This window comes from Janthinobacterium sp. GW823-FHT01H08 (genome assembly GCF_058797855.1).
On sequence record NZ_CM179504.1, the window covers coordinates 3,247,301 to 3,304,971 of the forward strand.

At 62.0% G+C, this 57,671-nt stretch carries 48 protein-coding genes (1 of these 48 cut by a window edge); 28 read left to right on the forward strand and 20 right to left on the reverse strand.

Going from position 1 to position 57,671, the window contains the following annotated elements; all coding sequences use genetic code 11:
- Positions 1-255 precede the first annotated feature (255 nt).
- Entirely contained in the window at positions 256-2,682 is a 2,427-nt protein-coding gene (locus AC3RCG_RS14445; protein WP_492490360.1) for a membrane-bound PQQ-dependent dehydrogenase, glucose/quinate/shikimate family, read from the forward strand.
- An 11-nt stretch (positions 2,683-2,693) separates the two neighbouring features.
- Entirely contained in the window at positions 2,694-3,329 is a 636-nt protein-coding gene (locus tag AC3RCG_RS14450; RefSeq protein ID WP_492401534.1) for a TetR/AcrR family transcriptional regulator, read from the forward strand.
- A gap of 412 nt (positions 3,330-3,741) precedes the next feature.
- On the opposite strand, the gene AC3RCG_RS14455 is transcribed toward AC3RCG_RS14450, so the two are convergent.
- The 4 genes from AC3RCG_RS14455 to AC3RCG_RS14470 form a co-directional block, all read right to left on the reverse strand.
- Positions 3,742-4,098, reverse strand: a complete 357-nt coding sequence (locus AC3RCG_RS14455; protein WP_409026405.1) for a hypothetical protein — start codon at positions 4,096-4,098, stop codon at positions 3,742-3,744.
- 127 nt (positions 4,099-4,225) lie between these two features.
- Positions 4,226-4,420 (reverse strand): hypothetical protein, encoded by a 195-nt coding sequence (locus AC3RCG_RS14460; RefSeq protein ID WP_143450122.1) that lies wholly within the window; start codon positions 4,418-4,420, stop codon positions 4,226-4,228.
- 140 nt (positions 4,421-4,560) lie between these two features.
- Positions 4,561-5,196: a hypothetical protein gene (locus AC3RCG_RS14465; protein ID WP_492401532.1), complete on the reverse strand. Its 636-nt coding sequence runs from the start codon at positions 5,194-5,196 to the stop codon at positions 4,561-4,563.
- A gap of 990 nt (positions 5,197-6,186) precedes the next feature.
- Entirely contained in the window at positions 6,187-6,534 is a 348-nt protein-coding gene (locus AC3RCG_RS14470) for a hypothetical protein (RefSeq protein ID WP_492401530.1), read from the reverse strand.
- 452 nt (positions 6,535-6,986) lie between these two features.
- Here AC3RCG_RS14470 and AC3RCG_RS14475 point away from each other — a divergent pair, with 452 nt between their 5' ends.
- Positions 6,987-7,289, forward strand: a complete 303-nt coding sequence (locus AC3RCG_RS14475; RefSeq protein WP_230503469.1) for an HNH endonuclease — start codon at positions 6,987-6,989, stop codon at positions 7,287-7,289.
- Between the two features lie 79 nt (positions 7,290-7,368).
- Here AC3RCG_RS14475 and AC3RCG_RS14480 read toward each other — a convergent pair whose 3' ends face one another.
- Entirely contained in the window at positions 7,369-8,259 is an 891-nt protein-coding gene (locus tag AC3RCG_RS14480) for a LysR family transcriptional regulator (RefSeq protein WP_492401529.1), read from the reverse strand.
- A 146-nt stretch (positions 8,260-8,405) separates the two neighbouring features.
- On the opposite strand from AC3RCG_RS14480, the gene AC3RCG_RS14485 reads away from it, so the two are divergent.
- Entirely contained in the window at positions 8,406-9,158 is a 753-nt protein-coding gene (locus AC3RCG_RS14485) for an SDR family oxidoreductase (RefSeq protein ID WP_492401528.1), read from the forward strand.
- A gap of 159 nt (positions 9,159-9,317) precedes the next feature.
- Here the strand turns inward: AC3RCG_RS14485 and AC3RCG_RS14490 are convergent, their stop codons facing one another.
- A complete protein-coding gene (locus AC3RCG_RS14490; protein WP_070288250.1) occupies positions 9,318-10,943 on the reverse strand; it encodes a response regulator in 1,626 nt (541 codons plus the stop codon).
- Between the two features lie 350 nt (positions 10,944-11,293).
- Between AC3RCG_RS14490 and AC3RCG_RS14495 the strand changes: the two genes are divergently transcribed.
- Positions 11,294-12,358, forward strand: a complete 1,065-nt coding sequence (locus AC3RCG_RS14495) for a GGDEF domain-containing protein (protein ID WP_492401526.1) — start codon at positions 11,294-11,296, stop codon at positions 12,356-12,358.
- A 184-nt stretch (positions 12,359-12,542) separates the two neighbouring features.
- On the forward strand, positions 12,543-16,580 hold the full coding sequence (gene purL / locus AC3RCG_RS14500) for a phosphoribosylformylglycinamidine synthase (RefSeq protein WP_492401525.1): 4,038 nt from the start codon (positions 12,543-12,545) through the stop codon (positions 16,578-16,580).
- Positions 16,581-16,687: 107 nt separating this feature from the next.
- Here purL and AC3RCG_RS14505 read toward each other — a convergent pair whose 3' ends face one another.
- Positions 16,688-18,430, reverse strand: coding sequence for a TIGR04141 family sporadically distributed protein (locus AC3RCG_RS14505; RefSeq protein WP_492401523.1), 1,743 nt, complete (start codon positions 18,428-18,430; stop codon positions 16,688-16,690).
- A 53-nt stretch (positions 18,431-18,483) separates the two neighbouring features.
- Entirely contained in the window at positions 18,484-19,179 is a 696-nt protein-coding gene (locus tag AC3RCG_RS14510; protein WP_492401521.1) for a lipid II flippase family protein, read from the reverse strand.
- A gap of 274 nt (positions 19,180-19,453) precedes the next feature.
- Between AC3RCG_RS14510 and AC3RCG_RS14515 the strand changes: the two genes are divergently transcribed.
- Positions 19,454-21,490, forward strand: a complete 2,037-nt coding sequence (locus AC3RCG_RS14515; protein ID WP_070288256.1) for a carbohydrate binding domain-containing protein — start codon at positions 19,454-19,456, stop codon at positions 21,488-21,490.
- Positions 21,491-21,564: 74 nt separating this feature from the next.
- On the opposite strand, the gene AC3RCG_RS14520 is transcribed toward AC3RCG_RS14515, so the two are convergent.
- The 4 genes from AC3RCG_RS14520 to AC3RCG_RS14535 all read right to left on the reverse strand — a co-directional run bounded on the left by AC3RCG_RS14520 (position 21,565) and on the right by AC3RCG_RS14535 (position 23,952).
- On the reverse strand, positions 21,565-22,092 hold the full coding sequence (locus tag AC3RCG_RS14520; RefSeq protein WP_070218686.1) for a hypothetical protein: 528 nt from the start codon (positions 22,090-22,092) through the stop codon (positions 21,565-21,567).
- A gap of 63 nt (positions 22,093-22,155) precedes the next feature.
- Positions 22,156-22,530, reverse strand: a complete 375-nt coding sequence (locus tag AC3RCG_RS14525) for a hypothetical protein (protein WP_230503454.1) — start codon at positions 22,528-22,530, stop codon at positions 22,156-22,158.
- A 51-nt stretch (positions 22,531-22,581) separates the two neighbouring features.
- Positions 22,582-23,031 carry a hypothetical protein gene (locus AC3RCG_RS14530; protein WP_139143627.1) on the reverse strand — a complete coding sequence of 150 codons (450 nt, stop codon included), beginning with the start codon at positions 23,029-23,031 and terminating at the stop codon, positions 22,582-22,584.
- 186 nt (positions 23,032-23,217) lie between these two features.
- A complete protein-coding gene (locus tag AC3RCG_RS14535; RefSeq protein WP_083287099.1) occupies positions 23,218-23,952 on the reverse strand; it encodes a helix-turn-helix transcriptional regulator in 735 nt (244 codons plus the stop codon).
- A 276-nt stretch (positions 23,953-24,228) separates the two neighbouring features.
- On the opposite strand from AC3RCG_RS14535, the gene AC3RCG_RS14540 reads away from it, so the two are divergent.
- From AC3RCG_RS14540 to AC3RCG_RS14560, 5 genes are read left to right on the forward strand one after another with little or no spacing between them, the layout of a single operon-like run.
- Positions 24,229-24,912: a vWA domain-containing protein gene (locus AC3RCG_RS14540; RefSeq protein ID WP_070218690.1), complete on the forward strand. Its 684-nt coding sequence runs from the start codon at positions 24,229-24,231 to the stop codon at positions 24,910-24,912.
- 14 nt (positions 24,913-24,926) lie between these two features.
- Positions 24,927-25,685, forward strand: coding sequence for a PP2C family serine/threonine-protein phosphatase (locus AC3RCG_RS14545; RefSeq protein WP_492401519.1), 759 nt, complete (start codon positions 24,927-24,929; stop codon positions 25,683-25,685).
- Entirely contained in the window at positions 25,682-28,021 is a 2,340-nt protein-coding gene (locus AC3RCG_RS14550) for a hypothetical protein (RefSeq protein WP_492401518.1), read from the forward strand. The genes AC3RCG_RS14545 and AC3RCG_RS14550 overlap by 4 nt, the downstream gene beginning before the upstream one ends.
- Positions 28,022-28,030: 9 nt before the next feature.
- Complete coding sequence (locus AC3RCG_RS14555) at positions 28,031-29,377, forward strand: toxin-antitoxin system YwqK family antitoxin (RefSeq protein ID WP_492401516.1); 1,347 nt, start codon at positions 28,031-28,033, stop codon at positions 29,375-29,377.
- Complete coding sequence (locus AC3RCG_RS14560; protein WP_492401514.1) at positions 29,362-30,714, forward strand: toxin-antitoxin system YwqK family antitoxin; 1,353 nt, start codon at positions 29,362-29,364, stop codon at positions 30,712-30,714. Before AC3RCG_RS14555 ends, AC3RCG_RS14560 begins: the two co-directional genes overlap by 16 nt.
- Positions 30,715-30,735: 21 nt before the next feature.
- Here the strand turns inward: AC3RCG_RS14560 and AC3RCG_RS14565 are convergent, their stop codons facing one another.
- The 4 genes from AC3RCG_RS14565 to AC3RCG_RS14580 all read right to left on the reverse strand — a co-directional run bounded on the left by AC3RCG_RS14565 (position 30,736) and on the right by AC3RCG_RS14580 (position 33,645).
- A complete protein-coding gene (locus AC3RCG_RS14565) occupies positions 30,736-31,101 on the reverse strand; it encodes a hypothetical protein (RefSeq protein WP_070218695.1) in 366 nt (121 codons plus the stop codon).
- A 151-nt stretch (positions 31,102-31,252) separates the two neighbouring features.
- Positions 31,253-31,666 carry a hypothetical protein gene (locus tag AC3RCG_RS14570; RefSeq protein ID WP_099408361.1) on the reverse strand — a complete coding sequence of 138 codons (414 nt, stop codon included), beginning with the start codon at positions 31,664-31,666 and terminating at the stop codon, positions 31,253-31,255.
- Between the two features lie 139 nt (positions 31,667-31,805).
- Positions 31,806-33,419, reverse strand: a complete 1,614-nt coding sequence (gene nadB, locus AC3RCG_RS14575; RefSeq protein WP_070218697.1) for an L-aspartate oxidase — start codon at positions 33,417-33,419, stop codon at positions 31,806-31,808.
- Between the two features lie 46 nt (positions 33,420-33,465).
- On the reverse strand, positions 33,466-33,645 hold the full coding sequence (locus AC3RCG_RS14580) for a hypothetical protein (protein WP_492490361.1): 180 nt from the start codon (positions 33,643-33,645) through the stop codon (positions 33,466-33,468).
- Here AC3RCG_RS14580 and AC3RCG_RS14585 point away from each other — a divergent pair.
- The 6 genes from AC3RCG_RS14585 to AC3RCG_RS14610 all read left to right on the forward strand — a co-directional run bounded on the left by AC3RCG_RS14585 (position 33,625) and on the right by AC3RCG_RS14610 (position 40,792).
- Positions 33,625-35,013 carry a TIGR03013 family XrtA/PEP-CTERM system glycosyltransferase gene (locus AC3RCG_RS14585; protein WP_492401512.1) on the forward strand — a complete coding sequence of 463 codons (1,389 nt, stop codon included), beginning with the start codon at positions 33,625-33,627 and terminating at the stop codon, positions 35,011-35,013. The genes AC3RCG_RS14580 and AC3RCG_RS14585 overlap by 21 nt on opposite strands.
- Positions 35,010-37,112 carry an XrtA/PEP-CTERM system histidine kinase PrsK gene (prsK, locus tag AC3RCG_RS14590; RefSeq protein WP_492401511.1) on the forward strand — a complete coding sequence of 701 codons (2,103 nt, stop codon included), beginning with the start codon at positions 35,010-35,012 and terminating at the stop codon, positions 37,110-37,112. Before AC3RCG_RS14585 ends, prsK begins: the two co-directional genes overlap by 4 nt.
- Before the next feature lie 15 nt (positions 37,113-37,127).
- Positions 37,128-38,483, forward strand: coding sequence for a PEP-CTERM-box response regulator transcription factor (gene prsR, locus AC3RCG_RS14595; protein WP_070288277.1), 1,356 nt, complete (start codon positions 37,128-37,130; stop codon positions 38,481-38,483).
- A gap of 105 nt (positions 38,484-38,588) precedes the next feature.
- On the forward strand, positions 38,589-39,032 hold the full coding sequence (locus AC3RCG_RS14600) for a hemerythrin domain-containing protein (protein ID WP_070218701.1): 444 nt from the start codon (positions 38,589-38,591) through the stop codon (positions 39,030-39,032).
- A 35-nt stretch (positions 39,033-39,067) separates the two neighbouring features.
- A complete protein-coding gene (locus AC3RCG_RS14605; protein WP_492401510.1) occupies positions 39,068-40,006 on the forward strand; it encodes a hypothetical protein in 939 nt (312 codons plus the stop codon).
- A gap of 216 nt (positions 40,007-40,222) precedes the next feature.
- Entirely contained in the window at positions 40,223-40,792 is a 570-nt protein-coding gene (locus tag AC3RCG_RS14610; protein ID WP_070288282.1) for a DUF1439 domain-containing protein, read from the forward strand.
- Between the two features lie 12 nt (positions 40,793-40,804).
- Here the strand turns inward: AC3RCG_RS14610 and AC3RCG_RS14615 are convergent, their stop codons facing one another.
- Positions 40,805-41,041 carry a DUF7661 family protein gene (locus AC3RCG_RS14615; protein WP_070218704.1) on the reverse strand — a complete coding sequence of 79 codons (237 nt, stop codon included), beginning with the start codon at positions 41,039-41,041 and terminating at the stop codon, positions 40,805-40,807.
- A 156-nt stretch (positions 41,042-41,197) separates the two neighbouring features.
- On the opposite strand from AC3RCG_RS14615, the gene AC3RCG_RS14620 reads away from it, so the two are divergent.
- Positions 41,198-41,923 (forward strand): hypothetical protein, encoded by a 726-nt coding sequence (locus AC3RCG_RS14620; RefSeq protein WP_492401508.1) that lies wholly within the window; start codon positions 41,198-41,200, stop codon positions 41,921-41,923.
- A gap of 119 nt (positions 41,924-42,042) precedes the next feature.
- Positions 42,043-44,076 carry a M13 family metallopeptidase gene (locus AC3RCG_RS14625; RefSeq protein ID WP_492401507.1) on the forward strand — a complete coding sequence of 678 codons (2,034 nt, stop codon included), beginning with the start codon at positions 42,043-42,045 and terminating at the stop codon, positions 44,074-44,076.
- Positions 44,077-44,107: 31 nt separating this feature from the next.
- On the opposite strand, the gene fdx is transcribed toward AC3RCG_RS14625, so the two are convergent.
- The 3 genes from fdx to lpxO form a co-directional block, all read right to left on the reverse strand.
- A complete protein-coding gene (gene fdx / locus AC3RCG_RS14630; protein WP_070218706.1) occupies positions 44,108-44,440 on the reverse strand; it encodes an ISC system 2Fe-2S type ferredoxin in 333 nt (110 codons plus the stop codon).
- A gap of 61 nt (positions 44,441-44,501) precedes the next feature.
- Positions 44,502-44,900, reverse strand: a complete 399-nt coding sequence (locus AC3RCG_RS14635; RefSeq protein ID WP_492401505.1) for a DUF6331 family protein — start codon at positions 44,898-44,900, stop codon at positions 44,502-44,504.
- 85 nt (positions 44,901-44,985) lie between these two features.
- Entirely contained in the window at positions 44,986-45,885 is a 900-nt protein-coding gene (lpxO, locus tag AC3RCG_RS14640) for a lipid A hydroxylase LpxO (RefSeq protein WP_070218708.1), read from the reverse strand.
- A gap of 142 nt (positions 45,886-46,027) precedes the next feature.
- Here lpxO and AC3RCG_RS14645 point away from each other — a divergent pair, with 142 nt between their 5' ends.
- The 8 genes from AC3RCG_RS14645 to AC3RCG_RS14680 all read left to right on the forward strand — a co-directional run.
- Positions 46,028-46,462 carry a hotdog fold thioesterase gene (locus AC3RCG_RS14645; RefSeq protein ID WP_492401503.1) on the forward strand — a complete coding sequence of 145 codons (435 nt, stop codon included), beginning with the start codon at positions 46,028-46,030 and terminating at the stop codon, positions 46,460-46,462.
- 292 nt (positions 46,463-46,754) lie between these two features.
- Entirely contained in the window at positions 46,755-48,335 is a 1,581-nt protein-coding gene (locus AC3RCG_RS14650) for a methyl-accepting chemotaxis protein (protein WP_492401501.1), read from the forward strand.
- Between the two features lie 94 nt (positions 48,336-48,429).
- Complete coding sequence (locus AC3RCG_RS14655) at positions 48,430-48,966, forward strand: CPBP family intramembrane metalloprotease (RefSeq protein ID WP_070288294.1); 537 nt, start codon at positions 48,430-48,432, stop codon at positions 48,964-48,966.
- 95 nt (positions 48,967-49,061) lie between these two features.
- Positions 49,062-49,562 (forward strand): DUF6000 family protein, encoded by a 501-nt coding sequence (locus tag AC3RCG_RS14660; protein WP_492401500.1) that lies wholly within the window; start codon positions 49,062-49,064, stop codon positions 49,560-49,562.
- Between the two features lie 301 nt (positions 49,563-49,863).
- On the forward strand, positions 49,864-52,908 hold the full coding sequence (locus tag AC3RCG_RS14665; RefSeq protein WP_492401499.1) for a calcium-binding protein: 3,045 nt from the start codon (positions 49,864-49,866) through the stop codon (positions 52,906-52,908).
- A gap of 102 nt (positions 52,909-53,010) precedes the next feature.
- Entirely contained in the window at positions 53,011-55,209 is a 2,199-nt protein-coding gene (locus AC3RCG_RS14670) for a type I secretion system permease/ATPase (RefSeq protein WP_492401498.1), read from the forward strand.
- A complete protein-coding gene (locus AC3RCG_RS14675; RefSeq protein WP_492401497.1) occupies positions 55,206-56,549 on the forward strand; it encodes an HlyD family type I secretion periplasmic adaptor subunit in 1,344 nt (447 codons plus the stop codon). The genes AC3RCG_RS14670 and AC3RCG_RS14675 overlap by 4 nt, the downstream gene beginning before the upstream one ends.
- On the forward strand, positions 56,539-57,671 hold the 5' portion of the coding sequence (locus AC3RCG_RS14680) for a TolC family protein (RefSeq protein ID WP_492401496.1). It continues 277 nt past the right edge of the window; the window shows 1,133 of its 1,410 coding nt (coding positions 1-1,133); its start codon is at positions 56,539-56,541; the stop codon falls past the right edge of the window. Before AC3RCG_RS14675 ends, AC3RCG_RS14680 begins: the two co-directional genes overlap by 11 nt.

The window sequence follows — 57,671 nt, forward strand, 5'->3', positions numbered from 1 at the left end:
TTACGCGCTTTGCGCTAATCCAACCTACGCATGTCCAGCATTCCGGTAGGTCGGATTAGCGCGTACGCGCGTAATCCGACAACCCTGCCAGTTCCCCATCCCCGCCCAAAATCAAGCACCCATGTCAATTTTTCTTTCCTTGCGTCAAAAATCGGCATAAAATGAAACCGTACAGTACAGTTTCACTACGTAGATTTAAAAAACCAGCCATCCCCGGCGTGCTTGCCTGGGCAGGGGAGGCGTCATGGATAAAAAATGGACACTTCAGTAAATAAAGGCGCGCCGGCGATCCCGGCGGTCTTCAGGGGCAAGCGGCTTGCCCTGACGGCTTTCGGTATCTTTCTTGGTTTTTCCGGCCTGGCCCTGGCGGCGGGCGGCATCGAACTCATCACCCTTGGCGGTTCCTGGTATTACCTGCCGGCCGGCCTGGGCCTCATTCTCGCCGGCGTGCTGTATCTGCGCCGCAAACCGCTGGCCAGTGCCGTCATCGCCGCGTTGCTCGTCGCGACACTGAGCTGGGCCGTGTGGGAAATCGGCTTTGCCTTCTGGCCGATGGTGCCGCGCCTGGCGCCGTTCCTCGTCATCGGCCTGGTGGCCGCCTTGCTGCATCCGTGGCTGGCCGGGCGTGCTCACGGTGGCCAGTCGCGCGGTTTCGCGGCGCTGTTTGCCGTCGTGCTGGCGGCTGGTTTCGCCTCGATGTTCAAGCCGCATGGCGTGACGGAGGCCACGGCGCAGCCGCAGCGGGATGCGGTGGCGGCCATCAATGACGGCAGCGCCAACTGGGCGCATTACGGCTATGGACCGTCGGGCACACGCTTTGCGCCGTACACGCAGATCGGCAAGGCCAACGTCGACCAGTTGCAAGTGGCGTGGACCTACCGCTCGGGCGAGCTGGCCGAAGGGGCGTCCGAATCGCAAAACACGCCGCTGCAGATCGGCGACACCATTTATACGTGCACGCCGACGAGCAAGGTCATCGCGCTCGACGCGGACACGGGCAAGGAACGCTGGACCTTCGATCCGAAGCCGGCCAACACGAAGACGTGGAACCGCTGCCGCGGCGTCGGCTACTACGAGCCGGCGAAAGTGACAAAGCCGTTCCAGTTCGAGGGCATGCAGGCGGCCAGTGCGCCGGTGGCGGGCGCGTGCGCGAAGCGTATCGTGCAGGTGACCATGGATGCGCGCCTGATCGAAATCGACGCGCAGACGGGCAAGCAGTGCGAGGGTTTTGGCGACAAGGGCTCCGTCGACCTGACGGTCGGCCTGGGCAAGGTCAAGATGAACGTGCCGTATTACGCCTACACGTCCGCGCCCACCGTGGCGCGCAACCTGATCATCCTCGGCGGCTGGGTCTTCGACGGCCGCTCGACCGATGAACCGTCGGGCGTCGTGCGCGCCTACAGCGCCGACACGGGGGAGCTGGTGTGGGCCTGGGACCTCGGTAATCCGGCCATCACGAAGCTGCCGCCGGAAGGGCAGACCTACACGCGCAGCACGCCGAACATGTGGTCGGCGCCCGCGTTCGATGATGCGCTGGGCCTGGTCTACCTGCCGACGGGGAACGAGCAGCCGGACTTCTGGGGCGGCAAGCGTCCGCCGCTGACAGAGAAGTATTCGTCGGCCATCGTCGCCCTCGACATGGCCACGGGCCGCGAGCGCTGGACGTATCAAACCGTTCACCACGATATCTGGGATTACGACGTGGCCGCGCAGCCCGCCCTGTACGACGTCCCGGACGGCAAGGGTGGAAAAATACCCGCGCTGGTGCAGCTGACCAAACGGGGCCAGATCTTCATGCTGGACCGCCGCACGGGTAAGCCGATTGCGGACGTGGTGGAAAAACCCGTGCCGCAGGAGCATGCGGCCGGCGACTGGGTATCCAAAACGCAGCCATATTCGACCGGCATGCCGGCCCTCGGCGCGGAAACGCTGACGGAACGCGACATGTGGGGCGCCACCTTCTTCGACCAGCTGGCTTGCCGCATCAGCTTCCGCAAGCTCAATTACAAAGGGGAGTTCACGGCGCCAAGCACGCAAGAGACCTTGATTTATCCAGGCTACTACGGCGGCTTTAACTGGGGTGGCGCGGCCGTCGATGAAAGCAACGGCTATATGTTCGTCAACGATATCCGCATGCCGCAGGTGGTCAGGCTGGTGCCGCGCGAAACGGTGGACGTGGCCAAGCTGACGTCGGGCCACGGCGTGGGCAGCACCTATCCGATGGATGGCACGCCGTTCGTCATCGACCACAAGGCCTTCAATTCGCCGCTGGGCATACCGTGCCAAAGCCCGCCGTGGGGCGTGTTTGCCGCCATCGACCTGAAAACGCGCACGAAAGTGTGGGAGCGCCCGGCCGGCACGGTGCGCGACGCCGTCATCCACGGCGTACGCGCAAGCCTGCCCATCCCGCTGGGCATGCCGACCCTGGGCGGCGGCGTCAGTACGGCGTCCGGCCTGGTGTTTTATGCGGGCACGCAGGATTACTATTTGCGCGCCATGGATATCGCCACAGGCCATGAAGTGTGGAAGGCGCGCATGCCCGTCGGTTCGCAAGGCACGCCGATGACGTATGTGTCGCCCAGGTCGGGCCGCCAGTACGTCGTGGTGGTGGCGGGCGGCGCCCGCCAGAGCCCGGACCGGGGGGATTACGTGATAGCATACGCGCTTCCCAAGACACAGTAAGAGTTTGCTTCATGCCCCAGTTGCGCACCGTTCCCGCTTCCCCGACGACCCGAAGCGAGGAGCGGCGGCGCAAGCTGCTGGTGGCGGCGGCGGACCTCTTCCTCGCCTCCGGCTACGACGGCGTCAGCATGGACGCCATCGTGGCCGAGGCGGGCGGCTCGAAAGCCACCGCCTACCGCTACTTCGGCAGCAAGCAGGAATTGCTGGTGGCCGTGGTGGAGTACCTGTGCGCCGACTTCATCATCGCGCTGCGCCAGCTCGATACGTCGCAGGCGGGCCTGGAGCAGGGTTTGCAGCTGATCCTCGATGAACTGGTGGCGGTCGTCACCAGCCCCCGCCATGTAGACTTTTATCGCCTCGTCGTCACGGGTGCGGCCGCCGTGCCGGCCGTGGGCCAGACCTGGTACGAGCACGGCCCGCAAGTGTGGCACGCCCTGATCCTGCGCCTGCTGGAACAGCAGCGCACGCAGGGCCGCATCGCGCCCGCCACCTCGTTTTCCAATCTGCCGCAGATCCTGTTCGACGCCGTCTTCTCGCACCTGACCACGCGCACCGTCATGCTGGGGCAGGGCGGCGATGCCGCCACGTTCCGGCCCTTGATCGCGGAGCTGATCGAGCTGGTGGTGGCGAGGGTGGAGCGCAGGTAAGCGGCGAAAAGAGACTTGAGCCCATCGGGCAGCATGCTTTAGCCATAGCATCGCTCCTGCCAAGAACCCGCCGGTCATCCTGTCGCTGACTGTCGTGTCGCTGACTGCCGTGTACGTCCGCTATCGCCCCAAAGCAGCCGTTCACATTTGGTGTATCCATTCCACTTGACCGTCAAGAAGTGTGACCCAAACTCGTACATCTGGAGGATCGACAACTGCCACCGTGGGGTCCGTTACTGCTGGAACGACGTAAATCGCCTCCCACCTGCTCGGCTCTTTGCTGCCAATCCGGCCAGGAAGGATGTACTCAATGGCATTTGACGACAAATATTTCTCAGCAATCCTGAGACACAGATCTTCGGTCATCGCGTTCCTTGGAAATTATCGAATGGCCGCTCCTGGCCGGTTGGAGTCACTCTGCTGATGTCATTGGGGCTTCACGGAGTATGAACCTGCTCGCCATCCGGTTCCAGCTAGCAGCCCGCCCTTGAAGAAATAACAGCTGTCCATACTCATCCATATTTGAATCTCGGTGAGTTAAGCGTAGCCATTTTTCATAAAATACGTCAAAGTCTTCCTGAGTCATTTGAGGTAAAAACTTATCGGTATAATCAAAGATGGCAAGGAACTCAGTGTTAGGCCGCAACGATATTGAGCGCAATGGTTCAATGCCGAGCAAACCCATCAGCAACTCCAATTCGTCGTCACTGGCGAGCGTAACCGAGAAAAACTCGGCACAGGCCGCCGCCATTAAGGCTTCAATCGACAAAGACGCTGTTGCACTTGGTTCGTTTGACGATGCGAATAGATAGCTTTGAATTCTCGCCTCCACTACAGTTGAGATGATATCGACGTCCAGTAGTCCGTCTGCTTCTGGCCGGTTTAAGCCTTATATTTTATTGCCAACGGATTTTCCATCCAGACTCGGCAATGAACTGAGACACGCCGCTCAAAGTCTCCACCCATGAATCAAAAGCACGATTTGGATTTGGACCACCACTACCGTCCCACCATTCAACGATGAAATAGCCTCCTGTTTTTTCCGGGTCATACTCAACTCGAACCTGATGAGTTGGATGTTCAGAATTCATGATAGTTCCTGTTGTGTTAATTTTTACCATACCTATCTCTGCTCGACGCGGTTTCACTATCTTTCGTCCGTCTGCTCCTGACCGGTTGCCGTCGTTGGCAAGTTCCACCCCAATTCGGACCTTCGCGATTGGACTGATAGCTAGTAGTCCGAGCCATAGTCGTTGATTGTTATTGGCATACTAAATAAGGCCGCCAGTCTGTTGGCATTGCTCTGAAGCCAGAGTAATGCATCTTCATTAAAATGGTCCGCCGCGAAGAAGACCACAGAGCGTCGATTTTCCAACATCCTTACCTCAAATGAAACAAAGCCAGGACCCTTCGCTCTGCGCATGAAGCAGACTGATAAGGCCTCTATGTTTTCAACGTCAATTGAAATTACTTGGTTTTTTCTGGCTATTCCAATGGAGTTCGAACTACAGTCCTTCCACCCAATTAAATGCCAATACTTGGCATCTACGCAGAGTTCGGCCACACGCGGTGGAGCCCCATCGTGATTGCTCCGGCCGGGAGGAATTGTGAATGGCCATGAAACGCTTTCGTCGAGAACTTCTACTTGAATCATGAATGGCCTCAAACCGGACAGATGGCAATGAATAAAGTCGCGTGAATCGCTTTTGGCCGCTAGCGGCCCATGAGCATAGCGAAATGTCAAGCGAGAAAAGTCACGCATTGTCACGTCAACGCGAATGGCTGCTCTTGGCCGAAGGCCGCCGTCAGCCCCACTGCAATTATTTGCATCGTAGCCATTCATCCCAAATTTGAGAAGCGAGGTCACGATAATCGCTTATCGGCCCGGCAGTCTCGCTGTCGAACCATCTACAAAATTCCTCGTGAACTATAAGTTGCACATCGGCTTCAGATTTGGCATGCCTCAGTCGGGGAATAATTGTCCCGACCTCTGGTTCGTATTCGTCTGTGTTCGTTTCAAAATTAATACCAATTGGGTCAGCCTCGAACAGTAGCTTTGATAGCGCATCGAAGAGCTCACGATACTGTAGTCGAACAGCCTTTCTCTTCTCTATCTCGATGCTAACCATCAATACTATCCTGTTTTCCGGCTATAAAAATGACAGTCCGCTCCTGGCCGATAACGGAAGCACTATGCAGCTCTCCAAATTGATTCGAACTCTTGATGGGAAATCACACTGTACCCTGACTCTGATAAATCGAGAGGCTTTTCTGATATCCCGCCAAATTCGTCGCTCTCATTGTCGGCACTATAGCAAAGCTGCGGACCAGAATTGTACTGTTCAATTTGTCGGGTAACCCAGCCTGCACCATCGACTTCAAAGTACCACCAGGACGTACCCCATGCATCGTACCTGTCATCTCTAGTCTCGTCCCAGTGTCTTTTTACGTAACTTGGCATACTTAAATTGAGTAATGAAGGGTAACCTCAGTCGTCCGCTTCTGGCCGGTTGCCGTCTTGTTATATCTTAACCTCTGATGATAAATTGGAGCTCGTATCAACCCATCGTGGGCGGAGTCCTTTCGCAAACTCCTCCCTTACCTTGGTTAACGAATACTCGTCGCCCATGTCTGCTTCAATTTCACCGATGCAGCCCCAACAGTCGCCACCACAGTCAACTGATAGAGGGTCATCTTTCTGGTCCAGTTTTCGACTGCATATACTGCATGTATTTCGCATCTTCAAACCTCTATACGACTACACGTTGTTTGCGGCCACGGCGAGCGTCGGCTTTTGGCCGGTTGCCGTCGTTGGCAGGTTACGCCCCAAAGTGGACTCTCAAATCCTACCAGCGAGCTATGCAATCATCAGCGTTGCGTTGTCAAACGACTCATCGTCCAATGCTAAAATCACTGCACGCATCAGTTCACAATGCGTAGGCGGCAATTCGTGGCCTTTGTGTGATGTATTCCAGTATTTGTATAGCATCTCCAACTCCACCTTAAAAGCAGTAAGCGTGGCACCCGAAAGGCAGAATCCCGCCTCAGAATCAGCTCGTTCTGTAATTGTACTAATCGTTGGCAGCCCGATATCGAAGCTAGCGGCTTCCCAATAGAGATACACGGTCTGAGCGGAACCCAAGTACAGATTGATGGTTGGCTCAATCGCTGTAGACTGTTTAAATATCATCAGATGATAGGCCACTTAGTTCCTTTAAGTCGCGAGTTGGGCGTCCGCTTCTGGCCGCCAGCGGCCCACGAGCATAACGAATTATCAAGCGAGAAAAGTCACGCATTGTCACCTCAACGTGAATGGCCGTTTGTGGCGGCGGATTCTATCGGTGGTCGCAGCACCTTGGAGTACGCTAAAGTCAAGCGGCCAGCGCAAGCTTCTGCTTGGGCCAGACGCCAGACGCCATGTCGCGCCGATTCTGATGGCAACTGCATCATCAGCATGCAAAATCGCCGGTCCCATCGAGCGCTCCCGGCAGAAGATGGGCCAGGCTGTTGTCGCCAACTGTGACGTTATCACGCGCAGAAGCAGGCGCTCTGCCGCGGCTGCTCCGGCCGGGGCGATGGACTCGTTCCGCCCCGGGTCGCGTTGCACCAGGGGCGAATGATATAGTGGCGGAAATGTATACACTGAAAGAAACTACCATGAAAAACGATGCAAGCACTCGCCCGCAAGCCAGCCAGGCACCTGCCAGGCTCAGCAAAGGGGACTTCGTCACCGCACTGCGCAAGCAGCTGCAAGAAGAAGGAAAGACCGGCAAGTCCAGCGTGGACGTACGCGCTGCGACCCTGCACACGGACGTTGGCGTGTATCCGGCGCGCGGCCACTCGATGCCGACCTGTTGCACGGTGATGTATGAAGAGATGCAGCCCGGTGACGAGATTCTGCTGACGCCATCCGGCGGCAAGGGACCGACGCTGCTGGTACGGTATAAACTCCCGCGCTGATCGAACCTTGCCCTGCGCCGTGAACAGGTGTTCACGGCACCGCTCTGGCTTGCGGCGGCAAGCGGCGGACAGAGGCTGCTCAGCGGATGTTCAGTGCCGGTACCTTTGAAAACGCTTCAGCGATGAAGTCCATGAACACGACGGCCCGCGTTGGCAGCAGCCTGTTTGCGACATAGACGATTTGAACCGGGATGGGCAGGGCAGTGTGCGCCGTCAGGAGCAACTGCAAATTGCCATTCCTGAGTCCTTCCTCGAACAGCCACTGCGGCCCATGTCCGATACCGAGTCCCGCATTGACCAGTTCGCGCACGGCCTCGGGTGAGTTTACCCGTACCTTTCCCGATACTGCTACTTCCGTATCGCGGAAGCGCCATGTGGCACCCGACGACAGCAGGGTGTAGATCACGCAATCGTGCCCGCGCAGATCATCGGGCGTGACCGGCACGCCGCGTCTGGCGAGATAGCCCTTGCTGGCGACGAACACGCGCTCGAACAAGCCGATGCGCCGCGCGCGCAGTGCGCTGTCTTCCAGATGGCCGATCCGAATTGCCAGTTCCGCTCCTTCATCGACGAGACCCACATAGCGATCATTGATCTGGAGATCGAGCGCCAAGCCGGGATAGCGCTCCAGGAAGGCGGGGACATGCGGCAACACAAATGCATGCGCCAGAGCGGTCGGGCATGCGACGCGCAGCAATCCGGACGGATCGACGTTCTCCCTGAAGGACGATTCGGACTCGTCGACGGCGTCAAGGATGCGCCGCACTTCCGCATAGTAGCGTTCCCCTTCGGGCGTGAGGGCAAGCTTGCGCGTTGAGCGGTGCAGCAGCCGCGTCTGCAGATGCTCTTCCAACGCCGCCACATGACGGCTGACGTTGGGCTGCCCCAGGCCCAGGTCGCGGCCGGCAGCAGAGAAGCTCCCCGTCTCCACTGCGCGCGCGAAGCATGTCATCAAAAGAAACCGGTCCAAAGTTACTCTCCATTCAATTCATGCAATTGGAGCATGAATTATATGCAAAGATACGATCTTATCGAATTTCGAGCATGAGCGCATAGTTCTTCCCACGGCAGGTCAGCCAACGCTGGTTGACCATGAATCACCTACAGGAGAATTTTATGTCCCGCTTGCAAGGAAAACGTACTCTTATCACCGGCGGCACCAGCGGCATCGGCCTTGAAACAGCCAGGCAGTTCCTCGCCGAAGGCGCACGCGTCATCGTCACCGGCGTCAATCCGGAATCCATCGAGAAGGCCAGGAAGGAACTCGGCGCCGAGGTTCTTGTGCTGCGCGCCGATTCCGCCAATGTCGCCGCCCAACAGGAGTTGGCGCGCGCCGTCCAGGCGCACTACGGCCAGCTCGATATCGCCTTTCTCAACGCTGGCGTATCCGTCTGGACGCCGATTGAAGCGTGGACGGAGGAAATGTTCGACCGATCGTTCGACATCAACGTCAAGGGTCCCTATTTCCTGATCCAGGCGCTGCTGCCAGTGTTCGCGAACCCCGCATCGGTGGTGCTCAACACATCGGTCAGCGCGCACGTGGGCTCGGCGCATTCATCGGTATATGCCGCAACCAAGGCCGCATTCTTGAACTTGTCGAAAACGCTGTCGGGCGAACTGCTGGCACGCGGCATTCGCGTCAACGCCGTCAGTCCCGGCCCGGTCGAAACGCCGCTGTACGACAAGCTCGGCATCCCGGATGCCTACCGCGATCAGCTCAACAAGGACATTACCGCAACGATTCCGTTCGGCCGCTTCGGCACGCCGGAGGAAGTGGCCAAGGCGGTGTTGTACCTCGCTTCCGACGAGTCCCGCTGGACCGTCGGCTCCGAAATCATCGTTGACGGCGGCCGTACGCTTAACGGCTGACGTCACACAACTGCCGAACTATACGGATGCGCCCGCTCCGAATGCGTGAGCGGGCTTCATTTTGAAACAGAGTATTCAAATTGCGCAAACGGCGGCGATGGGACGGCCCACCTTGTCGAACGGCTTGTTGTCGATTGACGGGCAGGGCGCAGGCAAGAGTCAGGTCGCAATACCATACTTGTGCTGCGTAGCCGCATACTGCTGCTTGAGCGACTCCAGCTGCGGATGCCTGGGGTCGATCTTGCGGATCACCTGCATCTGGTGCTGCGCCTGTTCAGCGAGCGGGGCTTCCCAGCCCAGCATGTTGAGCTGGCGCAGGATGGCCTCGACGGAGGCGAACAGCACGGGCAGGTTGCCCGGCGTCTTGCGCAGGGCCTGGCGCAGCACGAAGACGGCGCCCTTGAGTTCTCCGCTTTCCGCCTTGCTGGCCGCATCCTGCATCAATTCCTGCACCTGGTTCGTGATCTGCTGGCCCATGCCTTGCGCCAGGTCGTGGCGGCCCGCTTTTTCAAAGACATCGACGGCCGCTTCCATCGTCACGTCGCTGTCGGCTTCGTTGACGAGTTTCATCATGACGTCGGACGCGGCCTGTTCCAGGTTGTTCTTCAGGCAGCTTTGCACGAGGCCCACCTTCAGCTGCGTCGACAGGCCCCGCGCGTCGTCCAGGGCGGCGGCGGCCAGTTGCAGTTCGGTGGCGGCGGCGATGTCGTTGCCCGACAGTTCATGCAGCATGGCGGCCGAGATGGCGCGGCATGCTTCCACGTTGGCGCTGCCCCGCAGGGAGCGCTCCATGTCGCGCAGCACGCCGCTCGCTTGCGGCGCGTCGCCCTTTTTCACCAGCGTTTTTACCAGGTTGACGTGGTCTTCCGGGTCGCGGAATTCGGAGTACTTCGCTTTCGTCACGACCTGCTTGTAGGCCCGTTCGGCCGCGCCGATGTCGCCCGTGTCGAAGGCGATGCCGCCCAGGTGGCGCAAGCGGCGCACCATGTGCGGCGAGATGGCCACCGCGTCCTCGAGGATTTTCTTGGCCTGCAGTTGCTGGCCCATGGCTTCATGGTTTTGCGCCAGCAAGTCGTAGGCGGCCATGAAGCGGGGATAGGTCTCCACCAGTTCCAGCAGCGCTTCCTGCGCATCCTCGTGGCGCTGCTGTTCGAACAGGGTGCGCGCCAGGCCCAGGTGCGCCCAGGCCATGGGCCGCGTTGCCAGCATGTCGGCGTAGAGCTGTTCCGCTTCCTTCCATTCGTCCAGGCTGATGTGCAGTTCGGCGCGCAGGCGGGCGAAATCGGCCGCCAGGCGCGGGTGCTGCAGTTCGGCCGCGCGGCAGCTTTTCACGGCTTCGCGCAGGTCGCCCTTGTCGATCAGCTGATACGTGGGCAGAAAAACGGCGCGCCGCTCGATGGCGCGCGCGATGCGGCCGCTCAGCACGTCGACGGTGAACGGTTTTAATATGTAGTCGGACGGGGTCAGCTCCGCTGCGCTGATCACCTTGCTGTGGATGGCCTCCGAGGTCAGCATGATGAAGATCGTCCACAGGCCGATCAGCTTATGGTGGCGCAAGTCTTCCAGCAATTGCTGGCCATCCTGGCCATCCGTGCCGCTGCCAAGGTCGTATTCGCACAGGATGATGTCGAACGGTTTCTTCATCAGCAAGCGGATGGCCGTGCCGGCATTGACGGCATATTCCACCTTGGTGATGGCGGCCTGGTTCAGCATATTGTGCAGATTGCCCCGCATGCTGGGGTTCGGGTCGACGATCAGGACAGATAAGTCGCTAGTTTCTGGCATGGTTCAGCTCTCGTTCATCTGTTCGGTCATTTGCGGGAACTCTTCTTTTATGTAGCTGCCTGGCAGTATTGTTTTTTATCAGCATACTGCAAAGCCGCCCGACACTGCCAGCAAAATGCATGCAATCGGGTGCCGTGCGCAAGGGCAGGCGCGTCCAGCGCCGTCCGGCGTTGTATTTCATGACACGAGCGCCCCTTGCGACGGTGCGGGCGCCTGTTTTTCCGGCCATTCCCTGACTACCGTGATAGTATTCTAAAATGCAACACCTGTTGCATGCCGCACCACGTCGCGGCAAGGCATGCGCAAGGCTTTAACGGGCGCTTTATCCCTCTCTGGTGTCGATACCCGTCATGCGCGTTCCTGAACTGTCTACCTTGCGGCGCATTGCCGTTCCCCTTGCCTTTGGCGGCAACAGCGAACAGCAGCATACGTATTTTGCGGAATTGCACCGGGTCGGCCTGATCACGCAAGTGATGGGCATCATCGCCTTCAGCCTGGCCTGGCTGCTGATGCCGCCGGCCTACCATCCGAACCTGACGCACGCCGTGCTGGCCTTGCTGGGCATGTTGGCGAGCCTGGCCGTGCGCGCCCGCTGTACCACCTTGCCCGTGCTGACCATGACGGGTGCCTGCGCCGTGCTGGCACTGACCTTCGGCTTGCGCACCATGGCCGATGCTGTCCACCACGCCAGCTTCTGGGTCTTGCCCGTGGGTGTCTTCATGACCCTGGCCATCGCGTCCATCTTCAATGGCGGTCTGAGCTACCTGGCCGTGGTGGCCGGCGTGTGGTGGAACGTGGGCCACGGCCTGTATCCCGTCAACGCTGGCTTGCCCGACCAGCCCTGGGTGCCGTTGATGATCGCCGTCAGCGTGCTGTTCGGGCTGGCGCTGAACGTCAGCTTCAGCTTATTGCGCCTGCGTAACTATCACGCCAGGGTGGAATTGACGCGGCTGGCCTTCCAGGACAGCCTGACGGGCTTGAACAACCGCCGCATGTTCACGCAGCGGGCCCAGCAGATGCATGGCGCAAGCCACGGCGGCATGCTGCATTTCCTGATGATCGACATCGACGATTTCAAGATCATCAACGATCAGCAGGGCCACGATGCGGGCGACGCGGTGCTCATGCGCACGGCCGCCATCATCGCGGACAAGGCGCAAAGCCATCTGTGCGGACGCCTGGGCGGCGAGGAATTCGGCATCGTCTACGCGGGTGACCGCGAGGCCGTGCGCGCCTTCGCCGGCGCCCTGGTCGCCGCCGTCAGCCAGGCTTTCCATGCGGCACAGTTCGTGTCGATCAGCGTGGGCGTGGCCGAGCTGGACCGGGACAAGGAGCTGAGCCACAGTTACCGGCTGGCCGACGAGGCGCTGTACCTGGCCAAGCGCCAGGGCAAGAACCGCTATGTGATTGCCTGATCCTGTTGTTGCAAGTTGGCAAAAACTGCCGCTTTCAGGGGCAAAATGGCCGCAAAGCCATAAGTTCCGGTAATAAAGCAGGGGTAAAACGGGTATAATGCGCGCAAAGGAAATTTGCCGTACGAAAGATATTGTCATACCTACCTTTAACCCGCAGCCACGCTGCATCAACCACCTTCCAATCATGTTGATACTGCCGGGTTCCAATGCCCTGTCCCATTTCCGTAGCCACCGTCTGTTAAGCCAACTGCAAGCCGTCTCGCCTGCGATCGTTGCCGTGCAAGCACGCTATGTCCATTTCATCGATGCCAGCGCGCCTCTCACCAACGACGACAGCACGCGCCTTGGCGCCTTGCTGACGTACGGCGAGCCGGCCCAGGCCGACAATACGGAAGGCGCTGCCGAAGAATTCTTCGTCATCCCCCGTTTCGGCACGATTTCGCCGTGGGCTTCGAAAGCCACCGACATCGCGCACAACTGCGGCATGGCGCACATCAAGCGCGTCGAACGCGGCATCGCTTTCCGCATCAACCTGAAATCGGGCATCCTGGGCAGCGCCATCGGCGCCGGCAAACTGACGGACGAGCAAGTACAGGCCGTGGCCGACCTGCTGCACGACCGCATGACGGAATCCGTGCTGCGCAGCGCCGACGACGCCAAGGACTTGTTCCGCACCCTGGAAGCGCGTCCGTTGGAATCGATCGACTTGCTGGGGCAGGGCAAGCGCGCGCTGGAAACGGCGAACACGGAACTGGGCCTGGCGATGTCGGAAGACGAAATCGACTACCTGGATGCCGCCTTCACCAAGGCCGGCCGCAATCCGACGGACGTGGAACTGATGATGTTCGCGCAGGCGAACAGCGAGCATTGCCGCCACAAGATCTTCAACGCCGACTGGACCATCGACGGCGTGGCGCAGCCCAAGTCGCTGTTCGGCATGATCAAGAACACGCACGAACTGCAGCCGAAGGGCACCGTCGTCGCCTACAGCGACAACTCGTCCATCATGGAAGGCGCCACCGTGTCGCGCTTCTACCCGCGCGGCGACAAGCACGAATACGCGGCATCGACGGAACTGACGCACACCCTGATGAAGGTGGAAACGCATAACCACCCGACGGCGATTTCTCCCTTCCCTGGCGCGTCCACGGGCGCGGGCGGCGAGATCCGCGACGAAGGCGCAACGGGCCGCGGCGCCAAGCCGAAGGCTGGCCTGACCGGTTTCACCGTGTCGAACCTGTCGCTGCCGGACGCCGTGCGCAGCTGGGAAACGGCAGCTTCCGTGACGGCGCCATTGGCCTCGCGTACTGATGCAGATCAATACGGCAAGCCGGAACGCATCGCGTCGCCGCTGCAGATCATGATCGAAGGCCCGCTGGGCGGCGCCGCGTTCTCGAACGAATTCGGCCGTCCGGTACTGGGCGGTTACTTCCGCACCTATGAGCAGAACGTCGGCGCAGACAAAGACGCCGTGTTCGGCTACCACAAGCCGATCATGATCGCGGGCGGCATCGGCAATATCTCGGCGCAGCACACGCACAAGAACGACATCCCCGTCGGCAGCCTGCTGGTGCAGCTGGGCGGCCCGGGCATGCGCATCGGCATGGGCGGCAGCGCCGCCTCGTCGATGACCACCGGCAGCAACACGGCCGACCTGGACTTTGACTCCGTCCAGCGCGGCAATCCTGAAATGGAACGCCGCGCCCAGGAAGTCATCAACGCCTGCTGGCAAATGGGCGCGGACAACCCGATCATCTCGATCCACGACGTGGGTGCGGGCGGCTTGTCGAACGCGTTCCCGGAAATCACCAACGACGCCAAGCGCGGCGCGATTTTCGACCTGCGCAAGATCCCGCTGGAAGAATCGGGCATGGCGCCGAAGGAAATCTGGAGCAATGAATCGCAGGAACGCTACGTCCTGGCCATCGCGCCGGAAAGCCTGCCTCTGTTCAAAGCTATGTGCGAACGCGAACGCTGCCTGTTCGCCGCCGTGGGCGTGGCCACCGAAGAGCGTCAACTCAAATTGATCGATCCGGAACTGGGCAACGAGCCGGTCGACATGCCGATGGACGTCTTGCTGGGTAAGCCGCCAAAGATGCAGCGCGACGTGGTCCACGTGGCCAACGATTTCCCGGCCATCGATCTGACGGGCATGGACCTGGTGGACGTAGCGCAAAAAGTGCTGCTGCTGCCGACCGTGGCCGACAAATCGTTCCTGATCACCATCGGCGACCGCAGCGTGGGCGGCATGACCGTGCGCGACCAGATGGTGGGACCGTGGCAAGTGCCGGTGGCCGATTGCGCCGTCACCACCATGAGCTTTGAAGGTTATCTGGGCGAAGCGATGGCCATGGGCGAACGCACGCCGCTGGCCGTCATCGACGCGGCAGCTTCCGGCCGCATGGCCGTGGGCGAAGCCGTCACCAACATCGCCGCTGCCGCGATTGCCGACATTTCCGACATCAAGCTGTCCGCCAACTGGATGGCCGCCTGCGGCCAGCCAGGCCAGGACGCGGCCCTGTACGACACTGTGAAAGCCGTCGGCATGGACCTGTGCCCGGCGCTGGGCATCAGCATCCCCGTCGGCAAGGATTCGCTGTCGATGCGCACGACCTGGAAAGACGAGAACACGGGCGCGGCGAAATCCGTCACGTCGCCGGTGTCCCTGATCGTTTCCTCGTTCGCGCCAGTCACGGACGTGCGCAAGTCGCTCACGCCGCAGCTGAAAACGGACCAGGGCGATACGTCCTTGATCCTGATCGACCTCGGTCGCGGCAAGAACCGCCTGGGCGCCTCCGCCCTGGCGCAAGTCATGGGCCAGCTGGGCAATGAAACGCCGGACGTGGACAGCGCGGAAGACCTGAAAGGCTTCTTCGCCGCCGTCCAAAAGCTCAACAGCGACGACAAGCTGCTGGCCTACCATGACCGTTCGGACGGCGGCCTGTACGCCACCCTGACGGAAATGGCCTTCGCCGGTCACACGGGCATGTCCGTCAACCTGGACATGCTGACCATGGAAGGCGAGCATTCGAGCGACTGGGGCGACGCCAAGAACTGGACGGGCCAGGTGGCGGAACGCCGCAACGAGCTGACCCTGCGTGCCTTGTTCAGCGAAGAGCTGGGCGCCGTCATCCAGGTGCGCGCGGAAGAAAAGTCGCTCGTCATGGACGTGCTGCGCACGTTTAATTTGGGCGCCTGCAGCCATATCATCGGTAAATTGAACGACCGCGACGTGATCGAATTCACGCGCGACGCCAAGCTGATTTACACGCAGCCGCGCGCGGACCTGCACCGCCTGTGGAGCGAAACGAGCTGGCGCATCGCCCGCCTGCGCGACAATCCGGCCTGCGCGGACGCCGAATACGACCGCCTGCTGGACGTGCAAGACCCGGGCATGTCGCCGATCGTCACGTTCGACCAGAACGACAACATCGCCGCGCCATTCATCGCCACCGGCGTGCGTCCGCGTGTCGCCATCCTGCGCGAGCAGGGCGTCAACTCGCACATCGAGACGGCCTACGTGATGCACCAGGCAGGCTTCACGGCCGTCGACGTGCACATGAGCGACCTGATTGCGGGCCGCGTCAAACTGGACGACTTCCAGGGCGTCATCGCCGTGGGCGGCTTCTCGTACGGCGACGTGCTGGGCGCGGGCGAAGGCTGGGCGAAGACGATTCTGTTCAACGCCAGCCTGGCGGAACAGTTCGCGCTCTTCTTCAACCGCACGGACAGCTTCGGCCTCGGTATCTGCAACGGCTGCCAGATGATGAGCAACCTGAAATCGATCATCCCCGGCGCCCACGCCTGGCCGAAGTTCACGCGCAACAAGTCGGAGAAATTCGAAGGCCGCTTTGCCATGGTCGAAGTGATGGATTCCCCATCGATCTTCTTCAACGGCATGGCCGGCACGCAAGCCGGCATCGCCATCGCCCACGGCGAAGGCTACGCCGACTTCTCGCAAACGGGCGACATCACCCAGGTCACCAAAGCCATGCGCTTCGTCGACAACAAGGGCGCCGCCACGGAAGCGTACCCGTACAACCCGAACGGCTCGCCGGAAGGCATCACCTCCGTCACCACGCCAGACGGCCGCTTCACCGTGCTGATGCCGCACGCGGAGCGCGTGTTCCGGTCAGTCCAGCAGTCGTACCACCCTGAAGCATGGGGCGAGGATTCGCCGTGGATGCGGATGTTCAGGAATGCGCGGAAGTTTGTGGGGTAATTAGCTCGCTTTCAGGGCAGCGCTGGAGTTCAGGGCGCTGCTGCTTGGGGAGGAATGAGAAAGCCGCTGTCGGGAGACAGCGGCTTTTTTCTTGTGGAGTAAAATAATTACAGTATTGCTACTTCCTCTATATCCGTGCCAGCGATAGATACTGAGTATTGTCGTTCAGATAAGCTTCGATAGGCGCCAACCAAGTTTATTTTACTGAAAAAAGGCAGGTCCTCTCTAACTGAGGCACATTTTGCCCCTAGCACTAAAAAAACTACTTCATAGTCTTTTGCCATAAATTTTATTTCTGGAATAAGTTTTCTGGATTTATACTTTAGCTGAGTTCTGGCGTTTGTTCTAAATTTTTGATCTGATATTAATAGCTCTGCTGCAACTCTTCCTTGCGCAAATAAATGGCTCAATCCACTGGAATTGCCTTTCTTATGTTTTACATGAATGAACTTATTTCCCATCAATAAATCGCAAACCTCGATTGGTGAGGCGCTTGAATCGGATTTAACTAATTTCTTATCTAGTAGGTCGCACTCTAATAAGGCAGAAACTCTTATATTGTAGTCGCCTTCAGACTCGTAAGTATTATTACTTTCTTTCTTTGGGATGGCGTCTTTAGAGCCTTTTCTGTTTTTTTCATTTTTCTCCTTCGGAATCATCTTTACTTTTGGGAATGCTATTTCTGATATCGGTATAAGATTTAGCGCATCGTTTACTCTCTTAATGTAATCTTGATCTATGGTAAACCACTCTTTGTCAAATAATATGTGTAACTTGTCGCCGTCTGAATATTCAAAGTATATACATTCGTATATAGAGATGGAGGTTGCTTCGACCTCCTTACTTTGATGGCAAAAAAGTCTATGCGATTTTAATTTCTCGATTGATATTTCATCGGGTGGGTTGATTAAGTAATAGTCAGATATATCAGGGCTGGACTTGTATTCTTTTTTTGAATTTGTATAAGAAAAACCAAATATATCACCCCAATCAATGATGCTTGGCAAGGTGAGTTTTGTTTTCTCGGTATCCTTCGCCTTAATTTTTGCCAGTAGAGCATTATTTAGCTTTTCAATTTCTGCACCATTTTTAATTCTTTGTATATTATCAACCCACGCAAATCTGTCCTTGTAATCAGGTTGCAATGATTTTTTTGCCACTTCTTTGGCAATATCAAATAATTCTGAGTAATTGAAAATTGTGGCCGAGAAACTATAGTGCCCGCCGCTGCCTGATATTCCATGCCATGGTATTCCTTTTATTGCGTCGCCTGTTACTGCTTTCAATACATCCCTACTAACGTCTACACCAAAATCATTTATGTTTGAACTTTTTGTTGCTTGACTTCTTTTTTGAATTGGCGCGACATCAAGAGATAATAGATCAACTGAACGCAATGTGTCGTGATTTAATGTATTTAACGCAGCTTTAATTCCAAAATCACTAGATAAATCATCGTCATTTAATAAATATCGGCCATATCCGAACGAAAATGCAATAATTCCATCTTCTAGTCGAAGCAGTAAAACAGCTGATGATGAAAGTGTTTCTAGTCCGGGGACTTTTTTTCCATGTATTTTATCAAGATAATTCGCCCATATCGGTCTTGTTTCATCTGTTGGTTTTTTCTTGATATAAATGATTCCATCAAGCCCAAAAGTTTTATCGATTTCTAGGGTTTCAACATCTTTAATGTCTACGCTTAATAGTCCTGATAAGTTGGCAATCTTCTTTGATGTATAGAAGGCACTTAAGTGTATGGTGAAAGGCTTTTTTTTATTTTCAAGCCCTTCTTCTTTGTTTTTATAGGCTTCAATAGGTATTGCATCAACTAGATTATCTATTTTCATGATTTATCTCGCTATGTAATTGCAGTTGATTTTAGTGATTTTATATAAAAATTTCACTTTGTTGTCTTTTGAGTAATTCCTCGACCTGCGAAATCACAACCCCTTCGCCACCCCACAATCATCACCGCCGACGGCACCAGCAAAAACTGCGCAATCAGCGTTCCCGCTAATCTGCTCCCCACCAGCCACACCACCGCGCGCCGGAATTGCGATTCTTCGATCTTGCCTTCGATGACGTCATCCGTCATACCCGACACCACGGGTCGATGAAGACGGCCATCATGATGGTGGCGCCGTCGTTGATGATCGATGACGGGGTGCTGGAGATGACGCACACGCTGGGGTTCAGCACGCCCGCGTATAGCGCGGCGGTGTAAGGCGGACAACGCTGCGCCCACCGTCCACAGGGCCGTGGCGATGACGATGGAGACGGAGGCGCCGGATTTTTGGCGCAGGGCCGTGACGTCGGCGGGCTTGGGCAGGCTGGCGGAGGTCTTGAGGTAGGACAAGCCGCCCTTGAAGACAGCGTGCAGCAGCAGTTTCGGTACCGACCTGTGTACTTGGAAGTGCTCGACGGCGCGGCAGAAGGCGCGCTGGAAGGCATTCAAGGGGCGCGACAGCAGCACTAAAATGCTGAATGGGGCCAGCCGCCGCGTGCGGATGCCGGCGATGCGCACGGAGTAGGCGAGGGTGGCGATGATGTGGATGATGAACGTCAGCGCGCAAATCAGCAGCAATTGCTTGTCCATCACAACCTTGCGGTATGGAAAATGTAATTCCATCCTGCCATGAAATTATTTATTTTTCAACTGCAAATAAGTTAATTTTCCTGTGATGGGAGATTTGTGGTGTTTTGGCTGGCGCGCAGTGTATTGCCAGCCCGGTACAGAAACCGGGGTACACTCTGCCGTTGGGTGACGGCGGCAGCGTAACTGCGCTACATGCGTTCGTCTTATTCGGGACGGAATTGCAAAAAATGCAAAAACTTATTAAAATGAAAATTCTGCTTTGATAAGGAATGCCATGCGTCAGCTCGCTTTCAGCCGTATCGCCGTACTCATGGGCACTTGCCTGACAGGGCTGGCCATCGCTGCGCCCACTGTGCACTTGTCCGCCAGCCCGGACGTGGTGGCCAAGGGAACGAGCACCTCGATCGCCTGGGATGCGCTGGGCGCCGAATCGTGCGCTGCGTCGTGGTCGCCGTCGCTGCCCCTGACGGGCTCGTACACGCCGCCGGCGCTGCAGGGGGCCACTAGCTATACGGTGACGTGCCAGGGTGGCGGTGCCAGCGTGTCGCAGCAAGTGATGGTGCAGCTGGCGCCCGCCTGCGTAACGAATTGCTTTACCAAACGCTGGATCTATTTTTATGGCGGTATTGCTTGGGGTAAAAAAACCGCGAACGCGGACTTCAACAAGTTGTCGGCGCTGATCGTCAACGCGGCAGCGCTGGGCTATAACGGCATCGTCGTCAATATCGGCGGCGAAGACTCATATATTTCCGACTCGCGCGATTCGCCCGATTTCGCCGGCAATCTGGCGGCGATCAAGCAACTGGCGCTGGAGCAGCAAATAGAATTGATACCGATGGGCGGCCATCCGCACATCCCTGCGCAATTGCAGCCGGAACTGTCGGAGGCGCTTGCCGTGGAAAAGACGCCGTTTGTCGTCACCCAGGGGCGGGCGGTACCGGCCGTGCGCTGGCTGGCCAACGACAATTTCAGCAACGGCAATGGGCCATGGGACTTGATGGACCCCGGCACGGTCAGCTTCGACGGCGGTACCGACCACCTCAAGACGGGCAACGTGCCGGGCAAGGGTGCGATCCGGCTGTCGCAGCCGAATGTGTTGCTGCCTGACGGCAGCGTGAAGACGCAAACGCGCTTGCATCGGCGGTTTGTCAATTTGAAGGCGCACACGGCTTACCGCGTGTCGTTCTGGCTGCGCACGGCGAACTACAAGGCGCCGCTGAAGGTGCAGATCTATGACGATGCCGTCAAGGTACCGCTGTACCTGAATTTGTATCCGATGGGGCGGGGTACGACGAATGGTGCCTGGAACGCCTTGCCGAACACGGTATTGCCTGACCAGGATTGGACGAACTACAACTTCGATTTCAATACCGGCGCCAATACCAGCATCCGTTTCTACCTTGGCGCCTGGAGCAATGCAAAGAATAACGAGGCGGGCCAGGCCTGGATAGACGACATGCAGATCCGCGAAATTGGCCTCGCGCATACAATCACGCGCGCGGGGCTGCCGATAGTCGTCACTTCGGCTGATGGCACGGTGCAATACTCCTCGGTGAATGGCAAGGATTACGTGGCTGGCATCGAATCGCTGGCAATTCCCGCCACCAGCGCCATCCCCGATGGCAGCAACTTGCTGGTGTCGTGGTACCAAGAGGCGAAGAACATGATGCCGGTCTGGACCTCGCCCGCCAGCGCTTGTCCGCCGCAATTCATGGCCTTGCAAAGGCAGGGCTACGAAAAAATCAAGGCGCTGTATCCCACCAGCCAGAAGTTCTTCATCAATTACGACGAGTGGCGCATCATGAACTGGGACCCGACCTGCCAGTACGCGAGCGCGGGCGCCTACCTGGCCGGCACGATGACGGCCATGCAGGCGATGGTCAAGCAGGTCAATCCTGGCGTGGAACTGTATGTGTGGAACGACATGTTCGATCCCAACATGAATGCCATCGACAAGTATTTCATGGTCAATGGCAGTCTGCTGGGGGCTGCCGACGGCATCGACCCGAATACCGTCATCGTCAACTGGACGCAGAGGAATGTGTACGTTGACCCGCCGGCCATCCCGCTGCAGCAGTCTTCGTTGAAATTTTTCCACGACCGCAATCTCAAGCAGGTGATTGCCCTGTATTACGACGACTTGCCGCTGACGGACGAATGGCTCGACAATCTGGATGCGGCCGAAGCAGACGGCGTGACGGGCGTCGATGGCTTCATGTACACCACCTGGGTCGACAATGGCAAATATGACGACCTGGCGGCAGTCGCCAGCAAGATCAAGGCGCGCGCCAAGGCCCGCTGGCCGCAGTGACGGGCAATGGTGCGCTGGCGTGCCTTGGCTGCCTACATTCCGGGCAAGCGGCCTCAACCGAAGTCACGGCACGACTAGCTCTTGTCCCACCACGGCGGCGTGCCCGACGACCAGGGGCACGCCATGTCCACTTCGCTGATCCTGTAGCGGATCTCGATCACCTGGCCGGGGCTGAAGGGACCGCGCTTCCAGTCGCCGGAATCAAAGACGTAGCCTTTGCCCTTGATGCAATGAGTGGTCGGATTGTTGCCGATGGGGCCGGTCGAGTGCAGGGTGACGCGCACTTCGCCGTTGGCGTCCAGCGGGGCGTCGCCGCCCATGAACAGTGGATCCGAGCCGACGTCGCAGACAGTGGTGCTGCCTATCTTGCTGCAGCGCTTGATGTACGTTTCCTGGCGCGCATTGGCCAGGTAATTGTCATGCCGCATCGGCTTGCCATCGTCATAGGTAAAGCGCAGGATGACTTGCGTGGGCTCGCTGGCAGGATGGCGCGTGGTGCTGGTGCAGGCGGCGCTGACCAGGGCCAGCAGGGGCCAGGCCAGCAGGCGCAGGCTGCGGCGCAGCAGCGTCGAGATCGGGTTGTTGCCGGGTGAGTGTTGCATGTGCCGTTGCCATCTGTCTCATGATCGGGGCGCCGATCATAGCATGTGCCGGCAGCGGTTCGGCTAGGGCGCGCCGCGATTCAATTCCTGCAGCACTTTCTTGCACAACACCCCATAGCCCACGCCCGTGCCGCGCTTGTGTGCGGCCAAGTCAACTCTGGCGCTGATGTCGTCCCACGCCACGCTGCCAGGCAAGGGACGCAGGTCGTCGTCGAGGTCCATTTCGAAATGGATGAAGCGGCCATCGGCACTCAGCAGCTTGCCGCAGACGAGGGGGAGGTCGGGGAAGGCCAGTTGCAGGTCGAGCATGATGGCCGTGTCCAGCGCCACGCCATGGCTGGCCGCGCACTGGCGCAAGGCGTCGGGCAGGGGGCGGGCGCGCCACCAGGCCGCCGTCTGTTTGATGGCGGCCAGGGTCAGCGCATTTTGCTGTTGCACAGAATATTGCTTGCTCATGGCTGTCACCCATGCGGAAGGCGGCTTGCTGCATCAACGCGATGCCAGGCTCATGCTTTGCACATGGGCGGGCACGATGTCACCGCTGGCCAGTTTTTCGGCCGGCACCACCATCAGCACTTCGCCGCCCACGCTGCCATTGTCGCGCAAGTCGATGCGCATGGCCAGTTGCCGGTCGAGCGCCACGAAGCTGTTGCTGCCGCTGGCGACGATGCGGTGTTCTTCCTGGTCATCGATGCGCGCATACATCATGGCGCCGATGCTGCTGGCGTTGCGCAGGTACAGCACTTGTCCGTTCGACAGCTCATAGCCGCCGCGGAACGGAGAAAATTCTTGCGCGCTCATGAAGTGCCTGTGGGCGGGCAGTTCGATCGTCTGCATGCGCCCGCCTGGAATGACGACGGTCTGGCTGTCGGGAAGCGTTTGTGCATTTGCCAGCAGGGCGCAGATGCCCAAGGTGCCGGCCAAGATCCATGTTTTCATTTTTTTACCCATCCTTGAATTTTGATGCCGTCCGCTGCCGGCGCGGCGATATTGTTGTCGATGCCAGGGAAATCGCGCCGGGTGGCCCGCATGCGCCGTGGTGACCTTGGCAAGGCGGGGGCGCCCGGTCTTGCCAGTGTAGGCAGGCAAGATGCCGCGCACATCATCCGATCGGATGACACGGCCTCAGGCATCCAACACGGTCAGGTGCGCCGTCGCGCCGTGGATCAGCGCGATCAGCTCGCCCTGGCGGCGCGTGTCGGTCTTCAAATAGGTGTGGTGCAGATGCGTCTTGACGGTATTGACGCTGATGCCGCCGCGCGCGGCGATTTCCTCGATGGTGGCCCCTTGCGCCAGTGCCTTGCCCACTTGCGCTTCGGCTTGCGTCAAGTCGAACAGCTGCCGCAAGGCAGTGACAGACGTGCTCGCTTGGGTGGGATCGCGCGCGATCAGCAGCGCGCATGGGGGCTGGCAATCGGCAAGCGGGGTGACTGTCAGGGCCAGGGGACCTTGCTGCTTGCGCGCCAGGCGCAGCGACTGGCATTGCGCTGCGCCGCCGGTGCTGGCGATGACCATGCGCACGGCGCGCGCCAGGTCGGGCGGCGCGGCGTGCGCCAGTTGCGCCGCATGCAAGGCGTGGCCGGCGGGCGTGGCGAAACGCAGTCCGAGGTTGGCGTCGAGCACCAGCACGATGGCGCCCATGGCGTCGAGCGCCGCCAGCGCGCAGTGGCTGGCCAGTTGGGCTTCGCGCAGGCGCTGCTGCAGGCACAGGGCGCGTTGCAGATGCGGCAAGAGTTCCTGCCATTGCTGGCCGCTCAGGTCAAAGCTGTCGAGCTGCGGCCAGTCGCCCGCGCCGCAGGCCGAGTCGTACATGGCGGCGATCAGTTTCCCCACATCCGCCGTTGCTGTACCTGTGTCCATGCTTGCCCCCAATCCTGACTACATCAATGTGCCGCAGGCGCGCAGGTGCGGAACTGGGTAAGGGCGGTGTTGCGCAGCGATTCGTCCCACCTTTGTGAGGAAGGTCTGTTCGCTGCCTTCTGTCCTGGGCAATTATCAAGATAGTACAAAGATATCGGTGCCGCAATGGTTCACGCCTGTCCTTCTGGATAGTGTTCTGCAGGAAACTCGCGCGGGTAAATCATGGCCATGATGTAAGATTCGCACTATGTCCGATTTCACATTTACCGATTGCCCATGAGTTCAATAATGATTCCCGACGTCGCCCTGGTCGACAACACCGAACAACGCACGCCGCTGGTGCTCGTGCTCGACTGCTCCGGCAGCATGGATGGCGAACCCGTCGCGCTGCTCAACGATGGCCTGGCCTTGCTGGAACAGGAACTCAAGTCCGATGTGATCGCCGCCAAGCGCGTGCGCATCCTCGTGATTCAATACGGCGCCCACGATGAAGCCGTGGTGGCCAGCACCTGGTGCGACGCCATGGATTTCACGGCGCCCCGGCTTGAAGCGAACGGCACCACGCCGACCGGCGCCGCCGTGGAACTGGCCCTGGCCGAGATCGAGCAGGAAAAGCAGCGCTTCCGCGCGGCGGGCGTGGCGTACACGCGGCCATGGCTGTTTTTGATGTCCGACGGCGAGCCGACCGATCCCTGGCAGCGCGGCGCCGAGAAGGCGCGCGCGGCCGAGCAGGCGAATAAAGTGGCGATCTTCCCCATCGCCGTGGGCGACAATGCGAATACCGATACCCTGGGGCAGTTTTCCAGCCGTGGCGAACGGGGCGTGAAGCAGCTGAAGGGCTTGCAGTTCCGCGAACTGTTCCTGTGGCTGAGCGCCAGCATGCAGGTCGTGTCGCAATCGCGCCCAGGCGCGCAGGCGCAGCTGGCTTCGACGGACGGCTGGTCCGTCGTGAATACGTGAAAGCCCGCTGATCCATGGCAATAGCAAAGCAGCAGTGGCGCGTGTTTGGCGCGTCCGTCACGGGCAAGGCGCATCTGGATAAAGACATCGCTTGCCAGGACGCGCACGCGCACGCCGTCGTGAACGACGTTTTGGTGGCCATCGTCTGCGATGGCGCCGGCTCGGCCCGCCTCAGCGAGCAGGGCGCGCAGTTTGTCGCAGCGCAAACCGTGCAGGCGCTGGCTGGCCGGCTGGAGCAGGGCGCCACCGTGCAGGATTTACAGGACGGCGCGCTGGCGGCGACCCTGGCGCAGATCCGCGCCGCGCTCGACGACATCGCCCGCGCGGCCAACGCCACCCTGGACGACTACGCCAGCACGGTGGTGGGCGTGGTCATGGGGCAAGAGGCCGGCTTCTTCTTCCACCTGGGCGATGGCCTGGGCGTGGCGCAGTTGATGGACGGCGGCGAGCTGATCTCGCTGCCCGCCAACGGTGAATACGCCAACGAAACATATTTCATCAGCGGCGAGCGCTGGCGCGAACAGCTGCGCCTGCTGGCGATTCCGCAAGCCGTGCGCGGCGTCGTGCTGATGTCGGATGGCTGCATGCCCTTTGCCATGAGCAAGAACAATGCAGCGCTGTACGCGCCGTTCATGGATGCCGTGCAAGGCTATCTGCGCACGGTCGAGAGCAGCGAGCTGGGCAATACGGCGCTGGCGTCCACCCTGGCCGACCCGCGCACGCACCAGATCACGGGTGACGACAAGACCCTGTTGCTGGCCTTGCGCGCATGAGCCGGAAGCAGGGAGTCACGCCCGGTCTGAGTCCGGGCGGCAAGATATGGCTCGATAAAGTCCGCAGCCTGGTGCTGGGCAAACTGATTAAAAGCGGCGGCGCGGGCAGCGTGTACCTGTTGCCCGGCGCGCCCGCGCAGGTTGCCAAGCTGTACCACCCGCACCTGGACCGGGCCGCCAACCGGCGCAAGCTCGAAGCGATGCTGGAACTGTCGCCCGAATTGCCCGACCAATTGGAAAACGGCAAGCGCTACGTGCAGATCGCCTGGCCGCAAGCGGCCGTGTTCGACGGCCAGGGCGGCTTCGCCGGTTTCGTCATGCCCCTGCTTGACATGGCGCAGACGGCGGAACTGGAACAGATCATGCAGGAGCGGCAAGCACGCGCGGCCGGCTTGCCCACGGGACTCGGTCCCAAGCTGACCCTGGCCGCCAACCTGGCCGCCGTCCTCGACGCGCTGCACCAGCAGCAGCATTACGTGGTCGACCTGAAACCCGTGAACCTGCGCTTTTACCGCGATTCGCTGTACATCGCCATGCTCGATTGCGACGGTTTCAGCATCCAGGGTCATGCGGAGCGTTTTCCTGCCGAGCAATTCACGGCCGACTACCTGGCGCCGGAATTCCAGCGCAAGGGCATGCCTGCGGGCACGGAAATGGCACAGGACCGTTTCGCCCTGGCCGTCGTCATCTTTCAGTTGTTGAACTTCGGCATCCACCCGTACAGCGGGCGGCCCGGCAATGCGCAGGCACCCACCGACATTCCCGGGCGCATCCGCGACGGTTATTACGCGTATGGCGTGAAGCGCCACAAGAACATGGCGCCCAACGCCACCAGCGGCCACGCGCTGATGCCGCCCGAATTGCGCGCCATGTTCGACCGCGCGTTTTCCCAGTCGCCAAACTCCCAGCGGCCATCGGCGGCCGACTGGGCGCAATTGCTGCGCGGCTATGCGCAGCGCAGCGGCGGCAAGCTCGTCGTTTGCGCCGCGAATCCCGAACACCAGCATTTTGCGGGCCAGGGCTGCGCGGCCTGCGCGCGCGACAAGGTCATCGCCTCGGCCGCGCAAGCGTCCGTGCAGGCGCAGCAGATGCAACTGCAACAGCCATCGTTGCCGCAGCAGCGCGGCGCGCACCATACGGCGCCGGGCCAGGCGCCGGTCTTCATCCCCGTGGCGGGCAACACGGGTGGCGGCATGACGGGCAAGGGCTGGGCCGTCGTGGTGCTGCTGATCGTGCTGTTCGTGATCGGCTTTACGGCCTGGACCTCGTCGCCCGACGAGGCGAAGGACAAGGCCGCGATGCAGGCCCAAGCCGAGCAGGCGGCTAGCCTGGAAGTATTCAGCTGGCGCCCCCGCAAGGCGGCCGGTTTCCAGCCGTCCGATGCGCGCAAGGCCGTGCGCAGCCTGTCGCAAGCGGTGAGCAAGGGCGACGATGACGCCGTCACGCGGGGCTTGCAGCTGTTGTACCGTGCCGGAGAGCAAAACTCGTCTGTCTACGGCGGCGACCCCGTCCAGGCGCAGCTACGTGCGTCCTTGCTGGAAGGCCTGGGCTGGGTGCCCGGCTATGAGCCGTCGCTGGTGGCTAACTACCTTGACTTGCTGCAAGCGAACCCGCGCGACCATCTGGTGGCGGCGGCCATGGGGCGCATGCACCTGAGCCTGAACGAACCGCAGGCGGCGCGCCAGTACTTCGAGCAAGCCTTGTGGGCACGCCCGACCGATGGCACGGCCTGGCTGGGCATCGCGGCGACGGCGCTGCTGCGCGGCGGCGATGAGCGCGATGCCGTCAACATGGTGGCGCTGGCGCAGCTGACGGCCTACCGTTATGCCGTGCAGAACGCCGTGCCGACGGAACCGGGCGAACCGGCCGACAATGGCGTCGTGCGCACGATGCAGCGCATGGACTTGAACGCCAGGATGCTGCGCCTGGTTCAGGGGTGGGATTACCAGAAGCGCTGGGACAAGGCGCTGGCCGATGGCGCGCTGCTGGCGGCCAGACTGAAGGCCATGCCGCCCTTGCGCGACCAGGTCGGCGGCGTGCAGCGCGAGACGATGACGACCGTGACTTACGGCGTGCTGGACGAACAGCATGCAAAGGGTGAAAACCGCCTGACCCTGACCATTGCGGCCGACGGCACTCTCAGCTATGCGGCGGCCGAGTTGCCGATGGAGCCGATGCTCAACAAGGTGCTGCTCGACAGCGTGAAGCGCTGGACCTACTTGCCGGCCGTGCAGCACGGTCAATTGCGGGAGGCCAAGGTGGTGGTGCTGGTGCGCTATCGTAACGGCCGGGTCAGCTTCGCGCCGGCCGGTGTGGCCGCCACGACGGAAAATTAAAGGAATACCATGAAAATCAAGACCTTATGTGCGCTGCTTGGCGCTTGCCTGCTGACCCCGGGTCTGGCGCAGGCGGACATCGTGCAGCGCCAGGTGCTGACAAGCATGGCCGTCGAACCCGACAGCGAAGGCGGCGACGTGTTCACTATCGCGGGCACGACGGCCTGCGGCGGCAAGCAGATCCGCATGGATGCCCGCTCGGTCAATCTGGACGAGGCGCCGTACGACGCGCTGAAAGCCGATCTGGCCCGGCACATCCGCAGCAAGACGCCCATGCGCGTCACCCTGAAAAAATGCCCCGAGGATGCAAGCGTGCCCATCGTGCGCCAGATCGCCGCCTGCACGCCAGCCGCCTGTGCCGATGGCCGGGCGCGGCTGTACCTGCACGAAGGTTTCTACCCCATCGAGCAGGAAAAAGCGCCCAACGTGCTGCTGTTGCCCTTGCCGAAAGGCAAGCTGTCAGGCACGTGGAAGGTCGATATTTATAGCGTCGCCGACCACAAGTTGCGCCTGTCCGGCCAGGTCAACCGCGCCGATTATGCCTCCGGCGAGCTGGTGGGCGGCTATGTGACGTATTTCCCCAATGGCAAAGTCGAGAAACAGGTGGCGCAGGATGGGCAAGGCCGGCAACACGGCATCGGCAGCAAGTACTATCCCGACGGCACGCTGGAGCTGCGCGGCAACTGGCGCCATGGCATGCCCGAGGGCGAGCACCAGCGCTATCACGCGACGGGCAAGCTGAGCGAGACGAGCCGCTACCGCGACGGCCAGCGCCTGGACGGGCCCGTGCAAACCTTCGATGAAAATGGCAAGCCCAGTACCAGCTACACTTTGCGCGGCGGCAAGATGGAAGGCGAGATGCTCACATACTTCCCGGATGGAAAAATCTCCAGCCGTTCAGAAATGAAGGACGGCAAGTCCAATGGCGTGACGACGAATTACTACCCCGATGGCGCCGTGCACGCCAGGATGACGCAGGTCGACGATTTGCCGGTCGGGGAAGCGCTGGAGTTCTATCCCGACGGCAAGGTGCAAAGCCGCCAGCGGTACGGCGACAAGGGCGGGCTGCTGAGCCTGCAGCGCTACAGTCCGCAGGGCGTGCTGGTGCTGGAACGACGCTGGGATGCGCAATGGCGCGAGCAGGGCACGTCGCGCTCGTGGTACGAAAGCGGCAAGCCCGAGCAAGCCATCGAGTATGTGAACGACCGGCGCGACGGCTGGAGCCGCAGCTGGCGCGAAGATGGCAGCCTGAAAAGTGAGTGCCAGTATGTGGCCGGCAAGGCCCAGGGCGGCTGCGGCGAGGCGCCGCCAGCGCCGGAACTGCAGCGCAAGGAGCAGGCATGGCGCGCCTTGTGAAGCATGTGCTGCTTGCAACGCTGCTGTGGCCGGCGCTGGTCCACGCCGAGATCGAACAGCGGCAAGTGGTCAGCGCGATCAAGGCCGAGGCCGGCAAGGGCGGCGGCGATGTACTGACACTGGCCAGTGACAACGGTTGCGGCGGGCGCCAGGTGCACATGGATGCCTTGTCCGTGCACCTGGACGCAGCGCAATACGCGGCCATGAAGCAGCAGCTGGCGCCGTTGATACGCGAGGCGACGCCCTTGCTGATGCGCATCAGATCGTGTCCGGCACCCGGCGCAGCGCTCGCCATGCCCGAAGTTAGCAAGCTGGGCGGCTGCGAGCCGCAAGCGTGTGCGGACGGCAAGGCGCGCCTGTATTTGAATCACCATCTGTCGCGCGGCGAAGTGAAGGAACATGCGCGCTATGCGCTGGTCGTTCCGCTGCCGCCCGGCAAGACGCCGGGCACCTGGCAAGTCGATATCTATCACGTGCGCGAAGGCGAGCCGAAGCGGCTGACGGGCCAGGTCGACGCCCCCGATTACCTGCGCGGCAAGCTGGTGGGCAACTACAGCATGTATTACCCGCATGGTCAGCTGGAAATGCTGGTGGAGCAGGACGGGCGCGGCGTGCAGGAAGGCGTGCAGACCCGCTATTACCCGGACGGCCAGGTTTCCATGCGCGGCAGCTGGCGCAATGGCGTGCAGGAAGGCGAAGAGCAGACTTATCACCAGAGTGGCAAGCTGATCGAGTCGCGCACCTACCGCAACGGCGCCCGCGCCGATGGTGTGGTGGAAACGTTCGATGAAAACGGCAAGCTGCGCACGCGCTTGACGCGGGTCAAGGGCGAGACGGACGGCGAGCTGCTGCTGTTCTATCCCGACGGCACCGTGGAAAGCCGCAGCCAGTATGTGAATGGCATCATGACGGGCCCCAGCATCGGATATTTCCCGGATGGCAAGGTGCAGCGCACCGCCAACTACGTTGACGGCAAGCCTGTCGGCGACAGCGTCGAATATTATCCGGACGGCAAGGTCGCCAGCAAGCGCACGCACAGCGGCCACTACGTATTGCGCAGCGAACAGCGCTTCAGCCGGGCCGGCGTGTTGCTCGTGCACAAGCTGTGGAACGCGGGCGGGCGCGAGGAGGGCGCATTGCGTTCCTGGTATGCGGATGGCAAGCCGCGCCAGCTGATCGAGTACGTGGATGGCGAACGCCAGGGCTGGACGCGGCATTGGAACGAAGATGGCAGCCTGGAAAGCGAATGCCGCTATGTGGCGGACGAGCCGCAGGGGGAGTGTATGGGTGCGTCGGCCAAATTTTCGTATACGGAAGATGGCATACACATAGACTAGGCGGCGGGCCGGTCAGGTCCTTTATCGGCCTGCGATCAAACGGGCATAGCGGTAATCTGGGATCAGCAACGGTTCAATATCTGCTCTCCAAACCCAGGCTGCGATATCACGCGGAGTTTCTTCCTGCGTAAAATCAGCAAAGAATTCCCGCAGGCTGGTGATGGCGATCAGAAAGTCTTCGGCGCCTAGCAATTGAAAGGAATACACCTCCTGGGTGATGAATTCTCCGCTTGTTATGCTGGACAATATTTCATGGTTGGAACTCAATACCTCATCGAAAATGGCGCCAAACACACGCCATAGTGCGTCATCGATACTGGCCCAGGACAGGTTTTCGGCCGAGGGCGGATGTTTGGGGTCAAGAAGACCGATAACAATAACACCCATGGATCAGTTCACTGCCACAAGGGCGCTACTGGTAGGCACAGCGTGGAGCCAGGCCGCAATGTTGCGCGAAATGAATAGCGCCACCACCATCCAACTAGCGACATTGTCGTCCCATGAGATGAACGACTGCTTCTGGCCGCTTGAAGCCACCTCAAATTCCATACCTGTTCCGAGCAGCGGCCTCAAGCTCAGCTTGCGCCAAGCCTGCTTGCCGCCAAAATTCAAAAAAATACTCCAATGTCTCGGCAGTAGCGCCACTATCCATAGGATGCAAGACGCATATGGCCGTTCTTATTTTCAAAACGTCCGGCTCGTCCGATTGGTCTCGTCCTTCAATTGCTCGCCAGAGACGTACACGCTCGGCGATGACTTCCTCAGCCGTCGCCGCACCGGTGATGTATCGATTCGCCACCGCTGCCGCTGACCTGGCAACCGCTGGCAATTGGGCAGTCACTCTGCCGATAGCCTCAATCATGAAGCGCTGCGCTGAAGATTGTTCTGCAGGGTCATCCAGGTCCACCGCGGATGCAATGGCATCAAAAAGTCTCTTATTCAACATTTGCATTCAGTTTCGGTGATTGCGCGATGCCTGCGGCGGGGCCGCCTCCAGCAAATGGCGTTCCCCCAAGTCGCAGACTGGGGTCGTACCCTCAGGGTACGACCCCGGACCTTGCATGGGTTCCATGATGGAAGGGCCTGGTGGCTTAGCGGTGCGGCGGCGTCAGCACGCTGGCGATGGCCTTCGGCAAGGTTTCCGGATAATCGCGGCTGAAGTGCAGGCCACGGCTTTCGCGGCGGGACAGGGCGCTGTTGACGATCATCGAGGCCACGTCGACGAGGTTGCGCAATTCCAGTAAATCGTGCGTGATGCGGAAGTTGCGGTAGTACTCGTCGATTTCTTCCTTCAAGAGCGCAATGCGGTGCTGGGCCCGCTCCAAACGCTTGGTCGTGCGCACGATGCCCACGTAATTCCACATGAAGCGGCGCAGCTCGTCCCAATTGTGGGAAATTACCACTTCCTCGTCCGCATCCGTGACGCGGCTTTCATCCCAGTCGGGCAGGTAGGGCGTGCCCAGCTTTTCCTTGCTTTCGATATCCTGCGCGCAGGCGCGGCCGATGACGATGCATTCCAGCAAGGAATTGCTGGCCAGGCGGTTCGCGCCATGCAAGCCCGTGCAGGCCGTCTCGCCGACCGCATACAGGCCCGGCAAGTCGGCGCGGCCGGACAGGTCCGTCACGACGCCGCCGCACGTGTAGTGGGCGGCGGGCACGATGGGAATCGGCTGCTTGGTGATGTCGATGCCCAGTTCCAGGCAGCGCGCGTAAATGGTGGGGAAGTGTTCGATGAGGAATTCGGCCGGTTTGTGGCTGATATCGAGGTGCACGTAGTCGAGGCCCCGCTTCTTGATCTCGAAGTCGATGGCGCGCGCCACCACGTCGCGCGGCGCCAGTTCGGCCCGCTCGTCGTGGGCCAGCATGAAGCGCTGGCCGGCAGCCGCGCCCGCTTCAGGCGGCAGTTTCAGCAAGCCGCCTTCGCCGCGGATGGCTTCGGTGATCAGGAACGATTTCGCATATGGGTGGTACAAACAGGTCGGGTGGAACTGGATGAACTCCATGTTCGAGACGCGGCAGCCGGCGCGCCAGGCCATGGCGATGCCGTCGCCGCTGGCCGTGTCGGGGTTGGTGGTATATAAATACACCTTGCCGGCGCCGCCCGTGGCCAGCACGGTGTGCTCGGCGGCAAACGTGTGCACCTTGCCCGTTTGCTCATCCTGCACGTACAGGCCGTGGCAATGCGGTTGCGCATTGCGCTGCGTGGGCTTCATGCCCAGCTTGTCGGAGGTGATCAGGTCGATCGCGCAATGGTGTTCGAACAGGCTGATGTTCGGGTGGGCGCGCACCTTTTCTTCCAGCGTCACTTGCACGGCGTGGCCGGTGGCGTCGGCCGCGTGGATGATGCGGCGCTGGCTGTGGCCGCCTTCGCGGGTCAGGTGGAAACCCAGCTCGGCCGAGGCGTCGCGCGTGAACGGCACGCCTTGCTCGATCAGCCATTCGATCGCTTCGCGGCCGTGCTCGACGATGTAGCGCGTGGCGCTCTCGTCGCACAAGCCGCCGCCGGCGATCAGGGTGTCTTCGATGTGCTGCTGGTGGCTGTCGCCGGAGTCCAGCACGGCCGCGATGCCGCCCTGCGCCCAGTTGCTGGCGCCATCGAGCAGCGCGCGTTTGGAAATGATCGCGACAGTGCGCGTCTCAGCTAAATGCAGTGCAACCGATAAACCCGCCAGGCCACTGCCGACAATCGCTACATCAAATTTCATGACATTTATCTTCTTTTAGGGGAAGCATACTATATGCCATTTCCCCTCATTCGGTAATGTATTGAGATAAATTCTGCCAGCGAAAGATCGCTGGGGCTGTAGCTTGTGGCGCATCAATGTCTTCTTGGAACAGTTCGCCATCATGGCAAGACCAGCAGCGGCCCGCCTTGCGCGCCGCCTGGTGCTTTTTGCCGCAGGGGGAACCATGATCCGCATCTTCAGCCATTATGTCTCGAAAACAGCGTTTATCTTGCTGTTGCTGGAAATCCTGCTCCTGCTGCTGTCGGCCACCCTGACGTCCTTGCTGTGGCTGGCGGACGGCAGCCGCGTGCTGCGCGTGGGCGATATTTACCTGTCGTCCGCCATCTTTGCGCTGGTCATCGTCCTGAGCATGAGTGCGCTGGGCATGTACCAGCACCGCTCGCGCGAGGACATACGCAACACCTTATTGCGCATCCTGCCTTCGTTCGCGCTGGGTTTTGCCGTGCTCAGCGTCCTGATACGCTTCATTCCGACGCTGCAATTCGGGCGCGGCAGTGCGATGATCTTCGGCCTGGGCGCCATTGGCGTGCTGCTGGCGCGCCTGGTGGTATTCAAATCCTCGCAATCGGCGCTGATGGAAGGCCGGCTGATCCTGGTGGGCGGCGGGGCACTGGCGCGCGAATGCATGGACTTGGCGGCCAGCAAGATCGGCTTCCATCAATTTACGGTGGTCGGCTGCATCGATGTGGCGGGGGAGCAATGCTGCGTGCCGGCCTCGGCCTTGCTGCCGGCCGGACCGTCGCTGCTGGCCACGGCGCAGCGCCACGCCGCGCATGAAATCGTCGTATCCGTCAGTGACCGGCGCAGTGGCGCGTTTCCTGCCAAGCAATTGCTGGAATGCGCGCTGGGCGGCGTCAAGGTGATCGACGCGGCCACGTTTTTCGAGCGCGAAGCATGCCAGATCCGCATCGATTCCTTGCAACCGAGCTATCTGATCTATGGCGGCGGTTTCGACCAGAGTTTTTTCCGCGCCGCGTCGAAACGGCTGTTCGATCTGGCGGCCAGCGCGGTTATCTGCCTGGCCACGCTGCCCGTGATGCTGGTGACGGCCCTGTGCATCCGCCTGGAAGACGGCGGCCCCGTGTTTTACCAGCAGGAGCGGGTGGGGCGCGATGGCCAGCCTTTCAAGGTACTGAAATTTCGCAGCATGCGCTGCGATGCCGAGCGCGACGGCAAGCCCATCTGGGCCCTGGCCAACGATGCGCGCATCACGCGCGTGGGCAATCTGATCCGCAAGCTGCGCATCGACGAACTGCCGCAGATGCTCAATGTGTTTCGCGGCGAAATGAGTTTCGTGGGCCCCCGTCCCGAGCGCGCGTATTTTGTCGAGCAATTGAAGGAGCAGGTGCCGTACTACAACATTCGTCACAACATCAAGCCGGGCATCACGGGTCTGGCGCAGGTGCGCTACCAGTATGGCGCTTCCGTCGATGATGCCGTCAAGAAGTTGCAATATGACCTGTATTATGTGAAAAACAATAGCCTGTTCCTCGACTTGCTGATCCTGCTCGACACGGTGCAGGTGGTACTGTTTGGCAAGGGCAGCCGATGATGCGGGCGCAGTCGGCCTGGCTGGCGGCGGCCGATGCGGCGGCGCTCAGCCATGGTCTGGCATCGCTGGCCTTTTTCGTGCTGGCGCTGCTGCTCATCAGCAATTGGCGCGCGCGGCAGAACGTGCGCGCCTTGCTGGTCGCGTGCCTGGCGACGGGAGTCTGGGCCACGGGCACGGTGGTGCTGGTGCTGCTGGGGCAGCGCATCGCGCTGGCCGGCGACGCGCTCGAATTGCTGCGCACCCTGGCCTGGCTGGTGTTTTTGCTGCTGCTGATCGAACCGTCGCGGCCCCGCCTGCGCCTCGTGCTGGCCGGCATCGTTCTCACGGCGCTGGCGCCCTGGCTGCTCTCCATGGCTTCCTCCTGGCTGGCGCTGCCTTTGCCGGCGCGCATCATCGCCAGTGTCTGCCGTTTGCTGCTGGCCGTGCTGGGCATGTTGCTGGTGGAACAGTGGTACCGCAACACGCCGCCCTTGAAACGCTGGGGCATCAAGTTTGCGTGCCTGGGCGTGGGCGGGCTGTTTGCCTACGATTTCTATCTGTACAGCGACGCCTTGCTGTTTCGCGCGGTCAACGATGACATCTGGGCCGCGCGCGGCATCGTCGACGCCCTGTGCGCGCCGCTGCTGGCCGTCTCGGCGGCGCGCAATCCGGGCTGGGCGCTGGGCTTGTCCGTCTCGCGCCAGATGCTGTACCGCTCGGCTGCCTTGCTGGGCTCGGCCATTTATCTGCTGGCCATGGCGGCCAGCGCCTATTATTTGCGCTATTTCGGCGGCACCTGGGGTTCCTTGATGCAGATGGCTTACCTGGGCGGCGCGGCCCTGCTGCTGGCGGGCGTGCTGTTTTCGGGCAGCCTGCGCGCCAAGCTCAAGGTGACTATCAATAAACATTTTTACAATGCCATCTTCGACTACCGCGAGGAATGGCTGCGGTTTACGCGGGCCTTGTCGGAAGACGGGCCGGCCCTGGGCGAGCGCACGATACAGGCCATGGCGAAACTGGTGGAAAGCCGCGCAGGCGCGCTGTGGATACTGCGCGAACCTGGCCTGTTTGCCCCGGCGGCCAGCTGGAACTGGCCGCCGAGCACGTGGAGCGAGCCGGCGTCCGGCAGCCTGTGCCAGTTTCTGGAGGCGCGGCAATGGGTGATCGACGTGCCCGACTGCGAGCACAACCCGCGCCAGTACGGCGGCTTGCTGTTGCCGCCCGCGCTGCTGGCGCTGCCCGACGTGTGGCTGCTGGTGCCCCTGATGCTGCATGGCCAGCTGTTCGCCTTTGTCGCGCTGGCGCGGCCACGCACGCACATCGGCTTGAACTGGGAAATCCTCGACGTGCTGAAAATTGCCGGCAGCCAGGCCGCCAGCTATCTGGCGCACCGCGAATCGCTCGATACGCTGACGGTGGCGCGCCAGTTCGAGTCGTTCAACCGCATGTCGACTTTCATCGTGCACGACCTCAAGAACCTCGTGTTCCAGTTGTCCCTGTTACTGAGCAATGCGGAAAAGCACCGTGCCAATCCCGCCTTTCAGGAAGACATGCTGGGCACCTTGGACCATTCCGTGCAGAAAATGAAGACCCTGCTGCAGAAACTGGCGCGCGGCGAAGCGCCGGAAGCGCCCGCGCCGCTGCTGCTCGACGGCTTGCTGCGCCAGGCCGTGGCCGCCAAGGCGAGCCTGGCGCCGGCGCCCCGGCTGGAAATCGTCGATGGCGAACTGACGGTGCTGGCCAACCGCGCGCGGCTGGAACGGGTGCTGGGCCACTTGATCCAGAACGCCATCGAGGCCACGGCCAGCGATGGCAAGGTGGACGTGCGGCTGCGGCGCGAAGAGCATACGGCAGTCGTCGAGCTCGACGATACGGGGCAGGGCATGAGCGAACAGTTCATCCGCGAACGCTTGTTCAAGCCGTTCGACACGACCAAGACGGCGGGCATGGGCATCGGCGTGTTCGAAAGCCGCGAATACCTGCGCGAAGTGGGCGGCAGCCTGGAAGTGCGCAGCGAACCGCAGGTGGGCACGACGTTTCGCGTGATCCTGCCGCTGCATGCGCCTTTGGGGGCAGAGCCGTCGGCGCTGACCCCAGACTTCCGTTGCCCTATTCACTGACAGGAGCTGATACGCATGGCCAAGCAAAAGTTGCTAGTCATCGAAGACGATCCCGGCTTGCAAAAGCAGCTGCACTGGAGTTTCGACGGTTATGAGGTCTTGCTGGCGGGCGAGCGCGAGGCGGCGCTGGCGCTGGTGCGGCGCCACCAGCCGGCTGTCGTGACGATGGACCTGGGCTTGCCGCCCGACCCGGACGGCGCCACGGAAGGCCTGGCTACGCTGCAGCAAATCCTCGCGCTGGCGCCAGACACGAAAGTCATCATTTTGTCGGGCAACCAGGAACGCGCGCATGCCTTGAAAGCCATCGCGCTGGGCGCCTACGATTTCCACCAGAAACCGTTCGAGGCCGACATGCTGGGCCTCGTCATCGCCCGCGCGTTTTACCTGCACGCGATGCAGCAGGAAAACCGCCGCATGCTGCAGACGCAGGCCGATTCCCCCTTGGCGGGCATCGTCAGCCGCGATCCCGGCATGCTCAAACTGTGCCGCAGCGTGGAAAAAGTGGCGCCCTCGTCGGCCAGCGTGATGCTGCTGGGCGACTCGGGCAGCGGCAAGGAACTGATCGCGCGGGGCTTGCATGCGCTGTCGAGCCGCCATGCCCAGCGTTTTGTCGCCATCAATTGCGCGGCCATCCCGGAAAACTTGCTGGAAAGCGAGCTGTTCGGCTATGAGCGGGGGGCGTTTACGGGTGCGGCGCGGCAAACGCTGGGCAAGATCGAGCTGGCCCACGGCGGCACTTTCTTTCTCGATGAAATCGGCGACATGCCGATGGCGCTGCAGGCGAAACTGCTGCGTTTCCTGCAGGAGCGAATCATCGAACGGGTGGGCGGACGGGCCGAGATCGCCGTCGACGTGCGCATCGTCTGCGCCACGCACCAGGATTTAAAGGTGCTGGCGGAACAGGGCCGTTTCCGCGAAGACCTGTTTTACCGCCTTAGCGAAATCGTGCTGCGCATTCCGCCGCTGCGCGAGCGGGCTGGCGATGCGGCCTTGCTGGCCCATCATTTCAAGAACAAATTCTGCGCCAGCGAAGGCCGCGGCAACCTGCATTTCAGCGCCGGCGCGCTGCAGCTGATCGAAAGCTATGGCTGGCCCGGCAACGTGCGCGAAGTGGAAAACTGCATCAAGCGGGCCGTCATCATGAGCGACGGGCCGCAGATCGCCGCCGACGATCTGGGCTTGCCCGCCAGCGCCCAGGCGGCGCCTCAGGACGAATCGCTGAACCTGCGCCAGGCACGCGACGGAGCCGAATACAAGGTCATGGTGCGCGCGCTGGCGCGGGCCGACGGCAATATCGCCAAGGCGGCCGAACTGCTGGGTGTCAGCCGGCCCACGCTGTACGACCTGATGAACCACCACGGCATCAAATAGTGTCCGTGCACTGATGTGTATCAAATATCAAGATTGTGTAAGGCGTCGCACATACGCAGGCGCCGCCGTGGCGCATCCTAGCCTCATCAACAACGAGGAGGCGTCATGAATGCGATCAGTTTATTAATGCAGGACCACAAGGCCGTCAAAGCCCTGTTTGCCCAGTATGAAGGCTTGAGCGACCGCTCATTTGCCACCAAGAAAAAGCTGGCCGACCAGATCTGCCAGGAATTGACCGTGCACACGCAGCTGGAAGAAGAAATCTTCTACCCGGCCGTGCGTCGTCCCATCCACGATGGCGACCTGATGGATGAAGCCCTCGTCGAGCACGCCAGCGCCAAGGAACTCATCGCGCAAATTACCGCGATGGACCCCGCCGACGACCTGTACGACGCCAAGGTCAAGGTCCTGTCCGAGCAGATCGAACACCACGTCCAGGAAGAAGAGGGCGACATGTTTCCCAAGGTACGCGATACGGCCGTCGACCTCGACGCGCTGGGCAAGGAAATGGCCGCGCGCAAGGAACAGCTGACGGGCGTCGCCGCCTGAACGGCATAAAAAATCAACAACCAAGGGAGTATTTCATGCAAGCTACACAATTGTCCGTATCGGACCTGAACAATCCGGGCGTGTCCTGGGGCGCCGTGCTGGCGGGCGCCGCCGCGGCGGCCGCCTTGTCCTTCATCCTGCTGATCCTCGGCGTGGGCCTGGGCCTGTCGTCCGTATCGCCGTGGTCGTTCAACGCCACGGCCATCGGCGTGTCGACCATCGCCTGGCTGGCCTTCATGCAACTGGCCGCCTCCGGCATCGGCGGCTACATGGCGGGCCGTCTGCGCGTGAAATGGAGCGCCATTCATACGGATGAAGTGCATTTCCGCGATACGGCGCACGGCTTGCTGGCCTGGGCCGTGGCTACCCTGATCACCGTGGCCGTGCTGGCCGGCGGCACGCGCGCCGTGCTGAGCGGCGCCATCGATGCGGGCAGCGGCGTGGCGGCGGCAGTTGGCCCGGCCGTAGGGGCGGGCGCAGGTGCTGCAGGTGCCGCCAGCGCCAGGCAAGGCGAGGGCGGCGGCGCCAATCCGCTCGATTATTTCTCGGACATGCTGCTGCGCGCGGCGCCAGCGCCAGCTGCCACCGGCACGCCAGCGGTGGCGAATCCGGGCGCGACCGTCGCCGACCAGCGCATGGAAATCGGCAAGATCTTCGCCACCAGCCTGTCCACGGGCAGCCTGGCCGCCGATGACCGCGCCTACCTGGGCCAGGTCGTGGCCAGCCGCACGGGCGTGACGCAGGCTGAAGCGGAAGCGCGCGTCGACGCCGTCTATGCGCGTGCCGTGAAAGCTGCCGCCGATGCGAAGGCTGCCGCCCAGCAAGCGGCGGAAACGGCCCGCAAGGCCGGCGCCCACACGGCACTGTGGATGTTCGTCGCCTTGCTGCTGGGCGCTTTCGTGGCTAGCCTGGCGGCAACGTTCGGCGGCCGCCAGCGCGACCATGAGCGTGTGTTGCGCCACGTCACCATCTGAACCCCTACCTATTAGATAAATCAAGGAGTCTGCCATGCGTTCCATCCTCTTGCTGCTGTTGGGCATTCCATTACCCATCGTCATACTGATCGCCCTGTTCGTCCGCTAAGCGTGCCAACATGAGAAAAACCGGCGCCCGCTGCAAGGTGGGCGCCGGTTTTTGCGTGAAAGCAGGCGCATGTGTAAGATGACGCCATCTTTCCACCGAGACTATCCATGAACGTGAGCACCATCCGTCCCTTGCTGAAAACCGCCGCCATCGCCGCCTTTGCCTGCAGCGTGCTGGCCTCGTGTTCCACCCTGATCGGCCCGCGCGACGTGAATGTGTCGCTCAGCAAGATGCAGCAAGGCCTCGAGCGCCGCTTTCCCATCGATAAACGGGTACTGTCCGTGCTGGACGTCAAGCTGACCCGCCCGCAGCTGTCCTTGCAGCCCGAGCGCGAACGGGTCGCCTTGAGCGTGGACGCCAGCGTGATGCCGCCGTTCATCCGCCAGACCTGGCGCGGCAGTCTGGCCATGTCGGGCCGTTTGGTGCTCGACGCGCAGCGCAACGCCGTCTACCTGAGCGAAGCGAGCGTGGACAAGGTGAGCATCGACGGCATGGACGAGGCGCAGCAGCGCCAGTTCGCCAAGGTGGCCAGCCTGGTGGCCGACCAGCTCATGCATGAAACGCCGATCTACACGTTCAAGCCCGACGAATTGCGCTATGCGGGCGTGCAATTCGTGCCCACGCAGATCAGGACCACGGGCAATGGCTTGACGGTGACGTTCGAGCCGGTGAAGTAGCGGTGAAGTAGCTTAGGCCCGGAATGCGGGAGCGGTGAGTTGCTTGGCCGTGTTATTGCGTGGCGTCGCTTCTTCATGGAACAGATCGGCCAGGTATTCGCATAGCGCATCTGCTTGAATATCGTCCGGAATAATGAAATCGGCGGGGCGGCGCTTGCCTTCCGCACCGAGATAGAATGCGCGCCATGCTCCCGGATTGCCCCGGATGGCGATCAGCGTGCCGAAAATATTGAATCTGTATTCCTGCATCAATCTGCTCCATTCCCTTGCTCAGGTTTGACATTTGTTGTGCTATAGTAATATTTACTTATATAGTAACATTTACTGATCCAGGGGCGGACAATGGTCAATATCAGCACGGCGGGAATCCAACCCGGGGGACTGTCTGCCTCGGAAGGCAACAAGGTGTCATCAGGCAAGGCAGCATCGGACAAGGCCCAGACAACCCAGGCGCCAGCCGGCGTCGGCGCCGTCGCGGACGAGGTCGTGATTTCGACCCTGGCCGGGCGTTTGTCGACGGCCGCGACGGCGACCAGCGCCGCTATCGAGGGTTACGATCATCGATCGCTGGGCGCATGGGTCAATGACAATATCAGCGGCATCCTGTATCCGCTGGACGCCGAACACAAGGCGGCCGCCGCACAGCAGCTGCCGCAACCGAATGACGCGGCATCGGCCAGGTCGGCCGCGGCCGCGACCGCGTTTATCGATAACAAGGGTCCCAATCCGTTTGCGGGCTTGTCGCGCGAGCAATTGGCCACCATCACGCACGACGACAGCGGGACATTTACGGTCAACGAGCGGCGCGCCGCCTATACGCAGGCCTATGATGAAGAGCAGGCGTGGCGCAGCCAGGTCGTTGCGCAAGCCATGCAGGAATACAATACCACCGGCAAGATGACCAATTTCTTCAAGTCGGCGCTGGCGCATTTCAATGCATTGCCGCAGCTGGAACAGGCACAGTATCCTGAGAATTACGCGAGCGGCCTGCAAGATAAAATCAAGCTCGATTTTAACTATTTCAATCACGCGCCCGGAGATGGCGCGCCTACGCCGGGTTCGCTGGCCGACATGCAGCGCAATGAGGGCGCCAAGCAAGGCGCAGACCTGTTTGAGCTCCTGAGCCGCTGATCACTGGAATTGTTCAACGGACATTGTTTCCACGAAGGCAGGCCGACTATAATCCTGCCTCGCATGCCTGGACACAGCATGTTCTCCAACATGAAGTGAAAACAATTAAAGGAATCTTCGTGAAACGTTCGCTTATCAGCGCCGCCTGCTGCGCTTTGTTCGCCTTATCCTCGCCATCGCTGTACGCTCAGCAAGCGCCCGTCTCCGGCATCGACCTGAAAACGCTGGACCCGGCCGTCAGTCCCAGGGATGATTTCTACGGCTACGTCAACGGCGTGTGGACCCGCAATACGGAGATCCCGGCCGACAAATCCGTCTGGGGCACGTATATCGAATTGCGTGAAATCGCGCAAGGCCAGCTGCGCGGCATGATCGATGCCACCGTCAAGAACCCGGGCAAGCCCGGCAGCGAGGCGCACAAGATCGCCGACCTGTACACGAGTTTCATGAACGACAAGGCGCGCGATGCGGCCGGCTTCAAGCCCCTGAAGGCCGAGCTGGCCCGCGTCGCCGCCATCAAGGACAAGAAGGACTTGCCGGCGCTGTTTGCTTATTTGCAAGGCAATGGCATCCAGACGCCGTTTTCCGCCTATGTGGCGCCCGATGCGCAAGACCCGGAGCGCTACACGGTCAACATCAGCCAGTCCGGCCTGGGCTTGCCCGACCGCGATTACTACCTGAAGGATGACGACGCCAAGCTGCAAGCCGTGCGCGCCAAATACCTCAAGCATATCGAGACCATGCTGGCCATGAGCGGCGACAAGGCCGCGGCCGAACACGCGGCGCAGATCCTCGACATCGAAACGCGCCTGGCGGCCGTGCAGTGGACGCGCGTGCAGATGCGCGATCCCGTCAAGTCGTACAACCGCGTCGATTTCGACAAGTTCGCGGCACTGGCGCCCGCCTTCGACTGGAAAGCCTACTTTGCCGCCGCCGGCCTGGCGAAAAAGGAAAGCTCGGCCGTGGTACGCCAGCCCAGCTTCCTCAGCGGTTTTTCCGAGGCCGTGGCCGCCGTGCCGCTGGCATCGTGGAAGAGCTACCTGAACTGGCGCATCATCGAAAGCTATGCTTCCTACCTGGACAGCGCCACCGTCAAGGAGCGTTTCGCCTTCGACGGCACGGTGCTGCGCGGCGTGCCGCAAAGCGAACCTCAGTGGCAACTGGCGCTGCGCTTCACGGATAACGCCATCAGCGATGCCGTCGGCAAGCGCTACGTGGACATGTATCTGCCGCCGGAAACCCGGCCCCGCGTGATGGCCATGTTCGACAATTTCGTCGCCTCGTTCAAGGATGGCATCGAGCAGCTCGACTGGATGGGCCCGGAAACCAAGAAGGAAGCCCAGCTCAAGCTGGCCGCCCTGAAGCCGAAGATCGCGTATCCCGATACCTGGCGCGACTACAGCAGCATGCAGACGCAGCCGAACGACCTGATCGCCAACGTGCGCGCCTCGCGCGTGTGGAGCCGCCAGCAAAACCTGGCCAAGCTGGGCAAGCCCGTCGACCGCGACGAATGGTCGATGACGCCGCAAACCGTCAACGCCAGCTACAGCCCCGCGCTGAACGCCATCACCATCCCGGCCGCCATTTTGCAGCCGCCATTCTTCAACGTGAAAGCGGAAGACGCCGTCAATTACGGCTTGCTGGGCATCACCTTCGGCCATGAGATCAGCCATGCCTTCGACGATTCCGGCAGCCAGTACGATGCCAAGGGGCGCCTGCGCAACTGGTGGACGGCGCAAGACCGCGCCGCCTTCAAGGCGCTGGCCGCCGGCCTCGTCAAGCAGTACGGCGCCTACAGCCCCGTGCCGGGCTACCACATCAATGGCGAGCTGACCCTGGGCGAAAACATCGGCGACAATTCCGGCCTGTCGATCACCTACAAGGCTTACCAGCGTTCGCTGGGCGGCAAGCCGTCGCCCGTCATCGACGGCTTGACGGGCGAACAGCGCCTGTACATCGGCTTTGCGCAGAAATGGCGCGCGAAACTGCGTCCCGAAGCGGCCATCGCCCAGATCAAGAGCGACCCCCATTCGCCAGGCGAATTCCGCGCCAAGGGCACGGTCAAGAACCAGCCCGGCTTTTATGAGGCGTTCGGCATCAAGCCGGGCGACCCGATGTATCTGCCGCCCGAGCAGCGCGTGATCATGTGGTAAGCATGGTTTAAGCGGCGCACCGCGCCGGGGACTATTCCTTGGCGTGGTTGAGCGTGTACCTGGGCAGTTCGACCGTCAGGTCTTCGTTTGACACGCGCGCCTGGCAGGACAGGCGCGAGTGGGGCTGCAAGCCCCAGGCCTGGTCGAGCATGTCTTCTTCATTGTCGCCCAGTGCGTTGAGCGAGTCGAAACCCTGCACCACGACCACGTGACAGGTGGAACAGGCGCCCACCTGGCCGCAGGCATGTTCGATGTCTATCTTGTGAAGCAGCAAGGCGTCGCAGATGCTCATTTGCTCGGGCGCGTCGAGGACGGCGCCGTCGGGAGCCAGTTCGGGATGGGGCAGGACGGTGATTTTTGGCATGCGGGATTCTCCTCGGTTATCTTGCAATACCGTCACCTTGGGCCTTCCCGCCTTGGCAAGGTCAAGCCCCTGCGCGATCCTGTGCGACGATGCACGCGTCGAGATGATCGAGCAATTGCAAGAACACGCGTTTATCCGCAAAGTGATTCATCGTGGCGCTCGTCAAGACATCGCTGGCCACCGCCGTCACGGCGGCCCTGGCCTGCGCGCACGCGGCATGCAGCTGCGCGCGATCGAGTTCCAGCAAGGCCGTATCGATCGCTGCGCGCGTAAAATCGTAGGCATGCATGCCGCAGCAGCCGGCCACGCAATGCGTTTCCAGCCGGCAGATCAGCTGCCACAGTTCCCCCAGCAAGGCATCGATGTTGATCGCCTGGTCATAGCGGCCGTCAAGATCGATGAATTCGATCCAGGCGTCGTCGCCGATCTGGATGTCGTACTGGCGGTCGCGTTCGGTCATTTTTCAACATTCTCCGGGTCGGTGGCATCGCATTATAAAAAAAACCGCCCGAAGGCGGTTTTCCAATGCGGTGCAAGCAAGGCGCTTAAATAAAATAGATCAGCGCGATGATGCCAATCACGAGCGCCACGCGGGTGACCTGGTAGGCCGTCTTGTTCCATGCCTTGAAGCGGCGGCGGTACTGGCCCATGGTCCAGGAAATCTGGAACAATTTACTCACGCCGCCCACCTGGTCGCCCAGCTCGTTGGGCGAGGCGGCGGCCGTCATCAGGGTGCGGCCCAGCCAGCGGTTCAAGCCTTGCGCCCAGCGGTAGCGCATCGGGCGTTCGATGTCGCAGAACAGGATGATGCGATCGCTGTCGGCGTCGTTGCGGGCCCAGTGGATATACGTTTCATCGAACATCACGGCCTGGCCGTCGCGCCAGCTGTGGCGCTCGCCATCGACGTCGATGAAGCAGCGGTCGTCGTTCGGTGTCTGCAGGCCCAGGTGGTAGCGCAGCGAACCGGCGAACGGGTCGCGGTGCGGGTTGAGCTTGCCGCCTTGCGGCAGTTCCGCGAACATGGCCGCCTTGATGGACGGAATCGATTGCAGCAGCGCATAGGTTTGCGGGCACATCTGCTGTGCCGACGGGTGGTTCGCGTCATACCATTTCAGGTAGAAACGCTTCCAGCCATACTTGAAGAAGGAATTGAAGCCCACGTCATTGTTCTTTTCGGCCGCCTTGATCTTTTTCATTTCCTGCATGCGCAGCGCTTCATCGCGGATGATTTGCCAGTTCTGCTGCAGCGGCGCCAGTTCCGGGAATTGATCGACGGACAGATAGGGCGTGGCCGGCACCTTGGAAAAGGTGTGCATGAACAGGTTCAGCGGCGCCATGAACGAGGAGTGATCGAAGATCTGGCGGCGAAACGGCAGGCGCACCTTGCCCCGAAAATGAATATGTAAAACAGAAAACACAAAAATGCCCAGCAAGGCCCACTTCATACACAACCTCGTTTTGAAAGAATGGGGCAATTATAACCAGTTAATGCCCCGGCTACCCCGTGCCACGGTGAAGGAAAGATGAAGCGGCGCGCGCTGGCGCTCTGTCCTACAATGGCTTTATTTCATCACTGAAGGGGTAACAATGGAAATCTGGCACGCACCGCTCGACCTGGCCGCCCTCAACGCCGCCAGCGAGGGCACGGCCATGCGCCACCTGGGCATCGAATTCTCGGCCTTCGGCGCCGACTGGATCGAGGCGACCATGCCCGTCGACCACCGCACCATGCAGCCTTTCAAGCTGCTGCATGGCGGCGCGTCGGTCCTGCTGGCCGAAACCCTGGGCAGCATGGCCGCGAATGCCTGCCTCGACAGCAGCAAGCAGGTCAGCGTAGGCCAGGAAATCAACGCCAACCACGTGCGCGGCGTGCGCGGCGGCCACGTGACGGGGCGCGCCACGCCCATCCACCGGGGCCGCACCAGCCAGGTCTGGGAAATCCGCATCAGCGACGATGACGGCAAACTGTGCTGCATCTCGCGCATCACCATGGCCGTTATCGACACTCCGGGCGCAGGCTGACGCGGCGGTTCTTGACTTGCATCAAGGCACTAAAAGCGAGCGCGTGGAATCATCCATAACGCTGTTCGCTTATAATTCAGTGTGCTGTTGTATTGCGCGGGGTTTCCAGCCGCGCAACTACATTGCCCGAAATTAAAAGCTGACTGCCCAAAAAACGCCAGTTAGAGACCCATCCTGCGCCATGCGGGAAAGGCAACACGACGGCGAGCAGATCGCTGGTGTCTGGCGAGCCCTAGCGGGGCTTGCCTGGCGGAACCGGCAACAATCAACTTTATACAGGGCAATAACAACAATGATGTCATTCAATCGTTTGACGATAGGCGCGCGCCTGAGCGCAGGCTTCGGGCTGCTGGTCTTGCTGATGCTGGTGCTGGCCGCTTTCGCGCTGCTGCGCATCGGCGCCATCTCCGGCGCCATGGACGCGCAAGACAAAGTACAGCTGGAGAAACTGGACCCCCTGTATGTAGCGCGCGAAGCGCTCGACCAGACGGGCCTGGCCGCCCGCAACGCGTATATCTTCCATGACCAGGCCGCCGCCGAAAAAGAGCTGGCCATCCTCGACACCCAGAAAGCGCTGTACCTGGACGCGCTGGCGAAGCTGGCGCCGCAGTTCGCCGGCGATGCGCAATTCGAGAAAGTCAGCACGGGCCTGAAAACCATGGCGCAGGAATTGCTGCGTCCGCGCCAGTTCCGCGCCACGGGACAGATGGAGCAGTACGGCACCTTCCTCGTCGAGGAGTGCAGCCCCCTGCGGCGCCAGATCGTGTCCGACATCGATGCCGTCCTGAAAAACGTGCAGCGCGAATCGGAGCAGGCCAGCGTGGCCGCGCGCGCCATCTACGGCCAGTCGCTGCGCTGGATCGGCGTGCTGGCCGCGCTCAGCGTGCTCATTTGTATTGCGGTCGCCACCGTCATCACGCGGGGCCTGCTGCGCCAGCTCGGCGGCGAACCTGCGTATGCGGCCACGATCGCCGGACGCATCGCGCTCGGGGAACTGGCCATCGACGTGCATACGCGCCACGGCGACGACAGCAGCCTGCTGTTCGCCATCAAGACCATGCGCGACAACCTGGCCGCCATCGTCGGCAAGGTGCGCCACGGTACGGAAAGCATCGCCACGGCCTCGACCGAGATCGCCTCGGGCAACCGCGATTTGTCGCAGCGCACGGAGCAGCAGGCCGGTTCGCTCGAGGAGGTGGCGTCATCGATGGAAGAACTGATTTCCGCCGTGCGCCAGAATGCGGACAACGCCCAGCAGGCGAACCACCTGGCGCGCGAAGCGTCGAAGGTGTCGGAGCAGGGCGGCAAGGCCGTGGCCGAAGTGGTGCACACCATGGGTCTCATCAATGCCTCGTCGAACAAGATCGTCGACATCATCGGCGTGATCGACAGCATCGCCTTCCAGACGAACATCCTGGCCTTGAACGCGGCCGTGGAAGCGGCGCGCGCGGGCGAGCAGGGGCGCGGCTTTGCCGTGGTGGCAACGGAAGTGCGCAACCTGGCGCAGCGCTCGAGCGCCGCCGCGCGCGAAATCAAGGCCCTGATCGACGATTCCGTCAGCAAGGTGGGCACGGGCACGGTGCTCGTCGAGCAGGCGGGCGCCACCATGCATGAGGTGGTGGCCGGCATCGGCCGGGTGACGGGCATCATGGCCGAGATCAGCCATGCCACGCAGGAGCAGGGGGCCGGCATCGAGCAAGTCAACCGCGCCATCGTCGACATGGACCGCGTGACCCAGCAAAATGCGGCGCTGGTCGAGCAGGCGGCCGCCGCCGCGCACGAATTGCAGCAGCAGGCGGCGCAGCTGGAACAGGAAGTGGGCATTTTTAAACTGGCCCCGCCGGCGAACGGCCCTTTGCGCCTGGCGGCCTGACGCCGATGGCACGGCGGCACGGCGCGCCGGCAGCCATGCGCCAATAGTCGTATTCCGCGCTACAATGAGCGCTGGATCACCGCCAGGACTACTCATGCAAGTGCGCAGCAGCCATGATCTATCCAGCCCGGACGACGACAAGCCGGCGCCGCCCGTGCTGCAGCTGGCCCTTGCCGGTCTCGGCTGGGGCTTGCTCACCTGCATGCTGTGCTTTGCCATCCTGTTCCTCACGAAATGGCTGCTGCCGCCCGAATACTGGGGCGCGCACACGGGCCTGTCCAAGTTCAAGCGCGAAATGTCGCTGCCGCTGCTGGTGTTCTGGGTCGTCATCTATTCTCCCATCCTGGAAACGTTTCTCGGCCAGTTGCTGCCGCTGGAAATCCTCAAGCGCCTGGGCGCCACCCGGCAGCTGAGCATTTTTATCGGCGCCATCCTGTGGGCCATCGTGCATTTCATCAGCGGCGGCTTGCTGCACGCGATTGTCGCGCTCGGTTCAGGCGCCATGTTCAGCTTTGTTTACCTGCGCTACCGCGCGCCCACTGTGGCCGTGGCCTACGCGACAACGACCTTTTCCCGCGCCTGCAACAACATCGCCATCCTTGTCGCCGTGTTTTACGGCCTCGACGCGTAGACGCCTTCCAAAACCTGCTGCGCAGCATCGCGCAGCTGCCGCCGCAGGAAGCGCTGACGGCGGCCCTGCGCGACGACTGGGTGCGGCCCCTGTACATGGGTCTGCACCAGCCCCAGGCAAGCGCATGCGTGGCGCGGCTGGCGCAGGCCGACGCCGCCGTCATCGCGCGCCTGCTGGGGCAATTCGACTGGCGCAGCCGCACGGCGGGCGCCTACCTGGCCGCATTGACCGGGCAGGGCGCCTTCACGGATCAGTTGGGCGGCCTGCTGCTGGCCAGCGAGGTCTGCTACGCGGGCAGCGCGTATTGCCTGGCGCTGGCCGTTTTCGATACGCCCGCCAGCCGCGACTACCTGCACCGCTATCTGGAACATTACCTGCTCCAGGCGCAGTTGTACTTTGATCAGGAGCAAGCCATGGCTGCCATCGCCTGGCTCGATGGCCAGCACGGCCGGAATGAGGCGGCGCGCCACGCGCCAGCCTGGGCCGTTTTCGCGGCCAGCCGGCCGGGTCTGGCGCTGGACGATGCGCTCGCGGCGTTTGCGGCCAGTATGGACTGCTTGCGCGCCCTGCAAGCTCTGAGGGCGCCCGCTAAGTAATCCTCAGGAAATTCTTGTGAAGTTTTGCAAGTCAGAAATCACAATAATTTCTTGGGGGTTAGTTACTTAGCATCGCTCCAGCCGCCGACGTCCCATCCCCACGCCGTACGGCCACTCCCTCCCCACATCCCGCTTTCATGACATTTGCGTGACAAATGGCAGTGTTTCCCCGCCTGATCTGTCACTGCAGAGTGCATGCCGAAGCTGCCTTTCGACGCGGCACGACTTTGTCTTCCATGCCGGCTTGCGCTGGCATATCCACGCGTGATTTTTTTTAAGTTTAACGACAGGAAACTGCAATATGACTAAGAAATTTGAATCCGCCGCCTTCGCGCCATCTTCCGAAGCGGCCGGCGTGTCCGCCATTGACGCCTATCTGAACAGCCTGGCGGCCCCGCAGCGTTTCGTGGGCACGGCGAACGCCGATGTACTCACCGGCACCACGGGCGCGGACGTGCTCGAAGGACTGGCGGGCGACGACACGTATTACGTCAACCATAGCGGCGACGTGGTCGTCGAGCTGGCCAACGGCGGCACCGATACCGTGTACACCAGCGTCAACTACACGGTGGCCGAGAACGTCGAGAACGTCCACCTGACCGCCGCAGGTCTGACGGTGACGGGCAGCGCCACGACCAACAACATCTTTTACGTCGATGTCCCTGGCGGGCACGTGATTGATGGCGGCAGCACGGGCAACGTGGTCAACTACGGCGGCGCAAGCGCGGGAGTGACGGCTGTCTTTGCGCCTGCGGACGGCCCACTAGTGGCGCGTCCTGGCGCTGACGTAGTGAGGAATGTGGCCAGCATCGTCGGCAGCAAGTTCAATGATGTGCTGACCGGCAACGAACTCAGGAATTTCCTTGCCGGCGGTTATGGAAATGACATTTTGCAGGGCGGCAAAGGCGACGATGGCCTGTTCGGCGCGATGGGTGACGATACCTACATTTTCGCCCGCGGCGACGGCGCCGATAACATCACCGAGATGGTGGAGGCGGGCAGCCGGAACGTCGTCTCCTTCCTGGCAGGCGTCAGCGCCGACCAGTTGTGGTTCCGCCAGGTGGGCGCGAACCTTGAAGTGAGCACCATCGGCACGGCCGACAGGATCACCATCAATGGCTGGTATAACGCCGGCTCGCCTCCTCGCATCGATGAATTCCGCACAGCCAACGGCCGCGTGCTGCTGGGAAGCGACGTGGAAAACCTGGTGCGGGCGATGGCCGTCCTGGTGCCGCCGCCGGCGGGCCAGCTGACTTTGCCGGCCGGCATCGCCGCCGCGCTGGCACCAGCGCTGGCGCAGAACTGGCGCACGGAAGGGCCGAACCAGCCGACCAACGGCACTTTCACCGGCACGGCGAACCCGGACATCATCAAGGGCACGGCGGGCGCCGACGTGATGGCCGGCCTGGGCGGCGACGATATCTATTACGTCAACCATGGCGGCGACGCTGTCGTCGAACAGGCGGGCGGCGGACGCGACACGGTCTACACCACCGTCAATCACACCCTTGCCGCCAACGTCGAAGAGGTGCATGTCAGCGCCGCCGGTCTGACGGTGACGGGCAACGGCAACGCGAACGTCTTCCACGTCGATGCCGCCGGCGGCAATGTGCTGCGCGGCGTCGGCGCGAACACTTCGGCCACCTATGCCGCGTCCAGGGCTGGCGTGACGGCCGCCATGATCGCCGTCAACGGTGACGCCACGGCGCGCCCGGGCAGCGATGTGCTCGTCAATATTTCCAACGTGACAGGCAGCGCCCATGACGACGTGCTGTCAGGCAACGAACTGGCCAACACCCTGTCCGGCGGCCTCGGCAACGATACCTTGCAAGGCGGCAAGGGGGACGACGTGCTGACCGGCGGCCTGGGCGACGATACCTATGTCTTTGCGCGCGGCGACGGCGCCGACGTCATCGCCGAGCCCTCGGCCGACGCCAATTACGACAGCATCGCCTTTTTGGCCGGCGTGAACATCGACCAGCTGTGGTTCCGCCAGGTGGGCGCGGATCTGGAAGTGAGCACCATCGGCACGACGGACAAGATCACCATCCGCAGCTGGAACGCGGCTGCGCCGAACATCGAGGAATTCCGCACGGCCGCCGGCCACGTCATGCGCGGCGCCGACGTGCAGCTGCTGGTGCAGGCGATGGCGAACCTGGCGCCGCCGCCGCTGGGCCAGCTGACCCTGCCGGCCGCCACGGCCGCTGCCCTGGCGCCCGTGCTGGCCCAGGCCTGGCACTTCAACGGTCCCACGCAGCCCACGGGGCAGCACTTTGTCGGCACGGCGAACGCCGATGTCATCAACGGCACGGCCGGCGCCGACCTGCTCGAAGGCCTGGGCGGCGACGACACGTATTACGTCAACCACAGTGGCGACTTCATCGTCGAGCGGGGCAACGGCGGCAACGATACCGTCTACACCAGCGTCGATTACACGGTGGCCGACAATGTCGAATACGTGCGCCTCGCCTCTGCCGGCCTGAAGGTGACTGGCAGCGCCTATAACAACAACGTCTTTTATGTCGATACCCCCGGCGGCAATGTGCTCGATGGCGCCGGTGCCGGCAACTCGGTCACTTACAGCGGCGCCAGCACAGGCGTGACGGCCGTCTTCGCGCCCGTTGGTGGCCCCTTGACCGCGCGTCCCGGCGTAGACGTGCTGTCCAATTTCGGCATGCTGTTCGGCAGCAAGTTCGACGATGTGCTGATCGGCAATGAGCTCAAGAACATTCTCTTTGGCGGCTTCGGCAATGATATCTTCCAAGGCGGAAAGGGCGGCGACACTCTGGCCGGCCTTGCGGGCGACGACACCTATATCTTCGCCCGCGGCGACGGCGCCGACATCATCGCTGAGACGGAGGAGGCGGGCAGCCATGACGTCGTGTCCTTCCTGGCCGGCGTCAGCGCCGAGCAGCTGTGGTTCCGCCGGGAGGGCGCCAACCTGGAAGTGAGCACCATCGGCACCACGGACAAGATCACCGTGAATAACTGGTTTGCCGATACGGCCGTGCGCATCGAGGAATTCCGCATGGCCGATGGCCGCGTCTTATTGGGTAGCAATGTGCAAAACCTCGTGCAAGCGATGGCTGGCCTGACGCCGCCGCCGGCCGGCCAGCTGACCTTGCCTGCCGGCACGGCCGCCATCCTGGCGCCGGCGCTGGCGCAGAACTGGCGTGCCGCGCAGCAATTTGGCGCGGCCAGCCAGGGCGGATCCGCTGCCTGGCAAGCCGATCCGGCGCAGCTGGTGCAAGCGATGGCCGGTTTTGCCGTGCCCGCGGCCGCATCGGCGCCCTGGTCCGGCCACGGCAACCCGTCGACGCAGATCCAGCTGGCGGCAGCGCAATGATCGCTTACGTTGATCGCTTGAGCACGTAGTTCCACCCCCGCGCAGCCGGGCCGGCCTTGCACCTGCCGGCCCGGCTGCGCCATTGATTTCCGACATGATCCGATGACCGTACTTCCCTATCGCCACGCCACTTCGTCCACCGAACCCGCGCCCGACACGGGCCTGCTGTCGCTGCTGCTGATGGCCAGCCTGCACGGCATCGCCGCCGACGGCGCCCAGCTCAAGCACGCTTTCGGCCAAGCCGTGTTCACGCGCCAAACCGTCCTGCTGGCCTCGAAAGGGCTGGGCTTGACGGCCAAGCTGGTGCGCCAGGCGCCCGAACGGCTGGCGCAAGCGCCGCTGCCCGCCATCGCCATCGGTCACGACGGGCGTTTCTTTATTCTCGGCAAGGTCGACAGCAGCGACGGCGCCGTGAGCAAGGTGCTGATTCAGCATCCGGGCCAGCCGCCGCAGATCCTCGGCCGCGACGCTTTTCTCGCCATCTGGTCGGGCGAACTGATCTTTTTTACCAGCAAGGCCAGTTATGCGGGCGAGACGGCCCGCTTCGACTTCAGCTGGTTCATCCCCGCCATCGTCAAATACCGCAGGCTGCTGGGCGAAGTGCTGCTCATTTCCTTCGTGCTGCAGCTGATCGGCCTGGCCACGCCCCTGTTTTTCCAGGTGGTGATGGACAAGGTGCTGGTCAACCACGCCATGCAGACCTTGAACGTGGTGGCCATCGGCCTGGTCTGCGCCATCGTCTTCGAAGCGGCGCTGGGCCTCATCCGCACCTATGTATTCGCGCGCACCAGCAGCAAGATCGACGTGGAACTGGGCGCGCGGCTGTTCCGCCACCTGCTGGCCTTGCCGATCGCGTATTTCCAGGCGCGCCGCGTGGGCGATTCCGTGGCCCGCATCCATGAACTGGAAAACATCCGCTCTTTTCTTACCGGCAACGCCATGACCCTGGTGCTCGACCTGCTGTTTTCCTTCATCTTCATCGCCGCCATGCTGTGGTACAGCGCGGCGCTCAGCGTGGTCGTGCTCGCGTCTATCCCCATCTACGCGGTCCTGTCGATGCTGCTCACGCCCGTGCTGCGGGGGCGCTTGAACGACAAATTCAACCGCAGCGCGGAAAACCAGTCTTTTCTGGTTGAAACCATCAGCGGCGTCGACACGGTCAAGGCCATGGCCGTGGAACCGCGCTGGCAGCAGCAGTGGGAAAAGCAGCTGGCCGGTTATGTGTCGGCGGGCCTGTCGGCAAGCAACATCGGCATGCTGGCCAGCGGCGGCGTCACTCTGGTGAGTAAACTGGTGACGGCGGCCATCATGTGGTGGGGCGCCACGCTCGTCATCGACGGCAGGATGACGGTGGGCGAGCTGGTGGCCTTCAACATGCTGGCGGGGCAGGTGGCCTCGCCCATCCTGCGCCTGGCGCAGCTGTGGAACGATTTCCAGCAAGTGGGCATCTCCATGAGCCGCCTGGGCGACATCCTCAACGCCCGCACGGAAGCGGGTAGCCAAGACGCGGGCAACCAGAAGGCGCGCCTGCCGCGCATCGCCGGCGCCATCGACTTCCAGCAGGTGGGTTTCCGCTACCGACCCGACGCGGCGGAGGTGCTGCGCGAGGTGTCGATCGCCATCGCGCCCGGCGAGGTGATCGGCATCGTCGGGCGTTCCGGCTCAGGCAAGAGCACTCTGACGCGACTGGCGCAGCGCCTGTACATCCCCGAGCGGGGCAAGGTGCTGATCGACGGGCAGGACATCGCCGTCATCGACACGGCCTCGCTGCGGCGCCAGATCGGCGTGGTGCTGCAGGAAAACATCCTGTTCAACCGCTCCGTGCGCGACAACATCGCCCTGAGCGACCCGGCGCTGCCCATCGATGCGGTCATCGCCGTGGCAAAACTGGCGGGCGCCCACGATTTTATCTGCGAACTGCCGGAAGGCTACGACACCATGGTGGGCGAACACGGCACGGGCCTGTCGGGTGGCCAGCGCCAGCGCATCGCCATCGCCCGCGCCCTGATCGGCGACCCGCGCATCCTGATTTTCGACGAGGCGACGAGCGCGCTCGACTACGAGTCGGAAAAGATTATCCAGGACAATATGCGCGGCATTTGCGCGGGGCGCACGGTACTCATCATCGCCCACCGCCTGTCGGCCGTGCGCGAAGCCAACCGCATCGTCGTCATGGAGCGGGGGCAGGTGGCGGAACTGGGCAGCCACGACGCGCTGCTGAAGCGGCCGGGCGGCATCTACGCCCATTTGTACAGCCTGCAGCAGGGTACGCACGGGAGCGCAACAGGGGAAGCAACATGAGCGCCGGCCACCGTCTCGCCGCGTATGGCGAGCTGTTCAAACGCTATGGCCAGGTGCTGCGGCACAGCTGGCAAAGCCGCGCCACGCTGGGCGGCCCTGTGCTCAGCGAAGACGAGGCGGCCTTTTTGCCGGCCGCGCTGGCGCTGCAGGAGCGGCCCGTGTCGCCGTCGTTGCGCCTGACTGCCAGGGTGCTGATGCTGCTGGTCGGCTGCGTGGTGCTGTGGGCCGTTTTTGGCAAGGTCGACATCATCGTCCATGCGGCGGGCAAGATCATTCCATCCGGTAACACCAAGACCATCGCTTCCGTCGACGTGGCGGCCGTGCGCGCCCTGCATGTGCGGGAAGGGCAGGCCGTGCAGGCGGGCCAGCTGCTGGTGGAACTCGACAGCCGGGGGCCCGACGCCGAGCGCGACAAGGCGGCCGGCGACGCCGTGGCGGCCGCGCTGCAGGTGGCCCGCGCGCGCGCGCTGATCGCCGCCGTCGACACACTGACGATGCCGAAGCTGGCGGCGCCGGACGCGATCCCGGCCCTGGAGCGCGCCGCCGCGCAAGCGCACGTGGATGGCCAGTACGCGAGCTTTCGCGCCAGGCTGGCGCACCTCGACGGCGAAATCGCCCGCTACGCGCAGGCGCTGCCATTGGCGGCGCAGCGGGCCGGCGATTACCGGGCGCTGCTGGCCACGCGCGACGTGGCCGAACACGCGTGGCTGGAGAAGGAACAGGCGCGCATCGACCTGGCCGGCCAGCTGGCGTCGGCCCGCAGCGAACGGGCTGCCCTGGTGGCGCAGACGAGGAAAGACGCGTATGACGCACTGGCGGAAGGGGCGAGGGTGGCGGCCTCCAGCGGCCAGGATGCGCGCCGCGCGGGCGCCCGCGGCAGCCTGCTGCGCCTGACGGCCCCCGTCGACGGCACGGTGCAGCAACTGAAGGTGCATACGGTGGGCGGCGTGGTGCCGGCCGCGCAGGCGCTGATGCAGATCGTGCCGCGCCAGGGCAAGCTGGAAATCGACGCTATGCTGGAAAACCGCGACGTGGGCTTCGTGCAGGCAGGGCAGGCGGTGGCCGTCAAGATCGACGCCTTCGACTACACCAAGTATGGCACCGTGCCCGCCGTCGTCAGCAGCGTCTCGCGCGACGCCATCGAGGATGAAAAAAAGGGGCCCGTCTACGCCGTCAGGATCACCTTGCGCCAGCCGGCCATCGTCATCGACGGCAGATTGGTGCCGCTGTCGGCCGGCATGGCCGTGCGCGCGGAAATCCGCACGGGCACGCGCAGGGTGGTCGAATACGTGCTCTCGCCGCTGGTGCGGCACCAGAAGGAGGCGCTGCATGAACGCTAGGCACGCCGCCATTTTCTTCGCCGCCGGTTTGTTCCTGGCCGCCGCGCCAGTCCGGGCGCAGATGCTGGACGCCGCGCCATGCCCGTCCACGTACGACGGCGATGTGCCGTTGACCCTGCCGGCGGCCGTCGACCTGGCCCTGTGCCGCAACGCGCGGGTGCATGGCGCCTGGGCCGGCATCCGGCTGCAGGCGGCCGGCGTGGGCGAGGCCAGGGCTGCCTATCTGCCCACCCTGAATGGGGGCTTGAGCCGGGTGCACGACCGCACGGCCTATCCGGGCGCCGGCACGCCGTCCGGCAGCCTGAACAGCAATACGGGCTCGCTGAGCTTTTCCTGGCGGCTGTTCGACTTCGGCGGGCGCGCGGCGGGCCAGCGTTCGGCGCAAGCCATGCTGGACGCGGCCCTGGCCAACCGCGACGCCGTGCTGCAAAAGACCCTGGCGGCGACGGTCAGCGCGTATTTCGAGGCGCAGACGGCGCGCGCCAGCGTGCGCATGCGGCAGGAATACCAGACGCTGGCCAATGAAACGGTGCAGGCCACGCAGCGCCGCGCGCAGCGGGGCCTCGGCTCGCACAGCGACACCCTGCAGGCGGCCAGCGCCCTGGCCAAGGCGGCTCTGGGCGCCAGCCGCGCCGACGGCGAGTTCCACAAGGCGCGCGCGGTGCTCATTTACACCCTGGGCTTGCCGGCCGATGCGGGCGTGACCCTGGACGGGGACGGGGACGGGGACGGGGACGGCGCGGCGGCGGGCCTGCGCGAGGGTTTGCAAGATGAGCTGCACGCCTGGCTGGCGCTGGCCCAGGCGCGCCATCCGGCCATCCTGGCGGCGCAGGCGCAGCTGGCGGCGGCGCGCGAACGGGTGGAGATTGCCCGCTCGGAGGGCCGCCCCAGCATCGACCTGACGGCCAATCTCTACCAGAACGGCCGGCCCAACCAGGGCTTGTCGCCGGCTTCCACGCGCGAAACGCTGGTGGGCATCTCGCTCAACATACCCCTGTTCGACGGCTTTGCGCGCCACTACAAGGTGCGCGGCGCGCAGGCGCAGGCGGGGCAAAGGGAGGCCGAGGCTGAGGAAGTGCGGCAGCAGACCCTGATGGAACTGGTGAAAACGCATGCGGAGGC

What these genes read in the sequence shown, in the direction of transcription:
- AC3RCG_RS14445 (WP_492490360.1), top strand. Translation starts at nt 256, where the DNA reads ATGGACACTTCAGTAAATAAAGGCGCGCCGGCGATCCCGGCGGTCTTC.
- AC3RCG_RS14450 (WP_492401534.1), top strand. Translation starts at nt 2,694, where the DNA reads ATGCCCCAGTTGCGCACCGTTCCCGCTTCCCCGACGACCCGAAGCGAG.
- AC3RCG_RS14460 (WP_143450122.1), bottom strand. Translation starts at nt 4,420, where the DNA reads ATGAATTCTGAACATCCAACTCATCAGGTTCGAGTTGAGTATGACCCG.
- AC3RCG_RS14475 (WP_230503469.1), top strand. Translation starts at nt 6,987, where the DNA reads ATGAAAAACGATGCAAGCACTCGCCCGCAAGCCAGCCAGGCACCTGCC.
- AC3RCG_RS14485 (WP_492401528.1), top strand. Translation starts at nt 8,406, where the DNA reads ATGTCCCGCTTGCAAGGAAAACGTACTCTTATCACCGGCGGCACCAGC.
- AC3RCG_RS14490 (WP_070288250.1), bottom strand. Translation starts at nt 10,943, where the DNA reads ATGCCAGAAACTAGCGACTTATCTGTCCTGATCGTCGACCCGAACCCC.
- AC3RCG_RS14495 (WP_492401526.1), top strand. Translation starts at nt 11,294, where the DNA reads ATGCGCGTTCCTGAACTGTCTACCTTGCGGCGCATTGCCGTTCCCCTT.
- purL (WP_492401525.1), top strand. Translation starts at nt 12,543, where the DNA reads ATGTTGATACTGCCGGGTTCCAATGCCCTGTCCCATTTCCGTAGCCAC.
- AC3RCG_RS14505 (WP_492401523.1), bottom strand. Translation starts at nt 18,430, where the DNA reads ATGAAAATAGATAATCTAGTTGATGCAATACCTATTGAAGCCTATAAA.
- AC3RCG_RS14510 (WP_492401521.1), bottom strand. Translation starts at nt 19,179, where the DNA reads ATGGACAAGCAATTGCTGCTGATTTGCGCGCTGACGTTCATCATCCAC.
- AC3RCG_RS14515 (WP_070288256.1), top strand. Translation starts at nt 19,454, where the DNA reads ATGCGTCAGCTCGCTTTCAGCCGTATCGCCGTACTCATGGGCACTTGC.
- AC3RCG_RS14520 (WP_070218686.1), bottom strand. Translation starts at nt 22,092, where the DNA reads ATGCAACACTCACCCGGCAACAACCCGATCTCGACGCTGCTGCGCCGC.
- AC3RCG_RS14530 (WP_139143627.1), bottom strand. Translation starts at nt 23,031, where the DNA reads ATGAAAACATGGATCTTGGCCGGCACCTTGGGCATCTGCGCCCTGCTG.
- AC3RCG_RS14535 (WP_083287099.1), bottom strand. Translation starts at nt 23,952, where the DNA reads ATGGACACAGGTACAGCAACGGCGGATGTGGGGAAACTGATCGCCGCC.
- AC3RCG_RS14540 (WP_070218690.1), top strand. Translation starts at nt 24,229, where the DNA reads ATGAGTTCAATAATGATTCCCGACGTCGCCCTGGTCGACAACACCGAA.
- AC3RCG_RS14545 (WP_492401519.1), top strand. Translation starts at nt 24,927, where the DNA reads ATGGCAATAGCAAAGCAGCAGTGGCGCGTGTTTGGCGCGTCCGTCACG.
- AC3RCG_RS14550 (WP_492401518.1), top strand. Translation starts at nt 25,682, where the DNA reads ATGAGCCGGAAGCAGGGAGTCACGCCCGGTCTGAGTCCGGGCGGCAAG.
- AC3RCG_RS14555 (WP_492401516.1), top strand. Translation starts at nt 28,031, where the DNA reads ATGAAAATCAAGACCTTATGTGCGCTGCTTGGCGCTTGCCTGCTGACC.
- AC3RCG_RS14560 (WP_492401514.1), top strand. Translation starts at nt 29,362, where the DNA reads ATGGCGCGCCTTGTGAAGCATGTGCTGCTTGCAACGCTGCTGTGGCCG.
- AC3RCG_RS14565 (WP_070218695.1), bottom strand. Translation starts at nt 31,101, where the DNA reads ATGGGTGTTATTGTTATCGGTCTTCTTGACCCCAAACATCCGCCCTCG.
- AC3RCG_RS14570 (WP_099408361.1), bottom strand. Translation starts at nt 31,666, where the DNA reads ATGCAAATGTTGAATAAGAGACTTTTTGATGCCATTGCATCCGCGGTG.
- nadB (WP_070218697.1), bottom strand. Translation starts at nt 33,419, where the DNA reads ATGAAATTTGATGTAGCGATTGTCGGCAGTGGCCTGGCGGGTTTATCG.
- AC3RCG_RS14585 (WP_492401512.1), top strand. Translation starts at nt 33,625, where the DNA reads ATGATCCGCATCTTCAGCCATTATGTCTCGAAAACAGCGTTTATCTTG.
- AC3RCG_RS14580 (WP_492490361.1), bottom strand. Translation starts at nt 33,645, where the DNA reads ATGGCTGAAGATGCGGATCATGGTTCCCCCTGCGGCAAAAAGCACCAG.
- prsK (WP_492401511.1), top strand. Translation starts at nt 35,010, where the DNA reads ATGATGCGGGCGCAGTCGGCCTGGCTGGCGGCGGCCGATGCGGCGGCG.
- prsR (WP_070288277.1), top strand. Translation starts at nt 37,128, where the DNA reads ATGGCCAAGCAAAAGTTGCTAGTCATCGAAGACGATCCCGGCTTGCAA.
- AC3RCG_RS14600 (WP_070218701.1), top strand. Translation starts at nt 38,589, where the DNA reads ATGAATGCGATCAGTTTATTAATGCAGGACCACAAGGCCGTCAAAGCC.
- AC3RCG_RS14605 (WP_492401510.1), top strand. Translation starts at nt 39,068, where the DNA reads ATGCAAGCTACACAATTGTCCGTATCGGACCTGAACAATCCGGGCGTG.
- AC3RCG_RS14610 (WP_070288282.1), top strand. Translation starts at nt 40,223, where the DNA reads ATGAACGTGAGCACCATCCGTCCCTTGCTGAAAACCGCCGCCATCGCC.
- AC3RCG_RS14615 (WP_070218704.1), bottom strand. Translation starts at nt 41,041, where the DNA reads ATGCAGGAATACAGATTCAATATTTTCGGCACGCTGATCGCCATCCGG.
- fdx (WP_070218706.1), bottom strand. Translation starts at nt 44,440, where the DNA reads ATGCCAAAAATCACCGTCCTGCCCCATCCCGAACTGGCTCCCGACGGC.
- AC3RCG_RS14635 (WP_492401505.1), bottom strand. Translation starts at nt 44,900, where the DNA reads ATGACCGAACGCGACCGCCAGTACGACATCCAGATCGGCGACGACGCC.
- lpxO (WP_070218708.1), bottom strand. Translation starts at nt 45,885, where the DNA reads ATGAAGTGGGCCTTGCTGGGCATTTTTGTGTTTTCTGTTTTACATATT.
- AC3RCG_RS14645 (WP_492401503.1), top strand. Translation starts at nt 46,028, where the DNA reads ATGGAAATCTGGCACGCACCGCTCGACCTGGCCGCCCTCAACGCCGCC.
- AC3RCG_RS14650 (WP_492401501.1), top strand. Translation starts at nt 46,755, where the DNA reads ATGATGTCATTCAATCGTTTGACGATAGGCGCGCGCCTGAGCGCAGGC.
- AC3RCG_RS14655 (WP_070288294.1), top strand. Translation starts at nt 48,430, where the DNA reads ATGCAAGTGCGCAGCAGCCATGATCTATCCAGCCCGGACGACGACAAG.
- AC3RCG_RS14660 (WP_492401500.1), top strand. Translation starts at nt 49,062, where the DNA reads ATGGGTCTGCACCAGCCCCAGGCAAGCGCATGCGTGGCGCGGCTGGCG.
- AC3RCG_RS14665 (WP_492401499.1), top strand. Translation starts at nt 49,864, where the DNA reads ATGACTAAGAAATTTGAATCCGCCGCCTTCGCGCCATCTTCCGAAGCG.
- AC3RCG_RS14670 (WP_492401498.1), top strand. Translation starts at nt 53,011, where the DNA reads ATGACCGTACTTCCCTATCGCCACGCCACTTCGTCCACCGAACCCGCG.
- AC3RCG_RS14675 (WP_492401497.1), top strand. Translation starts at nt 55,206, where the DNA reads ATGAGCGCCGGCCACCGTCTCGCCGCGTATGGCGAGCTGTTCAAACGC.